The sequence below is a fragment of the Frankia sp. CcMO1 genome (assembly GCF_977945845.1).
In genome coordinates, this window is sequence record NZ_CDWTMG010000021.1 from 1 (window position 1) to 41544 (window position 41544).

38 protein-coding genes, 1 tRNA gene and 1 pseudogene are annotated in these 41544 nt (G+C 70.8%); 30 read left to right on the plus strand and 10 right to left on the minus strand.

Going from position 1 to position 41544, the window contains the following annotated elements; translation table 11 throughout:
• The first annotated feature begins 197 nt into the window (after positions 1-197).
• Complete coding sequence (locus AC08OU_RS04895; RefSeq protein ID WP_462186285.1) at positions 198-497, plus strand: GlsB/YeaQ/YmgE family stress response membrane protein; 300 nt, start codon at positions 198-200, stop codon at positions 495-497.
• Between the two features lie 41 nt (positions 498-538).
• Here the strand turns inward: AC08OU_RS04895 and AC08OU_RS04900 are convergent, their stop codons facing one another.
• Complete coding sequence (locus tag AC08OU_RS04900; RefSeq protein ID WP_476604418.1) at positions 539-1189, minus strand: MBL fold metallo-hydrolase; 651 nt, start codon at positions 1187-1189, stop codon at positions 539-541.
• Between the two features lie 201 nt (positions 1190-1390).
• Positions 1391-2479, minus strand: coding sequence for an S-(hydroxymethyl)mycothiol dehydrogenase (locus AC08OU_RS04905; RefSeq protein WP_462186283.1), 1089 nt, complete (start codon positions 2477-2479; stop codon positions 1391-1393).
• A 263-nt stretch (positions 2480-2742) separates the two neighbouring features.
• On the opposite strand from AC08OU_RS04905, the gene AC08OU_RS04910 reads away from it, so the two are divergent.
• The 9 genes from AC08OU_RS04910 (at position 2743) to der (ending at position 11281) form a co-directional block, all read left to right on the plus strand.
• Positions 2743-3732, plus strand: coding sequence for a ParA family protein (locus AC08OU_RS04910; protein WP_476592406.1), 990 nt, complete (start codon positions 2743-2745; stop codon positions 3730-3732).
• 39 nt (positions 3733-3771) lie between these two features.
• Positions 3772-4461 (plus strand): zinc metalloprotease, encoded by a 690-nt coding sequence (locus AC08OU_RS04915; RefSeq protein ID WP_462186281.1) that lies wholly within the window; start codon positions 3772-3774, stop codon positions 4459-4461.
• 40 nt (positions 4462-4501) lie between these two features.
• Positions 4502-5437 (plus strand): segregation and condensation protein A, encoded by a 936-nt coding sequence (locus AC08OU_RS04920; RefSeq protein WP_462186280.1) that lies wholly within the window; start codon positions 4502-4504, stop codon positions 5435-5437.
• Complete coding sequence (gene scpB / locus AC08OU_RS04925) at positions 5434-6018, plus strand: SMC-Scp complex subunit ScpB (RefSeq protein WP_476601889.1); 585 nt, start codon at positions 5434-5436, stop codon at positions 6016-6018. Before AC08OU_RS04920 ends, scpB begins: the two co-directional genes overlap by 4 nt.
• 16 nt (positions 6019-6034) lie before the next feature.
• Complete coding sequence (locus tag AC08OU_RS04930; protein ID WP_476601890.1) at positions 6035-6883, plus strand: pseudouridine synthase; 849 nt, start codon at positions 6035-6037, stop codon at positions 6881-6883.
• Positions 6811-7923 carry a prephenate dehydrogenase gene (locus AC08OU_RS04935; RefSeq protein ID WP_462186277.1) on the plus strand — a complete coding sequence of 371 codons (1113 nt, stop codon included), beginning with the start codon at positions 6811-6813 and terminating at the stop codon, positions 7921-7923. Before AC08OU_RS04930 ends, AC08OU_RS04935 begins: the two co-directional genes overlap by 73 nt.
• A gap of 96 nt (positions 7924-8019) precedes the next feature.
• The gene (cmk, locus tag AC08OU_RS04940; RefSeq protein WP_476594991.1) at positions 8020-8826 is read left to right on the plus strand and encodes a (d)CMP kinase; all 807 of its coding nucleotides are present in this window, start codon (positions 8020-8022) and stop codon (positions 8824-8826) included.
• A complete protein-coding gene (locus AC08OU_RS04945) occupies positions 8823-9662 on the plus strand; it encodes a lysophospholipid acyltransferase family protein (RefSeq protein ID WP_476604419.1) in 840 nt (279 codons plus the stop codon). Before cmk ends, AC08OU_RS04945 begins: the two co-directional genes overlap by 4 nt.
• Positions 9663-9796: 134 nt before the next feature.
• Positions 9797-11281 (plus strand): ribosome biogenesis GTPase Der, encoded by a 1485-nt coding sequence (der, locus tag AC08OU_RS04950; protein WP_476599228.1) that lies wholly within the window; start codon positions 9797-9799, stop codon positions 11279-11281.
• Positions 11282-11403: 122 nt separating this feature from the next.
• Here der and AC08OU_RS04955 read toward each other — a convergent pair.
• Positions 11404-11477, minus strand: a tRNA-Pro gene (locus AC08OU_RS04955).
• Positions 11478-12624: 1147 nt separating this feature from the next.
• Between AC08OU_RS04955 and AC08OU_RS04960 the strand changes: the two genes are divergently transcribed.
• From AC08OU_RS04960 to AC08OU_RS05025, 14 genes and pseudogenes are all read left to right on the plus strand, one after another.
• Positions 12625-13581: a class F sortase gene (locus tag AC08OU_RS04960; RefSeq protein ID WP_476604420.1), complete on the plus strand. Its 957-nt coding sequence runs from the start codon at positions 12625-12627 to the stop codon at positions 13579-13581.
• Between the two features lie 532 nt (positions 13582-14113).
• Entirely contained in the window at positions 14114-15193 is a 1080-nt protein-coding gene (locus tag AC08OU_RS04965; RefSeq protein ID WP_476599222.1) for a C40 family peptidase, read from the plus strand.
• Between the two features lie 257 nt (positions 15194-15450).
• Positions 15451-16059 (plus strand): cardiolipin synthase ClsA, encoded by a 609-nt coding sequence (gene clsA, locus AC08OU_RS04970; RefSeq protein WP_462186272.1) that lies wholly within the window; start codon positions 15451-15453, stop codon positions 16057-16059.
• Between the two features lie 18 nt (positions 16060-16077).
• Positions 16078-18564: pseudogene (locus AC08OU_RS04975) on the plus strand (sugar phosphate nucleotidyltransferase).
• A 110-nt stretch (positions 18565-18674) separates the two neighbouring features.
• Complete coding sequence (locus AC08OU_RS04980; RefSeq protein ID WP_476599218.1) at positions 18675-19514, plus strand: DUF881 domain-containing protein; 840 nt, start codon at positions 18675-18677, stop codon at positions 19512-19514.
• A 78-nt stretch (positions 19515-19592) separates the two neighbouring features.
• The gene (locus AC08OU_RS04985; RefSeq protein WP_476599216.1) at positions 19593-19853 is read left to right on the plus strand and encodes a small basic family protein; all 261 of its coding nucleotides are present in this window, start codon (positions 19593-19595) and stop codon (positions 19851-19853) included.
• An 8-nt stretch (positions 19854-19861) separates the two neighbouring features.
• Positions 19862-20746, plus strand: coding sequence for a DUF881 domain-containing protein (locus AC08OU_RS04990; RefSeq protein WP_476604421.1), 885 nt, complete (start codon positions 19862-19864; stop codon positions 20744-20746).
• Positions 20747-20869: 123 nt separating this feature from the next.
• Complete coding sequence (gcvH, locus tag AC08OU_RS04995; protein WP_476592578.1) at positions 20870-21250, plus strand: glycine cleavage system protein GcvH; 381 nt, start codon at positions 20870-20872, stop codon at positions 21248-21250.
• Positions 21251-21543: 293 nt separating this feature from the next.
• Complete coding sequence (locus AC08OU_RS05000) at positions 21544-22089, plus strand: FHA domain-containing protein (RefSeq protein WP_009739506.1); 546 nt, start codon at positions 21544-21546, stop codon at positions 22087-22089.
• 16 nt (positions 22090-22105) lie between these two features.
• Positions 22106-22882: a transcriptional regulator FtsR gene (gene ftsR / locus AC08OU_RS05005; protein ID WP_462186266.1), complete on the plus strand. Its 777-nt coding sequence runs from the start codon at positions 22106-22108 to the stop codon at positions 22880-22882.
• Positions 22883-23049: 167 nt separating this feature from the next.
• Positions 23050-23535 carry a bifunctional nuclease family protein gene (locus AC08OU_RS05010; protein ID WP_476599211.1) on the plus strand — a complete coding sequence of 162 codons (486 nt, stop codon included), beginning with the start codon at positions 23050-23052 and terminating at the stop codon, positions 23533-23535.
• A 617-nt stretch (positions 23536-24152) separates the two neighbouring features.
• A complete protein-coding gene (locus AC08OU_RS05015; RefSeq protein ID WP_462186286.1) occupies positions 24153-24692 on the plus strand; it encodes a MerR family transcriptional regulator in 540 nt (179 codons plus the stop codon).
• A gap of 58 nt (positions 24693-24750) precedes the next feature.
• Positions 24751-25815, plus strand: coding sequence for an ATP-binding cassette domain-containing protein (locus AC08OU_RS05020; protein WP_462186265.1), 1065 nt, complete (start codon positions 24751-24753; stop codon positions 25813-25815).
• Positions 25812-26621, plus strand: a complete 810-nt coding sequence (locus AC08OU_RS05025; protein ID WP_462186264.1) for an ABC transporter permease — start codon at positions 25812-25814, stop codon at positions 26619-26621. Before AC08OU_RS05020 ends, AC08OU_RS05025 begins: the two co-directional genes overlap by 4 nt.
• Positions 26622-26681: 60 nt before the next feature.
• On the opposite strand, the gene AC08OU_RS05030 is transcribed toward AC08OU_RS05025, so the two are convergent.
• The gene (locus AC08OU_RS05030; protein ID WP_476599209.1) at positions 26682-27227 is read right to left on the minus strand and encodes a phosphatase domain-containing protein; all 546 of its coding nucleotides are present in this window, start codon (positions 27225-27227) and stop codon (positions 26682-26684) included.
• Between the two features lie 322 nt (positions 27228-27549).
• Between AC08OU_RS05030 and AC08OU_RS05035 the strand changes: the two genes are divergently transcribed.
• The 5 genes from AC08OU_RS05035 to AC08OU_RS05055 all read left to right on the plus strand — a co-directional run bounded on the left by AC08OU_RS05035 (position 27550) and on the right by AC08OU_RS05055 (position 34249).
• Positions 27550-30648: an FtsK/SpoIIIE domain-containing protein gene (locus AC08OU_RS05035; RefSeq protein WP_476599207.1), complete on the plus strand. Its 3099-nt coding sequence runs from the start codon at positions 27550-27552 to the stop codon at positions 30646-30648.
• A 4-nt stretch (positions 30649-30652) separates the two neighbouring features.
• The gene (locus AC08OU_RS05040; protein WP_476604422.1) at positions 30653-31843 is read left to right on the plus strand and encodes a hypothetical protein; all 1191 of its coding nucleotides are present in this window, start codon (positions 30653-30655) and stop codon (positions 31841-31843) included.
• Positions 31844-31849: 6 nt separating this feature from the next.
• The gene (locus AC08OU_RS05045; RefSeq protein ID WP_476601279.1) at positions 31850-32113 is read left to right on the plus strand and encodes a hypothetical protein; all 264 of its coding nucleotides are present in this window, start codon (positions 31850-31852) and stop codon (positions 32111-32113) included.
• A 269-nt stretch (positions 32114-32382) separates the two neighbouring features.
• Positions 32383-33903 (plus strand): alpha,alpha-trehalose-phosphate synthase (UDP-forming), encoded by a 1521-nt coding sequence (locus tag AC08OU_RS05050; protein WP_476601278.1) that lies wholly within the window; start codon positions 32383-32385, stop codon positions 33901-33903.
• Positions 33904-34054: 151 nt separating this feature from the next.
• A complete protein-coding gene (locus AC08OU_RS05055; protein ID WP_462189278.1) occupies positions 34055-34249 on the plus strand; it encodes a hypothetical protein in 195 nt (64 codons plus the stop codon).
• Between the two features lie 112 nt (positions 34250-34361).
• Here the strand turns inward: AC08OU_RS05055 and AC08OU_RS05060 are convergent, their stop codons facing one another.
• The 5 genes from AC08OU_RS05060 to AC08OU_RS05080 all read right to left on the minus strand — a co-directional run bounded on the left by AC08OU_RS05060 (position 34362) and on the right by AC08OU_RS05080 (position 37835).
• Entirely contained in the window at positions 34362-34919 is a 558-nt protein-coding gene (locus AC08OU_RS05060; RefSeq protein WP_476601277.1) for a SixA phosphatase family protein, read from the minus strand.
• Positions 34916-35209, minus strand: coding sequence for a hypothetical protein (locus AC08OU_RS05065; protein WP_476604423.1), 294 nt, complete (start codon positions 35207-35209; stop codon positions 34916-34918). The genes AC08OU_RS05060 and AC08OU_RS05065 overlap by 4 nt, the downstream gene beginning before the upstream one ends.
• 268 nt (positions 35210-35477) lie before the next feature.
• The gene (locus AC08OU_RS05070) at positions 35478-35846 is read right to left on the minus strand and encodes a WhiB family transcriptional regulator (protein ID WP_462188063.1); all 369 of its coding nucleotides are present in this window, start codon (positions 35844-35846) and stop codon (positions 35478-35480) included.
• 901 nt (positions 35847-36747) lie between these two features.
• Positions 36748-37170, minus strand: coding sequence for a rhodanese-like domain-containing protein (locus AC08OU_RS05075; RefSeq protein ID WP_462188064.1), 423 nt, complete (start codon positions 37168-37170; stop codon positions 36748-36750).
• The gene (locus tag AC08OU_RS05080; protein WP_476601275.1) at positions 37167-37835 is read right to left on the minus strand and encodes a cysteine dioxygenase; all 669 of its coding nucleotides are present in this window, start codon (positions 37833-37835) and stop codon (positions 37167-37169) included. Before AC08OU_RS05080 ends, AC08OU_RS05075 begins: the two co-directional genes overlap by 4 nt.
• Positions 37836-38578: 743 nt before the next feature.
• On the opposite strand from AC08OU_RS05080, the gene AC08OU_RS05085 reads away from it, so the two are divergent.
• The gene (locus AC08OU_RS05085; protein WP_476601274.1) at positions 38579-40318 is read left to right on the plus strand and encodes a sensor histidine kinase; all 1740 of its coding nucleotides are present in this window, start codon (positions 38579-38581) and stop codon (positions 40316-40318) included.
• Positions 40319-40376: 58 nt separating this feature from the next.
• Here AC08OU_RS05085 and AC08OU_RS05090 read toward each other — a convergent pair whose 3' ends face one another.
• Entirely contained in the window at positions 40377-41072 is a 696-nt protein-coding gene (locus AC08OU_RS05090; protein ID WP_462203874.1) for a response regulator, read from the minus strand.
• Positions 41073-41544 lie beyond the last annotated feature (472 nt).

Consider the following 41544-nt stretch of genomic DNA (forward strand, 5'->3'; position numbering starts at 1 on the left):
TGGACGTCCCGGCCCGATCGGGACGTACTCCTGGGCCAAATGTTTACGGTGGTGTTCCGCCGGGTTGGGCCCATTTTTCAGGAAAAAACTAAATAAGGAAGGTTTGTGCATCCGGTGCAGGTCGGGTGCCCGCGGTGTTTGTACGGCCGGGTTCATGGAGACGAAGAGGAGGCAGACTCACGCTCTGGGGGTGCCCGGTGTTCCAAATTCTCTGGATCGTTCTGGCCGGTCTGGTGATCGGTCTTCTGGCCCGTCTGATCGTCCGGGGTCGGCAGAACATCCCACTCTGGCTGACGGTCGGGTTCGGCATCATCGGCGCGCTGGTGGGTAACGTGATCGCGAGCGCGCTCGGCGTGCGCCACACCGGCGGCTTCGACTGGATCCGGCACATCCTGCAGGTTGGTGTCGCGGTCGCGCTGGTCGCGATCGTCTCCCCGATGTGGGCGGCGCGTCGTGGGCAGAGCACCGGCACCCGGCGCACCGCGGGCCGACCCTAGCCCGGTGTGCACACCGGGCGGTGATGCGGGGAAGCGGCCGGTCAGCGGCCGCGGCTCACCCAGTCGTCGTAGTCGACACCCTCCTCACCGATGGTCGTGTCGTCGCCGTGACCGGTGTGCACGACGGTGTGCGCGGGCAGGGTGAGCAGCCTGGTACGGATCGAGGCCAGGATGGTCGGGAAGTCGGAGTAGGACCGCCCGGTCGCCCCGGGACCCCCGCGGAAGAGTGTGTCGCCGCTGAACAGGACCGGGTCGCCGTTGATCTTCCCGAACAGGCAGATCCCGCCGGGAGAGTGGCCCGGGGTGTGCAGGACGCGCAGCGCGCCACCTTCGGGCAGACCGATGAGCTGTCCGTCCGCGAGCGCACGGTCGGGCGCCCGGTGCGGATAGATCGCCTTCCACAGCACCACGTCGGCGGGGTGCAGCGCGATGGGCGCCCGGACCAGGTCCGCGAGCTCCGCCGCCGCATTGATGTGGTCGTTATGACCGTGCGTAGCGATGATCGATGTGACCACGCGGGTGCCGATGGCCGCCGCGATTACCGACGGGTCGTGCGCGGCGTCGATGACCAGTACCTCGTCGTCGTTTCCCACGAGCCAGACGTTGTTGTCGACCGCGAACGACTGACCGTCGAGCGTGAAGTCGCCGCGCGTGATCACCCGATCCACCCGAAGCCCGGTATTGACGATCATTGCGTCCCCTCCTCGACCCGATCGGTCTGCCCGCTGCCCGCTGCGCGTGTCGCGGGTGCCGTCGGACGGCGGTGCACCCGGTGGGGTCGACCGTATCCGGCGGTTCCCGGCTCCGGGTGGGCCCGCCGGCGACGAACCTCGCCAGTAAACAAAGGTTCAGTGAACGATGGTTCAGTAGACGGCGGCCCGGTGAACGACGACTCAGAGGATGACGACGCTGCGCAACACGTCGCCGCGCTGCATCCGGGTGAACGCCTCCTCGACGTCGCCGATCCCGATGGTCTCGGTGACGAAGGCATCGAGGTCTAGCCGGCCCCGGCGATAGAGGTCGATGAGGATCGGGAAGTCGCGGCTCGGCAGGCTGTCGCCGTACCAGGACGACGACAGGTGACCGCCGCGGCCGAGGACCTCGGCGAGCGGCAGCTCCACGGTCATCGCCGGGTCGGGTACACCCACCAGGACCAGCCGTCCCGCCAGGTCGCGGGCGTCGAAGGCCTGGCGGTAGGTCTCTGGGCGGCCCACCGCCTCAATGACCACATCGGCGCCGAAGCCGTCGGTGAGCGCCCGGATGGCCGCCACCGGATCGCCTGCCGTGGCATTCACGACATCGGTGGCACCGAAGTGTCGGGCCCAGGTGAGCTTCCGGTCGTCGACATCGACCGCGATGATCTTCCGTGCTCCCGCGATCGAGGCGCCGGCGATCGCCGCGTCGCCGACCCCGCCGCAGCCGATCACTGCCACCGTCTCACCCCGGGTGACCCTGCCGGTGTTCACGGCGGCACCGAAACCGGCCATCACCCCGCAGCCGATCAGCCCGGCCGCCTCTGGCCGGGCTGCGGGGTCCACCAGCACGCACTGGCCCGCGGCGACCAGGGTCAGCGGCGTGAACGCACCGATGCCCAGCGCCGGCGCCAGCGGCGTCCCGTCCGCCAGGGTCATCGAATTTCGCGCGTTGCGGGAGTCGAAGCAATACCAGGCCATGCCGCGCCGACAGGCCCGGCAGGTTCCGCAGGGGGCCCGCCAGGCCAGCACCACGTAGTCACCGGGGGCCAGACCCACCACGCCCTCGCCCACCGATTCGACGGTGCCGGCCGCCTCGTGCCCCAACAGGAACGGATAGTCGTCGTTGATCGCGCCCTCGCGGTAGTGCAGGTCGGTATGGCATACGCCGCAGGCGCGCACCCGTACCCGTGCCTCGCCCGGACCCGGATCTGGAACAACGATCTGCTCCAGCGAGACCGCGGCGCCCTTCTCCCGGGCCACCACCGCTTCCACCGTCTGCGCGCTCATCCCGGATCCCTTCTCCTCGAGTCTCCTCGAGCACTGGTCGGAGAGATGAATCCCTCGTCGAACCGGAGCGGTCACCCCGATGTCTGACTTTCCTACCTCCGTTGGTGGGCTCCGTCCAACACAGGTGGGGTCCGTCCAACGTGGTCACGCCGCTCATGGCGCGACACGCCGCTTTACGGCCACCCGGCGCCACCGAGAACGGGTCGGTGTCGGTACGCTCGTACCGGTCCGTTTCTGCTCTTTGTAGAAGGAGCAACCCCTCAGTGGTCCGTTTCACCGACACGTCGTCCGTCGCCTCACCGACCCGCCGCTTCTACGGGGAGGTGACGGTCGGTGATCCCCGCCTGTCCGAGGACGGGCGGCTCGAGGCCGGCGGTGAGAGTGTCGATGCCGGGGTGGGCGAGCCCGGGCCCACCGGGCGGCCGCTGCCGTCGTTTCCCGTCCCGCCCCCGCTGGCGTCGCACGGTCCCGCCTGGATCGTCGCGATGTGCAACCAGAAGGGCGGGGTCGGCAAGACCACCAGCACGATCAACCTGGGTGCCGCGCTCGCGGAGTACGGCCGGCGGGTACTCCTCGTCGACTTCGATCCTCAGGGTGCGCTGTCGGTCGGGCTCGGCGTCAACCCGATGCAGTTCGACCTGACGGTGCACGACCTCCTGCTGGGCGGGGACGCCGACGTCCGCGAGGTGATCGTCGAGACCCAGGTCGACGGGCTCGACCTGCTGCCGAGCAACATCGACCTGTCCGCCGCGGAGGTGCTGCTGGTCACCGAGGTCGGCCGCGAGCACAGCCTCGCCCGCGCGCTGGCGCCGATCCTCGACGAGTACGACGTCATCCTCGTCGACTGCCAGCCCTCGCTCGGCCTGCTGACCGTGAACGCGCTGACGGCGGCGGACGCCGTCATCGTCCCGCTGGAATGCGAGTACTTCGCGCTGCGGGGAGTGGCGCTGCTGTTGCAGACTATTGACAAGGTGCGCGAGCGGCTCAACTCACGCCTGGAGCTCGCCGGTATTCTGGCGACCATGTACGACGCCCGCACCCTGCATGCCCGGGAGGTGCTGGCCCGGGTCGTCGAACGGTTCCCGGACGAGGTGTTCCACACTGTGATCAACAGGACGGTTCGGTTCCCGGAGACCACGGTGGCCGGCGAGCCGATCACCACCTACGCCCCGACGTCGGTGGGGGCTGCTGGCTACCGGCGACTCGCCCGGGAACTGATGGTCCGGCACGACACGCCGCCGGCCGTCGGCTGAACCGAGACAACGGGGCGATCGGGGCGAAAAGGTAGCGACGTGCTGTTCCACCTTGCCGAACCCGCGGCGCTTCTCGGGATCCTCCTCGCCTTCCTCATCGGGATCTTCGCCCACGACGCCGCCCAGGTGCTCGTGGCCCGGCTAGTCCGTGACCCGACCCCGATGCGCTCGGGGCGGCTGACGACGGGCCTGAAGGGCCGGCTCAGCCCGTTCAGCGGAGTCGCTGTCTTCGTCGTCGGCTACGGCTGGGCCGAGTCGGTGCCCATGAACGACGTGTGGCGGCGGCGCCGGTTCCACGTGGCCGCCGCCGTCCTGGCCGGACCGCTGGCGTATCTCCTGCTCGCCCTGGCAACCCTGGCGGTGTTCCAGCCGCTCGGCGAGCCGGGGCTGGTGCGGCTCGGTGACCGCGTCACCGAGGTGACGGTGCCGAACAGCTTCGGTGCCGAGCTCGCGTTGTGGATGGCCGTCACGTTCGGGTCGATGTTCATCGTCAGCCTGATCCCGGTCCCCCCGACAGACGCCGGGCGGCTGCTGTTCCTGCTCGGCCCGACCACGGCCGGCTGGCGCAAAGCCCGGTACCAGTTAGCCGAGCGCAACATCGGGTTGGGCATCCTGCTGGCGTTGTTGCTGCTGCCGGTGCTGTTCGTCGGATTCCCCTCGGTCATCGGCCAGCTCATCGGCCCGTTGCTGCGGGGACTCGCCTCGCTGATAGGCCTCAACCTGGGGTGATGATGATCACGCCGACGCCGCCGGGGCGTAGCGTGGCGCCATGACCCGGTCTCGAGCTGCTCCGGCCGACCAGGCCGACCAGGCCGACGGGATGGCCGCCCCGCGTACCGGCGTGCCGACGGGTCGTGGTGGGCGCACGGAGACCTTCGTCGTCGAACTCGACAACTTCACCGGCCCCTTCGACCTGCTGCTCTCGCTCATCGCCAAGCATCGCCTCGACGTGACCGAGGTCGCGCTCTCCCAGGTCACCGACGAGTTTGTCGCGCACATCCGGCGGCTGGGGGACCAGTTCGACCTCGGCCAGGCCACCGAGTTCCTGGTGATCGCGGCGACCCTGCTCGACCTGAAGGCGGCCCGGCTGCTGCCGGGTGCCCTGTCCGAGGACGAGTCGGCGGACCTGGCCCTGCTGGAGGCCCGCGACCTGCTTTTCGCCCGGCTACTGCAGTACAAGGCGTACAAGGAGGCTGCGGCGCTCTTCGCCGGCCTCATGGCCCTGGAGGCGCGCCATACCCCCCGGGCGGTACCCCTGGAGCCCCGTTACGCCGCCGCGCTGCCGGAGGTCCAGATTGGCATCGGCCCGACGGAGCTCGCGGCGCTCGCGGCCCGGCTGCGTGAGCCGCCGCTGCCGCCGCTGGTCGCGACCGATCACGTGCACCTGCCCCGGATCAGCGTGCGGGAGCATATGCTCGCCGTCATCGCGATGCTGCGCGAGGTGGGCACCGCGACCTTCGGGATGCTGTGCGTCGGCTGCCGGCAGACCATCGAGGTGGTGGCCCGGTTCCTGGCGCTGCTGGAGCTCTTCCGCGAGGGCCGGATCTCCTTCGACCAGCAGGTCCCGCTCGGTGAGCTGACGGTGCGCTGGATCGCCCTGGATCCGGCGGTCGAGGCCGACGCCCCGCCGATCGGCCACGGGCTGTTCGGATCTGATCGGTACGGTGGGGACGCGGAGGAGGAGTCGCGGGAGGTGGCGTCGTGACTGGGACTGCCGGGACTGCCGGGACTGCCGGGGAGGCCCGGCCGCCGCTGGGTGCGTTGCTTGAGGCGGTCCTCATGGTCGCGGAGAAGCCGGTCGGCGTCGCGGAGCTCGCGACCGGCCTCGGCGCCCCGGCGCTGGAGGTCGAGCGGCTGCTCGCGCAGCTCGCCGAGCAGTATGCCCGCGACGGCTGCGGCTTCCGGCTGCGGCACACCGGTGGCGGCTGGCGCTTCTACACTGCGGACGAGTGCGCCCCCTGGGTCGAGCGATTCGTGCTCGCCGGCCAGTCGGCCCGGCTGTCGCAGGCTGCGCTGGAGACCATGGCCGTCGTCGCCTACCAGCAGCCGGTGAGCCGGGGGCGGATCTCGGCGGTGCGGGGTGTCTCCGCCGACGGAGTCATCCGCACCCTCACCGCCCGCGGCCTGGTCGAGGAGGTAGGGCACGATCCGGAGACCGGCGCGATCCTCTACGGCACCACCGACTACTTTCTCGAACGGATGGGGCTGCGCGGGCTCGACGAACTGCCGCCGCTCGCCCCCCTGCTGCCCGGTCTCGATGAGATTGATGACATTGTTACGTCATGAGCACCAGGTTCCCGTCATGAGTACCGGTGACCGCCCGGACGAGCCCCAGGACCAGGGCATCCGGCTGCAGAAGGTGCTGGCCGCCGCCGGGGTGGGCTCCCGCCGGCACAGCGAGGAGTTGATCGCTGCCGGTCGGGTCCGGGTGGATGGCACCGTGGTGCGCGAGCAGGGCCGCCGGGTCGATCCCGAAACCGCCCTCATCGAGGTCGACGGTGAGCGGATCGTCACCAGGGCGGGCCTGGTCCACTTGGCGTTGAACAAGCCGCGCGGGGTGCTCTCGGCGATGTCGGACGACCGGGGCCGGCCGACGATCGCGGATCTGCTCATGGAGTTCGGCGGCGGGCTGTTCCACGTCGGCCGGCTCGACGCCGACAGCGAGGGGCTGCTGCTCGTCACCAACGACGGGGAGCTCGCGCACCGGCTCACCCATCCCTCGTTCGCCGTCCCCAAGACCTACCTCGTCGAGGTGTCCGGTCCGCTGCGCCGCGACGTCCTGCGCCAGCTGCGCGCGGAGGTCGAACTCGACGACGGCCCGGTGCGCGCGGACTCGGCGCGCGTCGTCGACAACGCGAACGGACGGGTGATGGTCGAGGTCGTTGTGCACGAAGGGCGCAAGCACGTCGTCCGCCGGATGATGGACGCCGTCGGCCACCCGGTGCATCGGCTGGTGCGCACCCGGTTCGGGGCGGTGTCGCTGGGAACCCTGCGCGCTGGGCGGGCCCGTCACCTCACCCGTCACGAGATCGGCACCCTGTATCACGGCGTCGGTCTCGAGGCTTTAGGCTCAAGGCCATGGTCGGGTCGGGATGGGATGTCGCATGCCTTCCGCGCCTGCGCCGGGTCGGGGTCGTCGGCACGGGCCTGATCGGGACCAGTATCGGTCTCGCGCTGTCGGCAAGGGGCATCGAGGTCCTGCTCCGCGACGTGGACGAGGCACAGGTTGCGCTTGCCGAGAAGATGGGGGCCGGGCGGCCGTGGGCGGGGGAGCGGGTCGATCATGCGGTCGTCGCCACCCCGCTGCCGAGTGTCGCGGCCCAGGTACGCGCCCTGGCCCGCTCCGGCCTCGCGGACACGATCAGCGACGCCGGCAGCGTCAAGGTCCGACCGTTGGTCGAGGGAGTCCAGCTCGGCTGCGACCTCACGACGTGGTGCCCAGCCCACCCCATCGCCGGCCGGGAACGGCACGGGGCCGTCTCCGCCCGGGCGGACCTGTTCGCCGAGCGGGTCTGGGCGGTCTGTCCCGTCCCGCACACCGGGTCGGCCGCGGTGCACGCCACGGTGGCGCTGGCGTTCGCCTGCGGGGCCACGCCGGTGCGGACCACCCCGCAGCGTCACGACGCGGCGATGGCGTCGGTCTCCCACGTGCCCCAGATCGTCGCGAGCGCGCTCGCGGGGGTGCTCGTCGGGCTGCCGGAACGGGACGTGCCCTTCGTCGGGCAGGGGTTCCGCGACACCACCCGGCTCGCCGACAGCGACGCCGAGCTGTGGTCGGGGATCATCGAGGGTAACCGCGGCCCGATCGCCGAGCGGGTACGTTCCCTCGGCGCCCAGCTCACCGCGCTCGCCGGCGTCCTCGACACCGGTTCCGGTGACGAGGTCACCGCCGCGGTCTCCCGGCTCATGCGGTGCGGCCAGGCCGGCCGTGCGCTGCTTCCGCGCAAGCCCGGCGCCCCGGCGCAGTCCTGGGGCTGGGTGGGGGTCGTGCTCGATGACCGACCTGGCCAGCTCGCCGCGCTCGTCGGCTTCATCAGCCAGTGGCAGATCAACATCGAGGATGTCGGGCCCTTCGAGCACAGCCTCGACGCACCCGCCGGCATCGTCGAGCTCGCGGTGGACCCGACGGCCGCGGACGAGCTCGTCGACCGATTGACGCTCAACGGCTGGACGGCATACCGGCGATCCTGATGCCGTACCGAGTAGCCTGATCCGGGTTGCACATGTCGGCATCCGCGGGGGCGCGATCCGACAACATTTATTATGTGACCGGGACGGAGGAATCGGGTGAAGCCCGACCACGGGTCTGCGCTGTCGGCAGGAAGCATGGTCACCGACAGCCGGGAGGGAACGTCTGCGCCGCTCGGGTCCGAGGGAGATGGTCCCGCGGTCCACGAAGGCGGGGCCGAGGGTCTGATCGTGGCGGTCGACGGTCCCGGAGGGTCGGGGAAGAGCACCGTGGCCCGCGAGATCGCCCGCCGTCTCGGCCTGCGGTACCTCGACACCGGGGCGATGTACCGCGCAGTCACCCAGCTCGCGCTGGAACGGCGGATCGACATCGAGGACCCGGCGGCGGTCGCGGAGCTGGCCGAGCGGGCGGTGATCTCGGTCGGTACGGACCCGGACGAGCCCTCGATCGCCATCGACGGTGTCGGGGTGGACGCCCAGATCCGCACCCGCGCGGTGACCAACGCGGTCAGTGCGATCGCGGCGGTGCCGGCGGTGCGGGCGTTGCTCGTCACTCAACAGCGTCAGGTGATCGCCGCCGCGTTGCCGGCCGGCGGCATCGTCGTGGAGGGTCGCGACATCGGCTCGGTCGTGGCGCCGGGCGCCCAGATCAAGGTCTTCCTCACCGCCTCGACCGAGGTCCGTGCGCTGCGTCGCTCCCGCCAGCTCGGGGAGAAGGGCGTTGACGACGTCGCCCGGACCCTCGCCGAACTCGACCGGCGCGACGCGCTCGACAGCAACCGGGCGGCGGACCCGCTGGCCATCCCGCCCGACGCGATGGTTCTGGACTCGACGGCCCGGTCGGTGCCCGAAGTCGTCGACGAGGTGCTTCGGCGTTGCGAGCAGCTGCCGAACCGGACGAGATGACCACGTCGAACCCCCGCGCTGAGGCTCCCCGCGCTGAGGCCGCTCGGCCGGGCGACGGTGCCGGCGAACGTGCCGCGGAGGCGGCCGGGCGGGCCGCCCGGGTCGCGCGTGGACCGGTCCACCGGGGTGCCGCGTCACCGGTCTACAACGACCTCCCGCACCGCGTCCTCAAGCCCGGGGTCCGCTGGTTCCTCAACCGGGTGGTCATGCAGATCAGCCTGGAGGGGCTCGAGAACGTCCCCTTCGACGAACCGTTGATCTTCGCTGGGAACCACAGCAGTTGGCTGGATGGCCCGTTGGTGGTGATCGAGTCCCCGCGGACCGTGCGCTGCCTGAGCAAGATCGAGATGTACCGGGGGGTGCTCGGCCGGGCGTTGCTGTTCAGCGGTCAGATTCCGATCGATCGTGATCGGGCCGACCGGGAGGCCCTGCACACCGCACTGGACGAGCTCTCCCGCGGCGGGGCGATCGGGTTGTTCCCCGAGGGCACCCGGGGCAGCGGGGAGATGGCGGCGGTCCAGCACGGTATCGCCTACCTCGCGGTGCACGGCCGCTGCCGCGTCCTACCGGTGGCCTGCATCAACACCGGTGCCGCCCTGCCCCGGGGGGCGCGCTGGCCGCGCCGGTCGGTGCCGATCCGGGTAGTCTTCGGTGCGCCGTTCGCGGTGGAGGTGCCGGCGAACCCACGTTCGCGCAAGGCGCTGGCCGCCGTCGCGGAGGACATCCGGGTGCGCCTGCTCGACCATCTGGCGACCGTCCGGGCCGGAAAGGCCTGCGGTGAGGCCTGCGGTGAGGCCGGCGGGACCGGCGGGGCCGACCGGGCCGGCTCCGGGTAACCTGAGCAAGATCGCTGCTCGCTCCGGACGGGCGGGTGAGAGCCCCCGGCGATCCGACCACGCTCGAGTGCCCGGCGCCGAGCCCGGGAATCACAGGCGATCCCGTCCCACGATGACAGTTGGCAGTGACAGTGATGAGCGGACAAGACCTATCAACGGACCTCGGCGCGGCCGGGTTCGACCGGTTCGCCAACGGTGGCCTCGGCGATGACGTCGGTGGCTTCGGCGATGACGTCGGTGGCCCCGACGGGTTCGTCGGCGAGCTCGACGGCGAGTTCGCGAGCCCCGGGGCCGGTCAACCGGTGGTGGCCGTTGTGGGGCGACCCAACGTGGGCAAGTCGACGTTGGTCAACCGCATCCTCGGCCGGCGCGCCGCGGTCGTCGAGGACGTCCCCGGGGTGACCCGTGATCGCGTCGCCTACGACGCGGTCTGGAGCGGGCGGCGGTTCACCCTCGTCGACACCGGCGGCTGGGAACCCGACGCGACGGGGCTGGCCGCCCAGGTCTCCGAGCAGGCCCGCGCGGCGCTCGACACCGCCGATGCGGTGCTGTTCATCGTGGACGTCGTCACCGGCGCCACCGACGCCGACGAGGCGGTCGCCCGGGTGCTGCACCGCTGCGGGCTGCCAGTGATCCTGGTGGCGAACAAGGTCGACGACGTACGATTCGAGGCTGATGCGGCGGCGCTGTGGAGCCTCGGGCTCGGCGAGCCGCACCCGGTCTCGGCCCTGCACGGCCGGGGCAGCGGAGACCTGCTCGACGCCGTGCTCGCCGCGTTGCCCGAGGCGCCGCGCGAGATCCTCACCGAGTCCGACGGCCCCCGGCGGGTCGCACTGATCGGCCGGCCCAACGTCGGCAAGTCGCGTCTGCTGAACAAGCTCGCCGGCAGCCGGCGGTCGTTGGTGCACGACGTCGCCGGCACCACCCGGGACCCGGTCGACGAGCTGGTGACGGTCGGCGGCGAGGAGTGGATGTTCATCGACACCGCCGGGCTGCGCCGTCGCGTCCGGGAGGCCTCCGGCGCCGAGTACTATTCGTCGCTGCGCACCGCCTCGGCCCTGGAAGCCGCCGAGGTCGCCATCGTCCTGCTCGCCGCGGACGAGCCGGTGACCGAGCAGGACCAGCGGGTCATCTCGATGGTCGTCGACGCGGGACGGGCCCTCGTCCTCGCCTTCAACAAGTGGGACTTGGTGGACACCGACCGCCGGCTCACCCTGGAACGGGAGATCGTCCGCGACCTCGGCCGGGTCGCGTGGGCGCCGCGGGTGAACGTCTCAGCCCGTACCGGGCGTGCGACCGACCGGCTCGCCCCCGCGCTGCGCACCGCGCTGGAATCCTGGGGTACCCGGATCCCGACCGGCCGGCTGAACACCTGGCTGGGTGAGGTCGTCGCTGCGACCCCGCCGCCAGCGCGTGGAGGGCGGGTTCCGAAGGTTCTGTTCGCGACCCAGGCCGGAGTGCGCCCGCCGCGGTTCGTGGTGTTCACGACGGGTTTTCTGGAGTCGTCCTACCGCCGGTTCCTGGAACGCCGGCTCCGGGAGGACTTCGGCTTCGCCGGTTCGCCCATCTCGATCTCGGTGCGGGTGCGTGAACGCGGCGACCGCAGGGGCGGCGGCTGACGGTTGGACCGGGTTCCGGCCGCCAGCCGGGCGGGTTTTCCGGACCGGCCGGACGGCGGCTTACGACGAAAAAACCCGTTGAGCAGGCTCACAAGCCTGACCAACGGGTTTTACCACCTCTGTCGGGACGACAGGATTTGAACCTGCGACCCCCAGACCCCCAGTCTGGTGCGCTACCAAGCTGCGCCACGTCCCGTACGGCAGCAACGTTACCGTACCGGCGACCACTACGGTGACCGGGGGTCGCGTCGTCAACGGCGCGACCCCCGGCCCTCGTGCGTGGGCTCCGCGTGGGACCAGGCCGAGGCCGTCACCCACGAGGTGTCTGTACGCCGCATGGCCGCCGAACAGCAGGGTCAGCTCGCGCCCTGGGCACGCCGTCGGGCAACCCCGGCGCCGATCAGCAGGGCGCCTACTGCCGCACCGGCCAGCGGGAGCAGGGGTGAGGACCCGGGGTCGGCCATCCCGCCGCCACCTGCGGCGACACCGGCCCCCGGCCCGCCCCCCGGCCCCCCCCCCGCCCCCCGGCCCGCCCCCCGGCCCGACTCCGGCACCGACGCCACCGACGCCACCGACGACGCAGTCGCGCTTCTTGTCGTCCCAGCGGAACCAGTTGTCCTTGCCGTCCTTGCCGTCCCGATCGTCCTTGCCGTCCAGGCCGTCCAGGCCGTTCCTGCCGTCCCGATCGTCCTTGCCGTCCAGGCCGTTCCTGCCGTCCAGGCCGTCGTCGATCCGATCGGCCCGGACCTGCTTGTCGCCGTCGATCTTGTCATCGCGGTCGCGGTCCTTGTCGTCCCGATCGTCCTTGTCGCCGAAGATGCCCCACCCGTCCTTCTTGTCGTCGCACCGGTGGTTGTCCTTGTCGTCGAGGGCGTGGGCAGCAGCCAGGCCGGGCCCGAAGGTGAGGGTGACGCTCGCCGCGCTGGATATCGCGAGAACGGCGGCGCTCCGACCCATACCTTTCTTCATCTGGTCCCCTCTCTCACGTACGGTGATCGATTAATTACTGCGAGTGATACCCTAGCGACTGAGCGTGGGGGTGCGGGTCAACCGCCCGGGCGTGGTGCGGCCGGATCGACCTCCTCGCGGCGGCGATCGGGTCGCTTCTTCGGTCTAGTTCGTCCAGTTTTCGGTGATCTCGGAATCATTGAGACCAGTGCACCTCGCTCACAAGCATGCCGCTCACGGAAAGTATCTCTACCGATTGATAGAGTCACTATCAGTGGCCTTGTGGTGCGGGCGCGTGACGGTTCGGAGCCGCGAGCGGTGCGCTGGACGATCCACCTCGGGAGCGATCCGCACGGGCATGTAGACGATCGACGGGCGGGATGGCGGGAGGAGCTGTGAAAGGTGGGACGGGCAGCGGTAACCAGCGGCCCGCGAACGGCGCACCGACGGCCTTCTCCGTCCGCGCACCCGCCGCGGGCAGGCGCCTCCTGCTTTGGCGGTGGCTTCTCCTCGTCGGGGCGGTCCTTGTCCTCGGCAGCGGTTTCCGGCTGGCGGAACCGGCGTTCGACGCCGTCCGCGGCGGTTCCGGGGCGGACACGACGGCCGGCATCGCCGACGTCCCGCTGCCGCCCACCCCCGTGCCGACGACCGGCCGGTTCGGGCTACCTCCCGCCGTCCCCGAGCAGCCGGTGGTGGTCGTTAACAATCCGTCCCGGCTGCGCATCCCCCAGATCAGGGTGGACGCTCCGATCATTCATCTGGGTCTGAACCCGGATGGCACGCTCGGGGTGCCCAAGGCATGGGGGGATGTCGGCTGGTATGACCGTGGTCCGGCGCCTGGCGGCATCGGCCCTGCCGTGCTCGTCGGCCACTACGATTCCACCACCGGCCCGGCGGTCTTCTACCGGCTGCACGAGCTCGTGCCCGGCGACCGTGTCGAGGTCGCCTCGCCGACCGGCGTGTCCACGACGTTTGTCGTCGATCGCGCGGAGAACGTGGTGAAGTCGAGGTTCCCGGCGAACCGGGTCTACGGACCGGTACTCCGCCCTGAACTGCGCCTGATCACCTGCGGGGGCGCCTTCGATCGGAAGGCCGGGCACTATCTCAACAACCTGGTGGTGTACGCGCACGCCGAATCCTCGGCAGGAGCCGCGCCCGTCGTGCCGGCCCGGTCTGCGGCGAGCATGCTTCCGCCGAATCCGCCGCGAGTGCCCGTACCCGCGCACTCGTCGCCTGGGCACGCGTCGCCTGGGCTGCCGAGGCCGGCGCAGATTTCGTCAGGCCAGCCGGCACGGCCGCAGCCGGCGCAGGTCGGTTCTGTCCCGGGTGTGAACCCGCAGCCCGCACCCTGACGACCCGGCCCGTTCCGCTGCCGGATCGCCGACGAGACAGCCGGAGAGATCTACGACACGTCGATGCTTGGGGGCGTCGTGACGACCTGACCGAGGTGGCGTGACCGAGCCGCCGACAGGCACCCGGCGTGACGGCATCCGTACTTCTTGCTGAGAGGCGGCGGCCTTCTGGTGCCGTGTTCAAGTGTTGGGGTGGGGGTGATTGCGGGTCGCCCGGGCATGTCCACTATCGTCATCAACGGCACTTCTGTTCTACCGATCCCTAGGTGTCCAGATTATGAAGTGTCTGTTACGTGTCATACAGATATACCTATTTTGATAGAGATACCCGTCGAACCGATGTGCCTGGCCCTGCCCCCGGTTCGGCGGCCCCTCCGAGTATGTCGGGGCAGGTGCGGGGAGCCGTAGTTCCGGGTGTGGCCGGCGGATCCGGCCGCGTTCCGGCGGTGACGGCACTGACCGGGTCGTTGGTCGCCGGGCTGACCAGCCCGAACCCGACAGCTCCCTCGTAGGCGCACGGGAAGGACACGTCTTGCCCCGTCGTGGTATGGCCTGGCTTCCGGAGGACTGGGACCAGTTCGTCCGGAATCGTCAGCGCCCGTCGGCGCCCCACGGCTCCTCAGGCTCCGGCGCGGCTCGCCGCCGTACCACTCCTCCTCCGCGACGCGCGGTCACCATCGCCGCGTTCACCACCGGGACGATCGCGGCCTCGACCGCCGCCTTCGCGGCCACCGTCCCCGGGGGCACCGACGGAACCTCGTCGCTGGAGTCGAACTCCCTCACCCAGGAAGCCGCGCTCGTCCCGGGACACCACGCCACCGGCCACGATGCGGCCTCGGCCCGCAGGCTCGCCCCGTTGGCCACCGCCATCGCGGACCACGACCCCGTCTTCACCAGCGTCTCGATCGCCGCGGACAAGACCTCGGTCGCGCCCAACACCCCGGTGGTGCTCACGGTGCGGGCGTTGGAATCGGACAGCGGCACCCCGCTCGCGAACCAGGACGTCCGTATCGTCGTGGTGAACGGTCCCCAGTGGCAGACCTCCACGAGGTTGCGGACCGGCGCGAACGGTACCGCGCAGATCACCGCGCGCCTGCTCTCCACGACGACGATCACCGCGGTCTTCGACGGATCGAACGCCCTGCGTCCCTCCCTGGCCAGCGCCGCCACGGTGACGATCGCGAGTCCGACGAGTCCGACGGGTCCGGGACGGTCGGGTTCCGTGATCGACCAGGCGATTCCGAAGGTCATCCCGGGTAGTTCGATCGGGGAGAAGGCCGTCTACCTCGCGTCACTGCACAAGGGCAAGCCGTATGTCTGGGGCGCGGAGGGCCCGTACTCGTTCGACTGCTCCGGCCTCGCCCAGTACGTCTTCAAGCAGCTCGGCCGCTCGCTGCCGCGCATGGCGCAGGGGCAGTACAACGTCTCCGCCAAGGTGCCCCAGTCGGGCAAACAGCCCGGCGACTTGATCTTCTACGGTACTCCTGGGAATATCTACCACGTCGGCATCTATGCAGGGAACGGGTATATGTGGGCCGCCCCGCAGACCGGCGGTGTCGTGTCGCTGCGGCCCATCTACAGCTCCACCTACAAAGTCGGCCGCATCCTCTGAGCCCGGTCCCATCTGACCCGGTCCGAACGCCGGGGTACCCCGCCGGCGGATCCCTCTCCGCTCCCCGTGCCCCACGATCCGCTAGCGTCAGCGATGTCCGGCCCGTCGGCGGGGCGTTGCGACCTCTACCGGGCTCGGACGTCCTGACCGGCGCCGAACCCGTCGGTGGGACCTGCGGGAGCGCCGGGTGTGGTGAGCGGCCGTCCACCGCCGTCGCGGCGCGTCGCGCCGCCCAACCGGTGGAGGAGGGACGCCGCATGACCATGCCCGCCGCCTCGGACCGGATCTGGACGGTTCCGAACGCGCTGTCCGCCCTGCGGCTGCTCGGCGTGCCGGTCTTCCTCTGGCTGGTGCTGGGCCCGAAGGCGGACGGTGCGGCGCTCGGCGTTCTCGCGTTCGCCGGAATCAGCGACTACCTGGACGGCAAGCTCGCGCGAGTGCTGAACCAGACGAGTCGCCTCGGCGTCCTGCTGGATCCCCTCGCCGACCGGTTCTACATCCTCGCCACCATCGTCGCTCTGACCCTCCGCGGGATCGTGCCGGTCTGGTTCGCGGTTCTGCTCCTCGCCCGCGACGTGGCGCTGCTGGCGCTGCCGCCGTTGCTGCGCCGGATCGGGGTCGGCGTCACGCTGCCCGTGCACTACCTGGGCAAGGCGGCGACGTTCAACCTGCTGTATGCCTTCCCTCTCCTGCTGTTGTCCGCCGGGGATTCCTGGCCGGCCACCGCGGCACGCCCGGTCGGATGGGCGTTCGCGATCTGGGGTACTGCCCTGTACTGGTGGTCTGGTCTTCTGTACTTCGTCCAGGCCGGCCAGCTCGTCCGGCGCTTCCGGGCGGATGCCCGGACCGGCGCAAGTGGGAGGTGACCGCTGAGAGCCGTCGTCATGGCCGGTGGCGAGGGCACCCGGCTGCGCCCGTTGACCGCGAACCTGCCCAAACCACTGCTCCCCGTCGTCAACCGGCCGATCATGGAGCATGTGCTGCGCCTGCTCAAACGGCACGGCTTCGACGAGACGGTGGTGACCGTCCAGTTTCTGGCCTCGATGATCCGGACGTACTTCGGTTCCGGTGACGAGCTCGGGATGCACCTGTCGTACGCCACCGAGACGACCTCGCTGGGCACCGCCGGCAGCGTGAAGAACGCCGAGGACGCCCTGCGGGACGAGGCGTTCCTGGTCATCAGCGGGGACGCGCTGACCGACATCGACCTCACCGACTTGGTCGCCTTCCACCGGCGTCAGGGCGCGCTCGTCACCGTCGCGCTGAAATCCGTCCCCGATCCGCTCGAGTTCGGCATCGTCATCACCGGCGAGGACGGACGGATCCAGCGATTCCTGGAGAAGTCGACCTGGGGGCAGGTGTTCTCCGACACCGTCAACACCGGTATCTACGTGATGGAGCCCGAGGTGCTTGCCCAGGTGCCGCCCGGCGAGGCGGTGGACTAGTCTGGCGACATCTTCCCCCGGCTGGTCGAGGCGGGTGCCCCGGTGTACGGCTATGTGGCGTCCGGGTACTGGGAGGACGTCGGCACCATCGCGAGCTTCCAACGGGCTCAGGCCGATGTGCTCAACCGCCAGGTCGACGTGGAGATCGGCGGTTTCGAGGTGTCCCCCGGGGTGTGGATCGGTGAGGACGCCGAGGTCCACCCGGAGGCGATCCTCAAGGGGCCGCTCGTGGTCGGCGACTACAGCAAGGTGGAGGCCGGCGCCGAGCTGCGGGAGTTTTCCGTGCTGGGCAGCAACGTGCTGGTGAAGAGCGGCGCGTTCCTGCACCGGGCGATCGTCCAGGACAACGCGCTCATCGGCCCGCAGACGAACCTGCGCGGCTGCGTTATCGGCAAGAGCACCGACGTGCTGCGGGCGGCCAGGATCGAGGAGGGCGCCGTCGTCGGAGACGAGTGCGTCGTCCGCGAGGAGGCGTTCATCTCCCATGACGTGAAGGTGTATCCGTTCAAGACGATCGAGGCCGGCGCGGTCGTCAACACGTCCGTCATCTGGGAGTCCCGCGGCCAGCGGACCCTGTTCGGGCCGCGCGGGGTGTCCGGCCTGGTGAACGCGGAGATTACCCCGGAGCTGGTGGTGCGCCTCGCCGGTGCCTACGCCACGACCCTGAAAAAGGGAGCCACCGTCACCACCGCGCGGGACGGTTCCCGCGCCGCCCGGGCCCTCAAGCGGGCCGTCATCAGCGCGTTGACCGCCGGCGCCATCAACGTCCGTGATCTTGAGGTGGCACCGATGCCGGTCACCCGCTTCGATGTCCGCTCGTCCAACGCCGCTGGGGGGATCATGCTGCGCACCACCCCCGGAGACCCGGAACGCATCGACATCATCTTCCTGGATGCCGACGGCGACGACCTCTCCCCGGTGGCGCAGCGCAAGCTTGACCGGGTCTTCTCCCGCCAGGAGTTCCGCCGGGCCTTTCCCGGTGAGATCGGTGACCTGCGTTTCCCGGCCCGCACCATGGATCTCTACATCCAGGATCTGCTTGACCGGGTCGATACCGCCGGCATCGTTGAGGCGGATCTCAAGATCGTCGTTGATCCTTCGGGTGGCTCGGCGTCCCTGGTGCTGCCGACACTGCTCGGCCGGCTCGGCGTCGACGTGCTCACCGTCAACGGACGCGTCGACGAGACCATCCCGCCCCGCAGCGCCCTGGAGGATCTGCGGGCCACCGACCGCCTGGGCGCCCTCGTCGCCAGCTCCGGGGCGGCCTTCGGCGTGCGGTTCGACCATGTCGGCGAGCGCGTCACGATCGTCGACGAACGGGGGGACCTCATCGACGATGACCGGGCCCTGCTGGTGTTCCTCGACCTCGTCGCGGCGGAGAATCCCGGCGCGGAGGTGGCCCTGCCGGTGACCATCACCCGGGTGGCCGACCAGGTTACCCGCTTCCACGGGCTGACGGTACGCCGGACCTCCCTGTCGGCTGCGGCGTTGACCGGGGTCGCCCGTGACGACGGCATCGTCTTCGCCGCCGACGGGCGGGGCGGCTTCATCGTCCCCGAGTTCGCCCCCGCGATCGACGGGATCGCGGCGTTCGTGAAACTGCTGGCCCTGGTGGCACGGACCCGGCTGACGCTCAGCACCATCGACGCCCGGATACTTTTGGTGGCGATCCTGCGTCGTTCAGTGCCCACCCCGTGGGCGGTCAAGGGCACCGTCATGCGTCGCGTGGTGGAGTCGGTCGACCCGGATGCGGGGTATGTCATCGACACCACGGACGGGGTTCGGATCGTCGGTCCGGACGGCTCCTGGATCCTGGTGTTGCCGGATCCGAGTGAGGCGGTCACCCACCTGTGGTCGGAGGGTGCCGACATCGAGGAGGCCCACGTGCTGCTGCGGCGCTGGGTCGAGGTGGTCGAGGCGCGGTAGCCGCGGCACGCGCGGCGAGGCCCTGGTCGGCGGCGCTCGGTGTCCGGTCGGTCAGAATGCCGAATGTGCGAGAACGGACCGGATGGCCACGCCGAGGGCCGGTATGCCCCGTGGCCACCGGCCCTTCGGATCCCTGCGGCGTCTCCGAGCGGGCCCGTCGCCCCTGGCTGCGCCCCCTCGCCCTGGCCCTCGTCCTCGGCCTGCTCGGCCTGGTGATAGCCACCGGGGCCCGGCGTGCCGCGACGACGGCCGGGGAACGTGCGGAGCTCGTCGCGGCCCTGCGCGCGGAGATCCATGAGCGATCCGCCGCGACTACTGCGGCCGCGACCCGGGTCAGCGAGCTGCGCCTGCGGGTGAAGATGGCGCGGGAACAGCGCGCCCGGGCCGAGCGCGAGCTGGCCCGGGCCACGGCGGCACTGTCGGATCTCGGGCCGGCGGCCGGCTGGTCCCCCGTGCGTGGACCGGGTGCCCGGATCGAGCTCGCGGACCGGACCTCCCCCGGGCCGTCGGCACCCTCGGCACCTCGTGCGTCAACGGCGCCCACCCCGCTGCGCCCGTCGACCGGGCCCGCTAGTCCCCGCCCCGCACCGGCGTCCGACTGGACCCGGATTCAAGATCGAGACATTGCTGATCTTGTCAACGTGCTGTGGATCTCGGGTGCCGAGGCTGTCGCGGTCAACGGCGTCCGCCTGACGGCTCTCAGCGCGATCCGGGCGGCCGGTGATCTCGTTCTCGTCGGATTCGTGCCGATGATCGCGCCGTACACCGTCGAAGCGGTGGGTGATCCGGACGATCTCGTGCGGCGTCTCGAGGAGTCCGCCGTGATCGACCGGCTGCGGCATCGTCCCGACTCACCGGTGACCTCCCTGGCGGTCGTCACTGTCAGAAACCTGACCCTGCCCGCGGCCGATCCCCGGGTGCTGCGGCATGCTCGACGGAGCGAATCATGATTGTCGTGGTAGCCCTTGCCCTGGGCGTGACGGCCGGCCTGGTGCTGGGCCCGACCGTCCCCGACCGTCCCCGACTGGATGGATCCCTACCTCCCAGTCGCTGTGGTGGCCGCGGTGGACGCTGCTCTCGGCGGCGCGCGGGCCGTCGCGGAGAGGGTGTTCGACGACCGGGTGTTCATCGTCTCGTTCGTCTTCGACGTCGCGGTTGCCGTCCTGATGGTGCTACTTGGCGACCTGATCGGGTTCGGCGGCGCGTTGTCCACCGCGGTGGTCGTGGTGCTGGGCATCCGCATCTTCGCCACCGCGACCGCGTTGCGTCAGCATCTGATCAAGGTCTGACGGTGGCGGTGACCTCGACAGGCGACCCTGCGGGATCCGGGCCCGGACGGAAGTCCGTACCCGATCCGAAGCCCGATCCGACCCCGGTCCCCGAGCCGCCGGTCCCCGAGGCGCCGTCGAACCCGCCCACGTCGCCCGTCGTGGTCCCTGTCGCGTCGGAGCCGACGCCGAGCCCGGTTCCGGGGCACGCCCGGCCGGGTCGTGCCCGGACGCGGCGTGCCCTGAGCCTGGTCCTGCTCGCCGGTCTCGGTTTCGCCGCGGTCGCCGCGACCCGGTCCGCGGAGCCGTCCTTCGGACTTGCCATCGCGCGGCCGGGCGAGCTCGCCGCGACCCTCGGTGCGATCGGCGCCGTCGACCGGTCCCTGGCGGCCCGGGAGCATCAGCTCCGCCAGAAGGCGGAACCGATGATGCCGCCCGTGCCGACGTCGACGCCGGCCCCGGCGGCCGGGCCGGGCGAGGTGCGTCGCGAGGCCGACCGGCTGGCGATCCTCACCGGCATCGTGCCGGTTACCGGATCGGGGCTCGAGCTGACGATCCATGACCCCCACCGCGCGGTCGACTCCTCGATCCTCGTCGACGCCCTGCAGGAGCTACGGGACGCGGGCGCCGAGGCGATCGAGATCGCCGGGGTCCGAGCGGTCGTCTCGACCTACGTGGCCGACGAGCCCGGGCGGGGGTTGGTGGTCGACGGCACGTCGATCGCGCCGCCGTACGTGCTGCGGGTGGTGGGCGACGCCCACACGCTGGACCAGGCGATGCGGATCCCCGGCGGGGTGCTCGATACGGTAGCGGCACGGGACGGGGCGCAGGCGACCGTTCGGACCTCCGAGCACATCGAGATCCGTGCGCTGCGACCCGCTCCGAGTCCTCGCTATGCCCGTCCGGCCGGATAGGGGACCCTGTCCGGGCCAGTCGAGGAACGTGGTTCCTGGTGGAGTTCGCGGCGCGGTACGGCGTCGGGCCGGGCGGCGCAGAGCGGTCCGCGGAGTGGTCAGAGCAAGGGGAGGCGATCTCCGGTGTACCCGGACGACCTGAAGTACACCCGTGAGCACGAATGGATCCGGCTCGACGGGAGCACGGCACGGGTCGGCATCACGTCCTACGCGCAGGAGGCGCTGGGCGACATCGTCTTTGTCTCTCTGCCCGACCTCGGCTCCGCGGTCCAGGCCGGTGAGTCCTTCGGAGAGGTCGAGTCGACCAAGAGCGTGTCCGAGATCTACGCGCCGATCGCCGGAGAGGTGACGGCGCGCAACGAGGCGCTTGCCGGTGCGCCGGAACTGATCAACTCTGATCCCTACGGGGAAGGCTGGCTCGTCGAGCTCACGGTCGCGGATGTCGCCGGCGTCACCGGCCTGCTGACCGCCGAAGAGTACGCGGAGCACGTGAAGGAAAACTGAGAGTATCTGGTTTGTGTCCATGGTGGGTGGTGGGCCACACCACGCCGAACAACACGGGTCGCACCCTTTTCACGACCGTGCCCGCGATGCACTAGCCTCGGAGTGCACCGGGGCACGATCGTGGACGGCCCGACCGTCGCCATGTGATCATCCTGGTGATGGGGGTGGGCTGCGGACGTCTGGCTACCACCATCGCAGTGTTGGCAGAGACGTTCCCGCCGCCCGTTCGGTGGCGGCCGAAGCGGCTGGGGTACCCCGCCCGTGCGGGATCCCGGCAGGAAGCGGACGCGACTGTGTTCTGCACGAGGTGCGGACAGCAGAACCCGTCCGACGCGCTGTACTGCGCGCGGTGCGGGTCTCCTCTGGTGCGTCCGGGTGAGCCCGTGGCGCCGGAGAGACCCGCGGAGCAGACGTCGACGCTGAACCTGGCGGCCGCGCTGTCCGGCATCGAGGGCGACCACGTCGACGAGTCGACCGAGCGGGACGCCGTCGCCGCCGTCGACGCGCTACCTCCCGGTTCGGCGTTGCTCGTCGTCAAGAGGGGGCCGAATGCGGGGAGTCGTTTTCTGCTGGATGCCGACATGACCACCGTCGGCCGCCATCCCGAGAGCGACATCTTCCTCGACGACGTGACCGTCTCCCGCCGGCATGCGGAGTTCCATCGCTCGCCGTACACCAAGGGCTTCTCGGTTCGCGACGTCGGGAGCCTGAACGGTACCTACCTCAACCGCGAGCGGATCGACTCGGCTGAGCTCACCAGCGGCGACGAGGTGCAGATCGGCAAGTTCCGCCTGGTGTTCCTGACCGGCGCGAGCTACGGGGGGTCAGCGGCACGGTGACGAGGAAGGACCCACGGTGAGCGGCGGCCTCGCCGCGGCATCGCCGGCCCCGCGTTCGGGCGCAGCGCGCTCGGACCAGGCCGGACAGAACGCGAAGGTGCTCAACATCGGCCAGGTTCTCGACCGTCTGCGGGCGGACTTCGCCGACATTACCCTGTCGAAGATCCGTTATCTCGAGGCGGAGGGACTCGTCGAACCCGCCCGTACCAGCGCGAACTACCGCAAGTACTCGGTCGACGACGTCGCCCGGCTCCGTTACGTCCTGCACGCGCAGCGGGATCGCTTTCTTCCGCTGCGCGTGATCAAGGAGGAGCTGGCGTCGCTCGACCGCGGTGAGACCCCGGTGCATCGGCCCGGACCCCGCGCGCTGCCTCCGCATCCGACCCCTACCGGCCTGGACGCGTTCCTCGGGGCGGAAAGGGTTAGGATGTCGCGCCGGGAGCTTCTCGCCGCCGCGGGGCTCGGCGACGAGGCCCTGACCGAGCTGGAACAGCACGGCCTGGTGGGTCCGATCGCGGGCGGCGGGTACTACGATTCCGACGCCCTGCTCGTCGCGCGGACCGTGGCGCTGCTGGCCGGCCACGGCGTGCAGCCCCGGCATCTGCGGGCCGCCCGCACCGTGGCCGACCGTGAGGCTGGTCTCATCGAGGCCGCCGTCGCCCCGTTGCGGGGCCAGCGCGGTGGTGAGGGCTCGGGACGGCACGCCGAGACCGCCGATGAACTGGCGGCGTTGGTGGTCCGCTTGCACGCGGCCCTGTTGCGCTCCCGGCTGGCGGCGGGACGCTCGAGTTGAGACCGAGGTGAGGAGGCTGCCGGGGCTGCGCTCGGAGTGCCTTGCCGGACAGCCGAACCGGTGGGCGCGCTGACGCCGGACGGAAGCGGGGATACTGTCTCCCCTGTGGGGTTTTCTGGCTCCGGTCACAACATCCCGCCCCGCCCCACCTGCGAGGAGGTAGATCGGTGCATCGGCTGGACATCGTCGGCGTGCGAGTCGAGCTTCCGTCGAAGCAGCCGATCGTCCTGCTCAAGGAGGTGGGCGGTGAGCGGTATCTGCCCATCTGGATCGGTGCTGTTGAGGCGACGGCGATCGCCTTCGCCCAGGAGGGCATCACGACGGCTCGACCTATGACCCATGACCTGATGCGGGACGTGTTGCGCGTGCTGCAGACGGATCTGACCCGGGTGACCATCACCGACCTTCAGGACGGCGTCTTCTTCGCCACGCTCGTGTTCGGCAACGGGGTGGAGGTCTCCGCCCGGCCGTCCGACGCGATCGCGTTGGCGATGCGGATGGGAGCGCCGGTCTACGGGGTCGAGGCGGTCCTGGCCGAGGCCGGGATCACCGTTCCCGAGGAACAGGAACAAGAACAGGAGAACGAGCTGGAGAAGTTCCGGGAGTTCCTTGACACGATCTCCCCGGAGGATTTCAACACTCCCGGCTCCTGAGGGTTCCCGGTTCCCGGTTCCCGAGGGCTCCTGGCCCCTGAGCCTCCCAGTCCTTGGCGTGCCCGCTTGGGAGCAGGTCGGCCGTTGAGGCCTTCAGCCAGCCCTGGCCAAGGTCGGCTGTGATCCAGTGTGCGGGCAGTATCGGAGCGCACTTCCGATTTGACCGATCTGTTGAATGACGTCCGCTGGACTACAGACACGCCGGCTTAGATCATTGAAGGAACCGCGCGTCGCTCCTACGGTCGGGAGAGCCCGACCGTAGAGTTCGTGCCCCTGCCCGCGGTAGACGTGGCGGAACGGGCTCTCTCCGGCTCTGACCTTGCCGGGCTGTGGCAACGGCGTGATGCGCTCCGCCCGGGTCCGTGCCGACGGGTGGGCGGGCGGTCCCGGCTTACGGGCACAGGGGTGCCGCGTCGCGGTCTCGCAGACCGTCGACCGGCGGCGGTCGGGGACAGGGAGTCGTGTGGTCGAGGTGATCGTGGCAGGCCGCACGACGGTGGAAACGGTTCGATCGGGCCGGGTGCCCGGGCTGGCGGCGTCGGGTGACGTCGGCGGTCGGGACGGATCCGGAACGGTCCGGAGGATGGGGCTGGCATGGCGGCGAAGTGCGTACAGCGATGATCGAACAGGGCCAGCTCTTTCCGGATGAGATTCCTGAACCGCCGGGGGACGACGTCGGGTACCGGGGGCCGACGGCCTGCGCCGCGGCGGGCATCACCTACCGCCAGCTCGACTACTGGGCTCGGACCGGTCTGGTCGTCCCCAGCGTCCGCGACGCGTCCGGTTCCGGCAGCCAACGGCTGTACTCCTTTCGTGACGTCCTGGTGCTGCGCGTGGTCCGCAAGCTACTCGAGGCCGGTGTGTCGCTGCAGAACATCCGGGTGGCGGTGGAGCATCTGCGTACCCGCGGCGTGGACGACCTGGCGCAGCTCACCCTGATCAGCGACGGCTCCACCGTGTACGAGTGCACCTCGGACGACCAGGTGATCGATCTTGTCCGGGGTGGGCAGGGCGTGTTCGCCATCGCCGTTGGCCGAGCCCTGCGCGACATGCGTGGCCAGCTGGCTGAACTGCCCTGCGAGCGGCCTGGTCATCCGCCGGCGACCCATCCCGGCGACGAGCTGGCCAGTCGTCGGACCCGGCGGAGCTCGGCCTAGCCTCCCCCCGCCTTTATTCGGTTCCAAACTGTCGGAGGTTCGTCGTACGGTCCGCCTCGTGACAGACAACCCGGCGGTCCTCACCGAGGGCCTGCAGAAGAGCTACGGCGGCAAACGAGCGATGGTGGGCCTGGACCTGCGGGTCGATGCCGGCACCGTGCACGGCATGCTGGGGCCCAACGGAGCCGGCAAGACGACGGCGGTACGCATCCTGTCGACCCTGCTGCGCCCGGACGGCGGCCAGGCCAGGGTCCTCGGTCTGGACGTCGTCCGGCAGGCGGACGCGCTGCGTGCCCGGATCGGTCTGACCGGTCAGTACGCGGCGGTCGACGAGCGGCTCACCGGCCTGGAGAACCTGGAGATGTTCGGGCGGCTCTACCGGCTGCGCAGCCGCGTCGCGCGGGCCCGCGCGGTCGAGTTGCTCGAGCGGTTCGAGCTCGCCGAGTCGGCCGGTCGGCAGGCGCGTACCTACTCGGGCGGGATGCGGCGGCGGCTCGATCTCGCGGCCAGCCTGATCATCAACCCGGCGGTGCTGTTCCTCGATGAGCCGACCACCGGACTGGATCCCCGCAGCCGTTCGGCGATGTGGAGGGTGATCGCCGATCTGGTGCGGGACGGCACGACGGTCCTGCTCACGACGCAGTACCTGGAGGAGGCCGACCGGCTGGCCCACCGGATCTCGGTGGTTGACGGCGGCCGGGTCATTGCGCGGGGTACCCCGAACGAGCTGAAGTCGCAGGTCGGTGGCGACCGGCTGGACATCGTCGTCGGTGGTGACGCCGCCGAGGATGTCCAGGCCGCCCGGGCGGTGCTTGCCCGGTTCGGATCCGGCGCGGCGACGGCCGATGGGGAGACGCGCCGGGTCAGTGTGCCGGTACCGGGCGCGAGCGTGCTGTCCGACGTGGTCCGGGGTCTCGACGAGCTGGGGGTGCCGATCTCCGACGTCGCCCTGCACCGGCCGTCGCTGGACGACGTCTTCCTCGCCATGACCGGGCGCGCTCCGGCCGGCAGCGAGGTGCCGCCCGCACGCGCGGGCGGCGACGGCCGTGGCGACACCGACACCCCTGATGACCGGGGCGACAAGGACGACAAGGACGATGACAAGGACATGGTGACCATATGAGCACCCTCGAGCTGACTCCAGCGGGGCGCGGGCAGCTGTCGTGGGCCGTTGCCGACGCGTGGGTGATGTGCCGGCGCAATCTGATCCAGACCTGGCGGATACCCGAGCTCGTCATCTTCGCGACCATCCAGCCGGTCATGTTCGTCCTGCTGTTCACCTATGTCTTCGGTGGCGCGATCAACGTGGGTGACGGGGTCAAGTACGTGGACTACCTGATGCCGGGCATCTTCCTGCAGACGGTGATCTTCGGGTCGATGCTGACCGGCGTGGGGCTGGCGGAGGACCGTCAGCGGGGTCTGATCGACCGGTTCCGTTCCCTTCCCATGAGCAGGTCGGCGCTGCTCACCGGCCGTACCCTGGCCGATCTCGCCCGCAACGTCTTCATCGTCGTAGTGATGCTTCTGGTGGGCCTGGCCGTGGGATTCCGGTTCGGGGAGACCACGGTGCCGGCGGTGCTGGCCGGGTTCGGGCTGATGCTGTTGTTCTCGTACGCCTTCTCCTGGCTGTCCGCCGTCATCGGGCTGTCGGTGAGTAGCGCGGAGGCGGCGCAGTCGGCGGGATTCATCTGGATTTTCCCGCTGGTCTTCGCCAGCTCGGCCTTCGCCCGGGTGGAGACCATGCCGGGCTGGCTGCAGGCGTTCGCCCAGCATCAGCCGGTGACGGTGACCGTCGACGCCGTGCGGGCGTTGTTCCTCGGCGGTCCGATCGTCTCCGTTCTCCTGCAGTCCCTCGCCTGGTGTCTGGGCCTGCTGGTGGTGTTCGGGCCGTTCGCCGCGCGCGTGTACCGGCGGTCGGCCTCGCGCTGACCGGCGGGCCCGACCGCCGGCCGCGGGCCGCACCGAGCGTCGCCGAGGCGCGGCTCATGGTCAGGTGCGGCCCTCGGTCTCCTGGGCGTTGCCCAGCGTCGCCTCGTAGGCGAGCCATTCGGCCCGCAGGACCGGCCAGCCGTCGGCGCGCAGCAGGTCCACCACGGCGGGGTCGTCGTCGACCACGACGGCGACCCGACGGCCGGCGCCGAGCTCGCGAAGTTCGGCGCGTTTGAACACCCGAGCCGGCCGACGGTCGGCGTCCGGACGCATCCGCAGCTCACCCGGCGGCAGATCCTGCTCGGTCAGCCAGCGCCGCGTCGCCTCTCTGGAACGCTCCGGCCGGCCGGTCAGCCATACCACCTCGTGGTCCCGAGCCAGCTTGCGGGCTAGTTCCACCCCTTCGGCCAAGGGGGGATCGGCGGGCGCCGCTGCGAAGAACGCCTCCCAGTCACTGGGACTGGCGCGCAGGAAGCGCAACCGGTGTCGGACGTCGGCCACCACCCCGTCGACGTCAATGACGGCGAGCGGTCGCTGTTTCGCCGCCGCCGTACCCGCCGTCTCCGTGAGGCCCGCCGTGTCAGCCGTGTCAGCCGCGTCCGTCACCGACGTTCCCTTTCCACCTGCTCATCGCCGACCTTCGCCCCTTCGATCGGTGCGCTGGCTTACCTGACCGGGACGGTTGCCCCGACGGATCATTGAACACGCGCGGCGCCGTTGATTTGGTGCCGGTCGAGGGGTAGCCCGCTCCGGTGGTCCCGGCGTCGCCGTCGTCCGGAACGGCCAGGCTGCGGGTGGTTGTACCGATAACGTCGCCGATGTCGTCGCATGCTTTCGTCCGGCGAGGTCCCCGTGCCCAGACCGTCGCGCCGGCAGGACAGTTCGGCCGGTCGGCGCGTTCTGGGATGTTTGCTCCGTCGGACGTGTCATGGTCGTCGGGGGGCTCGACGCCGAGCACGGCAACACACAGTGTGGGGAGGTCAACGTGTCGGGTACCCGGCGGGCGCGCACGCTCGTGGCCGGTATCCAGTCCTCGCTGGGGGCGGCACTGGCGCTCGCCGATCGGCTGGATGAGCAGGCGGACCGGATCGAGGCCGAAGCGGGTTCCGGTGTCGCCGGGAAGGCTGATGGCCTCGGTGAGTCCGGTGCGGGGCGGCTCGACGTCGCCGGGGAGCTCGTCCGGGCCGCCGTGATCGCCCGTTCCCGGGCGCGTGGATTCGCCGGCGCGTCCTGGGCGGCGCCCGACTGGCGGCACGGCCCCTTCGGCGTCGCCCCGGTCGGCGACCGGGCTCGTTTCCGGCCCGCTCTGTGGCAGGTCGGCCAGGTCATCGTGCCGCCCGACGATCCCACGGCGCAGCACCGGACGGTGCCACTGGCCATCCCGCTGCTGGACGGCCTGAACCTGCGGATCGAGACGACCCGGTCCCGCCGGCCCGCCGCGGTCGACCTCGTGCGTGGCCTGCTGACCCGCGTCCTCGCCGCGGCGCCGGCCGGGCGGGTCCGACTCGTCGTCTATGACCCCCACGAGCTCGGTGCCGGGCTCGCTGGCTTTGCGCCGCTGCGTGCCGCCGGTGTGGCCACTCCCACGCTCACGACGCGGGCCCGGCTCGAGGAGGTCCTCGCGGAGCTGTCGGCGGAGGTGGGAAGGATCACTGTGGACCGGCTCGGTGGCCGGTTCGACTCGTTGCGGGAGCGGGAGGATGCCGGGCTTCCGCGTTCGGAGCCCTGGCACGTCCTGGTGCTGCTCGGTGAGCCCCGGCTGCACGACGAGGGCGCGCGGGCGCTCGCCGCCATCGCGGCCCAGGGCCCGTCCTGCGGGGTGGTGGTGATCTCCATCGTGGAGGTCCGGCCGTCCGGTGCGGAGCCGGTCCTGGGCGGCTCGCGGGACGATCCCGATGAGGTGACGCCGCTGGATCCCGACGTCATCGGCCTGGAACCCGACGAGGACGAGGACTCGGTGACGGAACCCCTGCCGAGGTCGGTGGTGTTCACCGCGGTCGAGCTCCTCGCCGATCGGCCGGGATGGTGCCGGGTCGCCGCGGGAGGCTGGTGCACATCGCTGACCGGTCTGCTGCGGGTCGAGCTGGACCCGCCGCCGCACTCCATGCTGGTCGCCGCGGTCACGGCTCAGGTCGCCGCGGAGGCCACCCGGGAGGCCACCCGGCCGCCCGCCATCAGCGACATGCTGCCCCGCGGCCTGTGGGAGTTCGACAGCGCCGCCGGGGTGGGTGTTGAGGTGGCGCAGGGCCCCGACGGGCCGGTGGGGTTCACCTTCGACGACGACACCGTGCACGCCCTCGTCGGCGGCCAGGCCGGGTCGGGCAAGTCGACGCTGCTCCTCGACGTGATCTACGGGATCGCCGCGCGTTACGGGCCCGACCAGGTCCGCTTCCATCTGCTCGACTTCAAGGAGGGGCTGGAGTTCGCCCAGTTCGCCGCCGGTCCGACGGACCCGTTCTACCTGCCGCACGCCGATACCGTCGGCATCGAGAGCGACCGCGAGTTCGGCGTCGCGGTGCTGCGGGCGGTCCGTGAACAGATGCGCCGCCGCGCCGTGGCGATGCGTGCGGTCGGCGCCCGCGACCTGCGAGGCCTGCGGGCGGCCGACTGGAGCTCGCCCTGGCCGCGGATCATCGTCGTGGTCGACGAGTTCCAGGTGATGCTCACCCCGATGGACTCGGTGGCGCGGGAGGCCGTCGCGCACCTGGAGGTCCTGGCCCGCCAGGGCCGCGCCTACGGGGTCCATCTGCTGCTCGCCAGCCAGACGCTGTCCGGTATCGACGCGCTCGACGCCACCGCCGGCAAGCGTGGTTCGATCTTCGGGCAGTTCGCGTTGCGCGTGGCGCTGCGTACCTCGATCTCGGAGTCGCGGGTCCTGCTGTCCACGGCGAACGAGGCGGCCGGCGCACTCTCGGGCGTCGGGGAGGCTATCGTCAACCGGCGCAACGGCCATCCTGCGGGCAACGAACTCGTCCGGGTCGCCTTCCCGGATCCGGCGGCGATAGGCGTGCTGCGTGGGCGGCTGGCGGCCACGACCGCGCGCAGTGTGCCGAAGGCAAGGCCCCCGCGGGTCTTCGCTGGTCACGCCCCCGCGGTTCTTGACGACAACCCGATCTACCAGGCGTTGGACGGGCGTCCGGCGCCGACGGCCGTCGAGGCGGCTGCGGCCGAAGCGATCCTCGGCGGCGGTGGCGAGGGCGGTGGCGAAACCGGTCCGAGCCTGCTGCCGGGCAGTGTGTCGCCGGGTCGTGCCTCCGGCTCCGGGGACGGCTCCGAGAACGATGTCGATCCCCTCGCGCTGGTCGGCGTGCCTCTGGACCTCGCGCCGCCCGCGGTCGGGGTACGGCTCGCCGCGTTGCCCGGCCGGCATCTCGCCGTGCTCGGTCCGCTGCGTCGGGAGGCGGTCGGCATCCTGCAGGCGGCGGCGGCCAGCGTCGCCGCGCAGGTCCCGGCCGGTGGACTCGTGGTCGAGATCATCGCCGCGGAGCCGATGGCGCTCGCCGCCGCGGAGGTGCTCGCGGCGCGTGTGCGCCGGGCCGGGCATCCCGTTCGGGTCGCCGATGTCACCGGCCTGCGGTCGGTGTTGGCCGGTGCCGCCGATGAGACCCGTGCCCGGGAGGAGTCCGCACTCACCGGCAGCGTGGGCCCGGTCGCGCCGCCGCTGCGGCTCATCGTCGTCTTTGCGATGGACGCCGGCCGGGCCGGGCTGGAAGCGCGTGACCCGGTGACCCGTCGCACCGGACTGGACGACCTGCGCACGCTCACCCGCCGGGGACCGGCGCAGCGCGTGCACCTGCTGGGCTGGTGGCGGGGAGTGTCCCGGCTGGCTGAGGACCTCGGTCCGGGTAACCGGGACGACATCGCCGCGTGGATGGCGGCCGGGGTACCCGGCAGCGACCTGTTCGTCCTGGCCGGACACCGGTCGGTGGCCGGTGGGACCATGCCGAATCGGGCGGTCCTGTTCGACCGGCACGTCCAGGCCGAACCGCGCACCGTGGTGCCGTTCGCGCCGTTGGATCAGGGGTAGCCCGATGTGGACCGACGACGGGGCGGGAACCGACGGCGATGTGGCGGGTGTCGGCGAGGTGGGGATCGACGGCCGAGCAGGCGCCGGGAGAGGACGGAACGGGATCGTGGCTGGATTTGTGCCGGTGGATGCCTCCGATCTCGCCGACCTGTTCGGCGACCCGGACCTTGGTGATCCGGATCTCGCCGACCCGGATCTCGACGACCCGGCCAAGGCGGCGATGCAGTACCGGCGTCTGCTCGGTGCGTCCGACGAGGCCCGGGCCCGGGCCGGCCGCGACGCCCGCGACCGGCGTCAGGGCGGCCGGGCGGCCGCGCGTCGGCACCGGGACGCCGCGCAGGACATCCGGGCCAGGGTCCGCAGCGTCTGGGACCAGGTCGCCGAGCCCCTCGCCCAGTACGGGCTCACCGAGCTCGACCAGCTGCGCTCGGCGGCTGGCGACACCTCGGCCGATGCGGCTGCCGCCGCCCCGCGGGTCGGCCTGGCGAAGAAGGGGACGGCGGATCGCGGCCTCTACCGCGACGGGGGCGGGTACGCCCTGGCCGAACCGGGCGATCGGCGGGGCCGATCGTTGGCACAGGCCGGACGGGAGGCCGACCGCACGGGACGGGGGCTCGCGCGGCAGCGGCACCGGTCGGATGGCCGGCCGCCGGGGGCGGGCCGGGCTGCGCGGGGTGGCCGCGCCGGCGGCCCGCACGAGCCGTCCGCTGCGCAGGTGGACCCGCAGACCGCGCCGCGCCAGGCCTACGAGCTCTGCCTGGACGTGATGAGCAAGGCCGCCGAACTGCGGGCCGTCTCCAAGGGCACCGGCTCGGCGTCGGCCGGGCTGCTGACCGCCCTCGCCTGCGTGCTCATCCTCGGGATCGTCGGACTTCTGCGGGCCTTCGTCGCCGTGCCCGCGGTGCCATGCCTGGTCGGGTCGACGGTGGCCGCCGCCGTTCTGGTCGCTCTCGGGGCCGGCGGCGAGGATGGGGCGAAGGCGGTGTTGCGGGCGGGCACCCTGGGAGCGGGTACGGCCGCGGTGATGGTGCTGGCCACGTTCCGGCTCGCCCCGATGGAACCGGTCGGGGTGATCGCGTCGCTGGCCGCGCTCGCGGTGGCGGTCCGCTTCGGTCTCGGCCTCGGCGGCGGGCAGGCTCCGGCCGGCGCCTCGAAGAGCGGTGGTTCCAGGAGCGGTGGTTCCAGGAAGGGATGAGGACGGGTGTCAGGCACGATCGCCGACGTCAAGGCGCAGCTCGACGAGGCGTTCCGGCGCACCGAGGAGGTGGCCGGGCAGTTGGAGGGCGCGCTGAGCATGATCGAGGAGGCGCAGGCGATGGTGATCGCGGCGACCGACGGCAGTGAGCACCGCGCGGTCGAACAGTTGACCAGCACGTTGGTGGAGACACGCGACACATTGCAGACGTCGCTGGCGTCGTTGGGATCGGCTGTGCAGGAGGTTCGGGACTACCGGGACGGTCTGTAGACGGCTGGGGTGAGGCACGGCACGCCTCCCGACGTGGGACGGGATCTCCCCGTTGCGGCTTGCCGGGGCATCTGGTTACAGAAGGACACCTTTCGGATGAGAGCAGTAATCAGATGAAGGTCTGGGTAACAACGTCCTAGCCGCGTTGCAACGCGATGCATCCGAAAGCCGGGCTTACTACAGTCCGGATTGTTCCCGTGCGCTCGGGCGCTCGGGCTCAGCGGTGCCGGACGCCGAGTACCGCCCGTGACCAGGAGGCCGTATCCGCCGTGTCGGACTTCAACCCGCTCGACCTGCCGCTCGTGCTGCTGTCCAATCGCGGTCCGGTCAGGTTCGACCGGGACGCCACCGGTCGTACCGTCACCCGGGGGGCGGGCGGCCTCGTCTCGGCCCTGTCCGGACTCGCCGAGCATCTCGACGACGCGGTGTGGGTGTGCGGCGCAGCCAGCGAGGAGGACGTCGCCGTCGCCGGGGAGAGCGCCGGGAGCTCCATCCTCGTCCAGACCTCTCCCTCGCCCCGGCTCGCGGAGGGCGAGCCGGACGGCCCCGCCATCCGGGTCCGGCTCGTCGTTACCGATCCGACCGCCTACGCCGACTTCTACAGCGTGTGGTCCAACCCGATCCTGTGGTTCATCCAGCATGGCCTCTACGGCCGGTCGCTGTCACCGGTGTTCACCCGGGCCGAGCACGACGCCTTCGAGAACGGCTACGCTGCGGTCAACCGGGCCTACGCCGACGCGGTGGTTGACGAGGTGCGCGCGCGGGGTGGCAAGGCGCTCGTCCTGCTGCAGGACTACCACTTCTACCTCGTGGCCGACTGGGTGCGGGAGCAGTGCCCGGATGTGGTGCTCACGCATTTCATCCACATTCCCTGGCCGGGGCCGGACGAGTGGCGCGTCCTGCCCGCCGACATCCGGGAGCGGCTGCTGCGCGGGCTGCTCGGTAGCGATGTGGTCGGTTTCCATACCCGGCGCTACGCTCGCAACTTCGTCCTGTGCGCCCAGGAGCTGCTCGGCCTGCCGACCGACCTGGAGCAGCTGACGGTGACGGTGGCGGACCGGGTGGTCCGCGCCCGGTACCACCCGATCTCGGTCGACCCGGCGGCGCTGGACGCTACGCAGGCCTCCGAGGAGGTGGCGGCGCATGTGGCGATGCTGCGCTACATCTTCCTCGACGATGGCCGTCAGCTCATCCTGCGGGTGGACCGCACCGACCCCAGCAAGAACGTCGTGCGCGGCTTCCTGGCCTTCGGCACCCTGCTCGATCAGCATCCGGAGCTGGTGGGCAAGGTCAGCTTTCTGGCGCTGCTGCAGCCCAGCCGCACCGACGTGCCGGAGTACGCCGACTACATCGCCCTGATCGGCGCGGTCGTCGCGGAGATCAACGCCCGGCATACCAAGGAGGGGCGCCAGCCGATCGACCTGCGGATGGTCGAGGACTTCCCGCTCGCCGTGGCGGCCTACTCCATCTGTGACGTTCTGATCGTCAACGCGATCGCCGACGGGATGAACCTGGTCGCGAAGGAGGTCGCGGTCGTCAACCGGCGTGGCGGCGTGCTGGCGCTGTCGGAGATGGCCGGGGCGCACGAGGAACTGGGTGAGTTCTCCGTCACCCTGCACCCCTTCGACGTGCAGCAGATGGCCGACGCCCTGTACACTGCGCTGACGATGCCGATGGAGGAGCGCCATCGTCGGCTCGCCGCGGCCGCCGAACAGGTCCGCACCCACGACGTGCGGCGCTGGCTCGACGACCAGCTGGTGGACCTGCGGCGGGTCGCCGGATTCGGGTGACCGGGCTCCCGGCGCGGGAAGAGAATGGCGAGATCGGGTAAAGGTACATCGCCATCCGGGATCGGACATGCCGATCGCGGGTAGTCTCGCACCGGAAAACGATGTGCATCGGGTCGCCGGGCGGCCCCGATGAGGACGGACGGGAGTGGACGTGGCTAGTGAGACCGGTCACCACAAGGCCAACACGGGTTCGTGGGCCGCGGTACTTCTGATCATTGTAGGCTTCGTCGTCGGGACGTTCGCCCTCCCGCTCGCCTCGGTGCCGTTGTGGATCGCGGCCGGCGCACTGTTGGTCCTTGGTGGCGTCTTCGCCCTCGTCTCCAAGATCATGGAGCAGGCCTACTGAGTGCCGTGCCGATCTGGTTCAACGAGGCCTGGCGCGGCACCTACCAGTTCATCGGGCTGCCGCGCCGCGGCGCTCGGCCGCCGGCCGAGCTCAGGCCGGCGGCGTTCCCGACTCAGGCCGGTGGGCCAGGTTTCGGGGCTCCCGTCGGTCTGGCGGCCTCCCGCAGGCCCCGCGGCGTGACGAAGGAGACGAGCCGGGCCGAGTCCTGACCCAGCTCCGCCCAGCGCGTAACGGTCAGATCTTGGACAGCGAGTGCCGCCGTCGGGAACGTGGGGATCTGGTACCGCTCGGCGGGGGGCAGCAGGGCCACGGCCAGCGTGTGGATACCGGGATTGTGCCCGACGAGCATCACGCTGGGCACTCCGTCGTCGATCTCACGCAACCGGTCCAGCAGGTCCTGCGCCTCGGCCAGATAGAGCCGGTCCTCGGTCAGGACTGGGACGTTCGGGGGGAGCGCCTCCGCGAGGCCCTCGACGGTCTGCCGGGTCCGCAGCGCGGAGGAGCACAGAATGAGGTCGGGCGCGAGCCTGTTGTCCGTGAGGTAGCGCGAGATAATTTTGCAGCCCCGCCGGCCCGATCCCGACAGCGGTCGATCGGCGTCGTGGATCGACCGCTCGGCCCAGTCTGACTTTGCGTGCCGCAGCAGAAGAAGGCGCCGCTGTGGTCTCACGAGAGAGCCCTCCGCTGCACGGGGAGGAAATCGACGGCGCGACGTCCGTCGCGTTCCAGCCGGAACTGCCATTCCAGCCGGAATTGCCGGGAATTCGCGCCTGGCGTGGCGGGCGCGGAACGGCGAGCAGGACCGTGCAGGGCTGGCTCGATATAAAGCATGATATTCGGGGAAAAGAATTTCTCGGTAAATTTTCCAGGGTTTGTCGGTGGCGGCGCGGCCTGGGGTTTCTCGCCGCCACCGCCCGGATCGTCGAATCCGGCCTCGCCGGGAGCCATACCCGTGCCCACCGCGCCCTCCCGCGTCCGGTCCCCGTGCCGCCGCGCCGCACGCCCCGCGGCGTGAGGTGATGACACGCAGACTGCCCAGGATGGGCCGGGTCCGTCAATGGGGTATGGCCCGACCGGATAGCGAGGGCGTCGCGGCCGAGCCGTCCGGAACCATGGCCCTGATCATCGCCACCGATGTCCGGGCAGATCGGCCGGCGTGAGGAGCCACCGCGCGGCCAGGGGCGGCCACCGGTGCGGGGCGCGCCCGGGGCCACCGGGCGCGGTCCGCTCAGCTCGCGACCGACACGGACAGCAGCAGCCGGTCGGCGAAGACTAGGGCGTCGTCCGCGCTCAGCCGTCCACGGGGGACGACGGAAGCCCGCTCGTCCGAGGTCAGGCCGCCCCACATCCCGTGCTCTTCCTGGCAGAAGATCGCGGTGGCCAGGCACGGGCGCTGCACCGGGCAGTCGGAGCAGATCTTGCGGGCCCGCGTCTCGGCCGCGGCCCGGGCTTTCGTGTTGCGGCCGTCCGGCGGGAAGAAGGCGTCCGGGTCGCCGTCCCGGCAGGCCGCGTCCTGGCGCCAGTAGGCGGGCCAACCAGCTCCGAACGGCTGTGGCGGCAGATCACGGCCGGGAAGAACCGGGACACCGGCGCTCATCGTGCACCGCCGGACACGTGGTGACACGCGGGGGACAGAGAGCTAAGCGTGGCGAAGCTTCGAGCGGGTAGCACGCTGGGCTGACTGGGCATACCGTCTCCTGCTGACGTTGCAAAGGCGGACACATGCTTTTCCAGACCGCCGAATCCGGTGTTGCATACACCCCAGACAGGCAGGTCAACCTGGTCGAGCCGAGAAGCCCTCGGGCGTTCCGGGTGGAATCCGTCAACGCTGCCTTTCGGTTGGCATACCGTGGGCGGAGCTCCGCTCGGAAACGATCCCGTCTCGTCTCGTTAACCGAGGAACGTAGACGTCTCTCGACCGGATAGCAAGGGTTCCGGAACGCGGACGTCCGGGGCTCCGTACCGGCGTGTGCCGAGGTGGATGGTCACGCACCGTGCGCGTTCCGAGATGACTGCTGTCGGTCGGGATCGGTGTTGCCGTCGGTCGGGCTCGGTCGCCGCGGCGACCGGGATCGGGCTCGCCGGGTACCGCCGGATGGGCGGGGAATCGCTACTGGACAGCGGAAACAGCGTGCATGAAGATCACTTTCGGCTGGCCGGCGCGGCCCGGGAGGGGTGCCGGCGGGGCCTTGGTGATCAAGGTTGGAGTGGTACCCGGGTTCGATTGCGTACGGGTGACGATCCCGCGAAGGTCCGCTTACCCCGGTTCTCGGGGGATGATTTCGGTAGAGAAATGTGCGCAGAACCACATCCGATGTTTTTGCTGCTGCATGCGCCCCTGACCTCTGCGGGTGCAGGGGCGGCGATGACGTGGCCGGCACGACCGAGACTCCCTGGGCGGACCCCCGGTGGATCCCCCGGGTAAACCCGCCGGCCCGGTCGAAGTCGGTCGGGGCCTCGACCGGGCCGGCGGGTCGCATCGCGTCGGGTCGCGTCGGTCAGCGGGCCGGGCGGGTGGGGAGCCCGGTCGCCGCCCAGCCGTGGAATCCGCCGATCACGTCGGTGGCGCGCCGCAGGCCGAGCTGTTGCAACGAGTCGGCTGCGAGGCTGGAGGTGTAACCCTCTGAGCAGATCACGATGACCTGCAGGTCGTCCCCCGTCGCCAGCGGCAGGCACGCGTCGCTGGTGGGGTCGAACCGCCATTCGAGGACGTTGCGCTCCACGATGACGGCGCCGGGGATCTCCCCCTCCGCGGCGCGCTGCGCCGCGGGTCGGATGTCGACCAGCACCGCGTCGCCGTTCTCGGCCAGGGCACGCGCGGCCTGCGCCGGTTCGAGTCGGTGCAGCCGGGACCGGGCCGCCGCGAGCATCGCGTCGATCCGGCTCGGTGGTGTGGCCGTGGCGTGCTCGGTTGCCGTCATGCGCCGCTCCCGGCCACCGCGGGGGTCGGAGCCCTGCGGTCGCCCCTGCCCGCCTCGATTATCGCGGTGGCCGCGCCGATGGTGACGGCCGGGCCCAGGTCCGTCGCGGCTGCCGCGGCCGCAGGCGGGATCTCGACGGCACGCGGATCCTCCGTACGGCCGCCATCGGCCGGCGTCGGCGCGAACCGCATCGACAGTTCCGGTGGGGAGTAGGCGTGGATCGTCGTCGCGACCTGCCGGCCGCGGTTGGCGACCCGGTGGACGTGGGTCGCATCGAAGCCGACCACGGCCCCGGTCCCGTGCCGGTGCACCTGGGAGCTGGTCCAGCTTCGGTCGTACTGGTCCTCCTCCACGAAACCCTCAGCGACCGTCAGCGCACCCAGCGCGCCGCCATGATTGTGTACCTCCGTCTGCTGCCCCGGGTACCAGCCGATCAGCCACACCTCCACGGTCGCGGAGAGCAGCAGCCGGGTGTACCACCGGCGGTCGGGACGGTGACGGATGACGGGACGCCAGACCTCGGGCGTCGCCGAGACCGCGGCGGTCAGTTCGCACAGGGTCGCCAGGTCGATGAGGCCCGGCTCATCGCTCAGGCACGAGGTCGGCACGAAGGGGTCGGCGATGCGGGTGGGGTCGGCGATGAGGACCGGGTGGAGGAGGGGCACGAGTCACTCCCAAGACGCGGGTAATGCTGGGACGCGGGTGATGCCGGGACGCGGGTACGTTCGCCGGCACACCGCCGGACACGGCCGGGCGGGGAGAAGCGGTGCCGCGCGCGAGACTGATGCGCCGGGTCACCGCATCGAATGAGCACGATGGTGATGTCCTGCCGGCGGTGGCCCGCCGTGGCGCAGGCACGGAGTGCGACGGCGCAGAGCGGTGGAGATCACGGTGCGAACGGGCTGAGCGTGGCGTCGCGAGGCCGACGGACCGTCGGGGCGGGGCGACAGAACTGCCAGCTGGACCAGCCGATCAACCGATTAGGGACGGCAGACGACGAGCCGCCGCCGACGGCGCCGCGGGAGGATGACGCTGGCTCAGGCCCGCCCGGTACACGCCGCGCTGACGACCCGGCCCAGGTCCGTCACTCGGTCGCGGTGCAGGAAGAGGTGGGGCATTGCCATGAACGACACTCTACGTTGGAGGTAGCCCGGCGCGTTGTGGCCCTCCGAGACTCGGCTGGTGCTCGTTATGGTGTTCCGCCTGCTGCTCCGCGGAGTCGGTGTTTGCCGGATATCGTGCATGGCAGGCAATCCTTCCGCCTGGGCAGGCGCCCGCACGTCACCCTGCTGGAGAGAGGGACCGGAAATGAGGTGCCACGCGCGGTGGTTTTCGTCGAATTCCGTCGATACCCGGACGAAGGTTCGGTCATTGCCCTGGACCAGGGCCTAGACCAGGGCCCGCGCCGATGAGCGGACCCGTCCCCGATGTCGATCGTGCGCGGCTCGAACAGCTTCTGATCCAGCTTTCCGAGCAGGTGAACGAAGTGGCGTCCGTGCAGACCCGGATGCGTGGCCTGCTCGACGCGGTCGTCGACGTGGCCCGGGAACTGAGCCTGCCGGTCACCCTGCGCCGGATCGCGCAGGCCGCCTGCCAGCTCGTGGGGGCCAAGTACGGCGCCCTCGGGGTGATCGGCGACGACGGGGAGATCTCGGAGCTCATCCATGTGGGCTTCCCCGACGAGGTGCCCACCATGATCGGCAGACTTCCTGAGGGGCGCGGCCTGATCGGGGAGAGCCTGCGCCACCCTCGGCCGTTGCGGGTGGCCGACGTCGCCCGTCATCCCGTTGCGATCGGGTTTCCCGGCGGGCACCCGCGGTTCGACACCTTCCTCAACGTCCCGATCATGGTGCGGGGCGCGGCGTTCGGAACGCTGTTCCTCGGCGCGAAGCGCGGTGGCGGCGAGTTCACCCAGGAGGACGAGGATCTGGCGTGCGCGTTGGCGGCCGCGGTCGGTTTCGCGATCGAGAACGCGCGGCTGTACGAGGAGACCAGGCGCCGGCAGGCCTGGCTCTCGGCCAGTGCGGAGATCACGACCGCGCTGCTGTCGGTCGCGGAGCCCGAGAAGGCGCTCGACCTGGTGGCCCGGCGGGCTCGTCAGGCGACCGCGGCCCGGCTCGCCGCGATCCTCGTCCCCGACGAGGCCGGCCTGGTCGTCGGGGTTGTCGCCGGGGAGGGGGACGACGACCTGCGAGGCCGGGTCTTCGCCGACAACCGCCGCCTGAACGAGGCCATGCGCACCGGCCGGGCCGTGCTCGTGCCCGCCGACTCCCCGGGCGGTCCGCTGTTCGGCGCGGACCATCCCGACCTCCCGGTGAAGGTCGGCATGGTGGTGCCGCTGATGGCGGGTGGCCGGGCGCTGGGCATCCTCGTCCTCGGCTCGGGTGAGCGTTCGGCCTCCTTCGGCGGTCTGGACCTGGAGATGGCCGCGGCTTTCGCCGGGCAGGCCGCGCTCACCCTCGAACTGGCCCGGGTGCACCGCGACCGGGAGCGTCTGGCCGTCTTCGAGGAACGAGACCGCATCGCTCGGGACCTGCACGACGTCGTGATCCAGCGGTTGTTCGCCACCGGTCTGCACCTGCAGAGCCTTGCCCGGGTCGTGGACAGCCGGGCGGCCGGGCGGCTGGACGCCGCCGCCGGCGAGCTCGACCAGACCATCTCCGACATCCGTCAGACGATCTTTTCGTTGACCTCCAACGCTGCTGAGGAGACCGATCTGCGCGCCGAGATTCAAGCGGTCATCGCCCAGGCCGAACGGGCCCTGGGGATCACCCCGACGGTCCGGCTGGACGGACCGATCGACCGCGGGGTCCCCGCGGCCATCCGCCCGCACATGCTCGCGGCGCTGCGCGAGGCGTTGTCCAACATCGCCCGCCACGCGCGGGCCTCCCGGATCCACGTGTTGCTGCGGGTCACCGACGCCGACATCCTGGTCGAGGTGCGCGACGACGGCCGCGGCCCCGGCAAGGCCTCGCGCAGCAGCGGGCTGGCCAACCTGCGGCACCGTGCGCTCGACCTCGGCGGCCGGATGGAGTTCGGCCCGGGAGCGGGCGGCGTCGGCACCACCATGACCTGGCAGGTCCCGGTGATCGCGCCGTTGCCCGAGCTTCGCGTGCACTCCGGCGAGGGATGGAGCGTCCTCGGTTAGCGGGTACGGCGGGGTTGCGGGGAACCCCGGGCCTCAAGAGCCTCAGGGGTTCAGGGATTCAGGGATTCAGCCTGGTGGCGAACACCGCGGCCTGGGTCCGGCTCTCCAGCCCGAGCTTGGACAGCAAGCTGGAGACGTAGTTCTTCACGGTCTTTTCGGCGAGGAACATCCGGCTGGCGATCTGGCGGTTGGTGAGCCCCTCCGCGATCAGCCGGAGGATGCGCCGCTCCTGGTCGGTGAGCCCGGAAAGCCGTTCGTCCTCGGCTGGTCCCTCCCGCAGCCGCACCAGGACCCGGGGCGTCACCGCGGGATCGAGCAGGGACTTGCCCGCCGCCACCTGGCGCACCGCGTCTACGAGGGCGGTTCCCCGGATCTGCTTGAGAACGTAGCCGGCCGCGCCCGCCATGATCGCTGTGAAGAGCGCCTCCTCGTCGTCGAACGAGGTCAGGATGAGGCAGGCGATCCGTGGATCGCTCGACCGGACCTGCCGGCAGACCTCGATACCGCTGCCGTCCTCCAGGCGTGCGTCCAGCACCGCGACGTGGGGCTGGAGGGCCAGGATCCGGGCTACCGCCTCATCGGCCCGCCCGGCCTCCCCGACCACCTCTACATCGGGTTCGTCGGTGAGGAGATCCCGCAGCCCGCGACGCACTACCTCGTGGTCGTCGAGAAGGAACACCCGGATGGTTCCGGTGATCGACGCAGGCCCCGGTACGTCACCGACTCCGGAACCGTCCGCCAGTTCGTCTGACACCGTTGACTCCGCCCGACCCTGACGCCGTAGAAGACCGTCGCTGTTGTCACCTGCAGCAAGCAGAATATAACGCTCGCTGTTGGAGGCGGTGACCTCGACCGCACGGAAGCGGTGTCGTGCGTCTCGGCGGATGCCGTTCGGTGAACCCGTGAACGCCGGTTCCGGCGTCATCCGAAAAGGGTAGGTCCGGGTGGCGCCCCGCCGAAGTCCGGGGAGGTGTAGTCGAGTGGCTTCATGATGTGATTGCGCCAGGTCGCAATTGGCGTGCCGGCGGCGGATGTAGAGCCTGTCCGCGGGCCCGGAGGTTTCGCCTGCTCCCCGGCGCAGCGATGAGGAGTCGAAATGAAATAACTTGCGCGTTTCGAACCCTCCACAGGCCTGTGACCTGCGATGATGCTCTCGATCGCGTATTTGTTACTTCATTACGTCCCCTGAGGCCCGTCGGCCGGGACAGGGGAACCTCGATCGTAAA

Bases quoted from the DNA above. Each gene is read 5' to 3' on its own strand.
- AC08OU_RS05040 (WP_476604422.1), top strand. From the start codon at position 30,653: ATGTGGACCGACGACGGGGCGGGAACCGACGGCGATGTGGCGGGTGTC.
- AC08OU_RS05070 (WP_462188063.1), bottom strand. From the start codon at position 35,846: ATGAGCGCCGGTGTCCCGGTTCTTCCCGGCCGTGATCTGCCGCCACAG.
- AC08OU_RS05035 (WP_476599207.1), top strand. From the start codon at position 27,550: ATGGTCGTCGGGGGGCTCGACGCCGAGCACGGCAACACACAGTGTGGG.
- AC08OU_RS04985 (WP_476599216.1), top strand. From the start codon at position 19,593: ATGGATCCCTACCTCCCAGTCGCTGTGGTGGCCGCGGTGGACGCTGCT.
- AC08OU_RS04945 (WP_476604419.1), top strand. From the start codon at position 8,823: ATGACCACGTCGAACCCCCGCGCTGAGGCTCCCCGCGCTGAGGCCGCT.
- AC08OU_RS05085 (WP_476601274.1), top strand. From the start codon at position 38,579: ATGAGCGGACCCGTCCCCGATGTCGATCGTGCGCGGCTCGAACAGCTT.
- AC08OU_RS04905 (WP_462186283.1), bottom strand. From the start codon at position 2,479: ATGAGCGCGCAGACGGTGGAAGCGGTGGTGGCCCGGGAGAAGGGCGCC.
- AC08OU_RS05025 (WP_462186264.1), top strand. From the start codon at position 25,812: ATGAGCACCCTCGAGCTGACTCCAGCGGGGCGCGGGCAGCTGTCGTGG.
- AC08OU_RS04935 (WP_462186277.1), top strand. From the start codon at position 6,811: ATGGTCGGGTCGGGATGGGATGTCGCATGCCTTCCGCGCCTGCGCCGG.
- clsA (WP_462186272.1), top strand. From the start codon at position 15,451: ATGACCATGCCCGCCGCCTCGGACCGGATCTGGACGGTTCCGAACGCG.
- AC08OU_RS04930 (WP_476601890.1), top strand. From the start codon at position 6,035: ATGAGTACCGGTGACCGCCCGGACGAGCCCCAGGACCAGGGCATCCGG.
- der (WP_476599228.1), top strand. From the start codon at position 9,797: ATGAGCGGACAAGACCTATCAACGGACCTCGGCGCGGCCGGGTTCGAC.
- AC08OU_RS04900 (WP_476604418.1), bottom strand. From the start codon at position 1,189: ATGATCGTCAATACCGGGCTTCGGGTGGATCGGGTGATCACGCGCGGC.
- AC08OU_RS04920 (WP_462186280.1), top strand. From the start codon at position 4,502: ATGACCCGGTCTCGAGCTGCTCCGGCCGACCAGGCCGACCAGGCCGAC.
- AC08OU_RS05015 (WP_462186286.1), top strand. From the start codon at position 24,153: ATGATCGAACAGGGCCAGCTCTTTCCGGATGAGATTCCTGAACCGCCG.
- AC08OU_RS05075 (WP_462188064.1), bottom strand. From the start codon at position 37,170: ATGACGGCAACCGAGCACGCCACGGCCACACCACCGAGCCGGATCGAC.